The sequence below is a fragment of the Leptolyngbya sp. AN10 genome (assembly GCF_050565645.1).
Classification (GTDB): domain Bacteria; phylum Cyanobacteriota; class Cyanobacteriia; order Leptolyngbyales; family Leptolyngbyaceae; genus Leptolyngbya.
The window spans coordinates 1-57,671 of record NZ_JBNXVP010000004.1 but is presented as its reverse complement, the minus strand read 5'-3'; the positions used below and the strand labels follow the sequence as shown (position 1 = coordinate 57,671).

Below are 57,671 nucleotides of genomic sequence, written 5' to 3'. Positions count from 1 at the left end.
TGCAGCCGTGAATACGGTTGTGTTTGACAAGACAGGGACTTTGACTCAAGGTGTGTTTAAAGTCACTCAAATTATTCCAAAGAATGGCTTTACCGAAGAGAAGTTACTAGCCCTTGCAGCCCAAGTAGAATCCCATTCAAATCATCCGGTAGCTCAGTCGATTCGGACAGCTTATGGTCGAGCGATCGGTGAGTCTCAAGTTCAAGACTACAAAGAAATTGCAGGGCATGGAATCCAAGCAAAAGTTGGCAATCAGCTTGTGATTGCAGGCAACGATCGTCTACTACACCGTGAAAACATTGCTCACGATGTCTGTCAAGTTGATGGAACAGTTGTGCATCTAGCTGCTAACGGTACTTATGCAGGTCGTATCATTATTGCAGATGAGCTAAAAGAAGATGCAGTCGAGGCAATTCGATCGCTGAGAAAAATCGGCGTTGAAAAAACAATTATGCTGACAGGCGACAATCAAAGCGTTGCCGATGGTGTGGCGAGACAACTAGGCTTGAGCGGCTATCGAGCGGAACTTTTACCTGAAGGGAAAGTCGAAGCGATCGAGCAAATCTTACGTGAATCTGGTAAAGGAAAAGTCGCTTTTGTGGGAGATGGGATCAATGATGCTCCAGTGATTGCGCGGGCAGATGTGGGGATGGCAATGGGTGGACTTGGCTCAGATGCCGCGATCGAAACGGCGGATGTGGTAATCATGACCGATGCTCCATCCAAAATTGCTGAAGCCATTCAAATCGGACGCAAGACTCACCGAATTGTAATTCAGAACATTGTGTTAGCGATGGCAGTGAAGGGCTTCTTTATCATTCTGGGTGCATTTGGACTCGCAAGCCTCTGGGAAGCGGTATTTGCCGATGTGGGCGTGGCGCTACTTGCCGTTCTCAATGCGAACCGGGTTGTGAGATAACACAGTTTGCTTTACTGGGACGAAAAGCTTTTCTTTTCATCCCAAACTTATTGACATCAGGAGGTTTAAAGCTTTATGCCGCGTAAACGATCGACCCCTTGGATTTATCGCTGGTCACGCTTCATCATGGCAGGACTGGCAACGATCGGAGCCGTCGTGACGGGTTATTTAACGATCGTCAAATTCTCTCAAAGTTCGACGGCTTGCCCGACGAATGGATGTGACATTGTTCTATCCAGTCCCTATGCAACTGTGTTTGGATTACCGTTAGCGTTGTACGGGTTCTTAGCGTATGTCAGCATGATCGGGTTTGCGATCGCGCCTTTGTTAATCAATCCCGAAAAAGATAAGACCTTGCGCTCGAAACTCGAAAACTGGACAGGGTTATTCCTGTTTATGGGTGCAACGGCAATGACAATTTTTAGCGGCTACTTAATGTACTTGATTGCATTCGAGATCAAAGCCGTTTGTGTGTACTGCGTGGGTTCTGCTTTCCTATCATTTAGTTTGTTTGTGGTGTCGATCATCGGTCGCGATTGGCAGGATGTAGGACAACTCTTTTTCAGTGGAATTGTTGTCGCAATGGTTGTTTTAATTGGAACAATGGGCGTTTATGCAGGAGTGAAGAATCCTGAAATTGCCGATCGCGCCATTCCAGGAGAAGCAGGTTCACCAATCACGACTTCATCCGGTGCGGCTGAACTGGCTTTAGCGGCTCATCTTAAACAGGTAGGAGCCAAGATGTATGGCGCGTTTTGGTGTCCTCACTGCCATGACCAAAAACAGCTTTTTGGCAAAGAAGCATTTAACCAGATTAATTACGTTGAATGTGATCCGAAAGGGAAGAATCCTCAGCCTGATGTCTGTCAAGCAGAAGGTGTGAAAGGATATCCGACTTGGAAAGTAAACGGTCAGACAGTTTCTGGAACACAATCTTTAGAGGAACTCGCTCGACTGTCGGGCTACCAAGGCGCACGTAATTTTCAGAACGTAAAGCCCTCGCCTTAATTAGACCCTTGAATACTCTAAATACAACTGAAAATCAACAGCAGCAAAAGGTAAAACGCCTCTGGTGGGTGTTTGGTTTACGCAGTGGGCTTTTTCTAGTTGAACTAGGAGCCGGACTTTGGAGCCATAGCCTATCGCTGCTAGCAGGATCAGGGCATTTATTCTCAGACCTAATTACGCTAGGGCTGACGCTACTTGCAACCTGGCTCACAAAACGTCGATCGACAACTCAAACCGTAGTCAATCAAAATAGACGGATCGAGGCTTGGATTGCTTTGCTGAATGGAGTCAGTTTAGCGATCGTTGCAATGCTTCTCGGCTGGGAAGCGATCGAACATCTCCAAGCGCCTGAACCTGTATTGGGCTTACCCTTACTGGGTGCAGCAGCGCTAAGTTTGATCATCAACGGTTTGAGTCTCTATCTTCTACAAAACGACCATCATCATGATTTGAATCTGCGCGGCGTGTTTTTGCATGGCGTTGCAGATGCCGCGAGTTCAATTGGGGTAATGGTTGCAGCTTTAGCGGTTTATTTCTTGAATTGGGTCTGGGTGGATGCGGCAATCGGTTTACTCGTCGCCTTGCTGATTTGTTTTAGTACAATTTCACTGATTAAAGATAGCTTGCGAATTTTGCGGCATCAATCTGCTTAGGCAATGTATAGAGCATTAACCGAATGTCCGTATTATACCTGTCGCCCCGTATTGCTCGTTATCCCGTATCTGCAAGGTTAGCAATTTTTGTCATCACATTGCTAGGGCTATGGTTGCCGATCGCGCTGCCCATCTACTGGATTTGGGGCACAAACAACACCATCAGCATCATTACAGTTCTGGCACTCTATGCCGAATTTGTCGGATTGCTCTGGATCTGGGGGCGAACGGTTCATCAAGATACTCGCCCGCTTCAGCAGCACGGATTACTGAGAACTCGGCAGAATTGGCGAGAGCTATTGAAAGGGATAGTTATTGGAGTCGTGAGCCTGTTTTGCTTGTTCTTAGTAGAAGGCGCAATCGGCTGGATTGAATGGCAACCAATTCCGCAAAACTTACTCAGAATCATCTTAGAAGGGTTACTCGTCGCATTCGGTGTAGGACTGGCAGAGGAGCTACTTTTTCGCGGTTGGCTGGTCAATGAATTGCGATGGAACTATCGCCCACAACTTGCGATATGGATGAGCAGTACAGCTTATGCTTCCTTTCACTTCATTAAACCCTGGTCAGAAATTCTGCGAACGCTGCCTAGCTTTCCGGGATTGTTGCTACTGGGTCTAACGCTCGGCTGGGCGAGGCAATTTCATCAGGGACGCTTGGGATATGCGATCGGGCTTCATGCAGGTTTGGTCTGGGGCTACTACATCATCAATGTGGGGAATTGGGTGCGATACTTGGATCGAGTTCCTGTTTGGGTGACAGGGATCGATCGTAATCCACTCGCGGGGGGCATGGGGCTATTGTTTCTCAGTGCGATCGCACTAAGCTTGCGCCTCAAGTACTGGACTTAAAGCATACGTATTTACACAACCAAGATGATTTCAGCATCGCTGCTTATAGGATCGTGATTTAATCTCAGCAAGTTTGTATGACTAAGTTTCTATCGTCTTCGACTCGTCGATTTGATTGGGTTCATTCACGAGTCCAAAAGACTGCTATCCGACGCAAACGCAAGGCAGTGATTCTAATGTTGCTGACAGCACTCATTCTGTTGGGCGGTTTAGGCGGTCGCTTATTCTATGTACAGATTGTTCAAGGAAAGTACTATGCTCAACTTGCCCAACAGAATCGGGTTCGACTAATTTCTACACGAGAAGAACGAGGAAGAATCTTAGATCGTAAAGGTCGAATTTTAGCAGGAAGCAAGCTTTCCTATTTAGTAGCGCTTCAACCGTCTGCTCACAAGCCAGCCGAATGGAATACGATTCTGAGTCGCCTCTCTAAAGTTCTGGACATTACGACAGATACCCTTCAGCAACACTTAAAGCAAGCGGCAAATCGTTCTCAATGGGCTGTTGTGGTGAAACGAGGAATTAATGCCGCTGAAGTGACTCGAATTAAGGAACAACTCAGCAATTTTCAAGGCGTTGAGGTGCGGCAGGATTTGATGCGCGTCTATCCAAATGGAACATTAGCGGCTCATGTCTTGGGATATGTGGGTGAAATTGATGCTGAGACGATGAAAGCTCGTCAGAATCAGGACTATCATTTTGGCGATCTGATTGGTAAAGCAGGCATTGAAGCGGCTTATGAATTACAACTTCGGGGGCAACAGGGAGGGCAGCAAGTTGAAGTGAATGGAGTTGGGCAAATTATTAAGAAGTTGGCTGATAAACCTGCTCAACCGGGTCAAGAAATTCAACTCACGCTGGATTTAGAGTTGCAGAAAGCAGCAGAGACGGCATTAGGCGATCGCGTTGGTGCGATTGTTGCACTCAACCCTAACACTGGTGAAGTGTTAGCAATGGCGAGCCGTCCTGATTTTGATCCCAATCTATTTACTAAGCGGATTAGCCCGCAAGCGTGGCAACAACTTCAAGCAAAACAGTTTCCCTTCGTCAACCGGGCATTGCAAGCCTATCCGCCTGCCAGCACCTTCAAAGTGATCACCGCGATCGCGGCATTGGAGTCCGGCAAATATAGTGCGAATACCGTTCTGGATACCTATCCTTATCTTTCGATCGGCGGTAGCCAGATTTGGGAATCGAATCGATCGGGATTTGGGCGAGTAGGATTTGTAGATGCACTGGCTTGGAGCAGCAACACCTTTTTCAGTCAGGTAGCCGTCGGAATAGGAGCTTCACCCATTCTTGACTGGGCAAGACGATTTGGAATGGGACAGAATACAGGAGTTGAACTATCAGCAGAAGAAGCACATGGGTTCGTGCCTGACCCAGATTGGAAACAAAAGCAACTGAAAGAAAGATGGTATGCCGGGGACACGATCAATACCTCGATCGGTCAAGGAATGATGCAGGTAACGCCGCTTCAGGCTGCTATCATGTTCGCAGCCGTAGGCAATGGAGGCTACCGCGTTCAACCTTTTCTGGTTAAAAAGAATCCGGCAATTTCAGTACGACAGCAAAAAAAATCACTCAACCTCAAGCCTGAGACGCTTCGGGTTTTACAAGCAGGATTGCGAAGTGTCGTCAGTAAAGGAACAGGACAAGCACTGAACGAAACGAGGCTGCCACCCGTTTCGGGTAAAAGTGGCACAGCCGAAGACCCGCCACGTCCTACTCACGCCTGGTTTGGAGCTTATGCACCGAGCGATAAACCTGAAATCGTCGTCGTCGCCTTTGCCGAAAATGCGGGGGGTGGAGGTGGCGCGATCGCTGCACCGATGGTTCGTCAAGTGATGGAAACCTATTTCAAAACAAAGCAGTCTGACACCGGAATGGAGCGGTCGGAATAAATGCTTGACGCTTTGAAGATTGCCTAACTGGAGAAAGAAATAGACTCAGTAGATCGATAAGTTTTTAGATCCTTCGCCAGTCAAGCATTACAGCAGAGGAACGAGGTCTTTTGGAAACCTTGTTTGACCGCCCTTTCGTTAACTGGGAGCGCGTGTTTCGCGGCTGAAATTCTTTTCTATTAACCCAAGCTAAGTAGCATCCTTTAATCTATTCTCATGTTGTTCTGTTAACTCAGACACTCTGCCGTTTGTGACAAAGCCATCCAATCTTGGTTTAGTAGCAATGCAGTTCTATTATCTGAAAGAAGCGTCGCGATTCAGATATTAGAAATTAACGAGAAGAGCAGTTCCATACATAATTGCTAGACCTAAAATAAATCCAATCAGGCTGACGGTTGAGAGCCAATGGCTACCGGATCGATGAGCCGTCCGCATCAGATATGCTCCAACCTCCACCATCACTTGCAGGATCGCTCCGACTCCAATTCCTAAGAAAACGGCTGCCCAGTGAGGCGAAAAGGTGAAGGCTCCAATCCAAGTACCAATCACAGCAGGCAGTCCTGCTAAGGCGATTAAACTGAGGAATGTCGTGAATTTAGGACGTGTATCAACTAGAGGCGCAGCAATTCCGATTCCCTCTGTAATGTTGTGCAGGGTGAACCCAACGACGAGCAGCGAACCAAGTGCCGCTTCTCCGGATGCAAAGGCAGTGCCAACTGCCAATCCCTCCCCCAAGTTATGCCAGCCAATTCCCAATGCTAGATAACTTGCAAGTGCCTTTCCTTCTGGAGAATTGCCACTTCGTCTGCCGATCGCCAAAATTGCAAGGAACGAGATGATAGCAACCAGCCAAACAAGCGCACTGGCGGAGAAAGCACTTGCCGACTTTGTTGCAAGTTCTAATCCTTCTTCCAGCGTGTCTACGAGAAGAAATGCCAACATGCCAACGGTCAGTGCCAAAATGAACTTCATTCCCTGTCCGCCCAACTGCTTCAGGGCTGGGTAGAACAGCATTCCCAGAGCGACAGGCATGACTCCTACATATATCCCCAGCAGTGCGTACGCCAAAATGCGACTCAACGAAATTTGCGGCGTTGGTACAGCAACGGCAATCTCATGATCAAATCCTATTCCCGTATTGGTGATAAACCGGATATGATGCGTTTCATCGCGCACCCAAGGGTAGGGCAATTTAATCCAAGCTGTTTGCAATCGAGGTAATTCTCCTGGTGGCGTTTGGGTAAAGTTCCGATAAGCTCCGTCAACCTGAACTTGGGCAATTTGCATCGGTTCTGAACCACTAGCTCTCACGAATAAAGAAATGCCATTATCATCGAGCAGCGTTCGCTCTACGGTAAGCTTCTCAATCGGAGGGGCTGAAACTCCCAAGGGTTCAAGTGGATTGCTAGAGAGAAATACTCCGATCGCGATCGCCAGTGCAACGAGCGGCAAGACGATCCAAAGCAACGTCTTTTTCATGCCACCACCTCAAACGCGCTCATCCAACCGAGTTCCAAAAATTCTGACTGGTGGGCGTGGAACATATAAATACCTGGTTCATGCTCCTGAAAAGTAAATTCCAGAATGCCTCGCTGGGCTTGGCATTGCATGACCGTATCAACTGTTCGCAGCGTTGGTGTTAACGTAGTGCCGTGGTCGTAGTAATCAAAAAAGTTTCCGTGGAGATGGAAAGAGTTGATCGGGTCAAACTCAGTGACATTGATCAAATACACTCGTACTGGGCGATCGCGCTCAATCCGAATCGGGCGTTTCATGAATTCATGGGGAATCGTGTTGATAGCATAGAATTCGTTTTCGTCATCAAAATTGGTATCAAACGCATTCATCACCATCAGAAACTCCTGCCACTTCGCATTTTGTGGGCTGCCAAGTAACCGAGACTGAGCTTTTTCTGGTTGGTCAGGATGTCGTTTAGGGTCAGGATCGATAATAAACGCGCCGTAGAGTCCCTTGTGTAAGTGCCGTTTGAACGGAGCAGAGTGACAATGATAGAGATGACAACCAAAGGGTTTGGCATCAAACTCATAAACTACTTCCTGATTAGGATATGCTTCGAGCGTACCAGGAATACCATCTTGCCGTGCTGAGTGAATGCCGTGAAAATGAAGCGTGTGTGGATGAACACCTGGATTTTTGAAGCGAATCCGGACGCGATCGCCCTCTGTCACTCGCAGGGTTGGACCTGGAACACGCCCATTATATGTCCAGGCAGGATAAATGACTCCAGGGGCAATCTCAACTTCCCGTTCTGCAACTGATATTTCAAACTCTCGCAACGTTCTGCCATCAGGCAATCGCGAGACTTTTCCTACCTCCCAATCTGTCAAAATAGCTTGTGGTTCAAACCCATTACGGGAATTGTCCACATCTCCCATCGTCATACTGCCTCCATGCACAGGGGCAGAATGACCTGAAGGTGTACTAGTGTCCGCAGAAGTGGGAGTTTGGGCAAAGACACTATCGGGCAGAAGCTTACCCAGTAATGCCCCAACACCCAATACACTACCTCCAATGAGTGATCGCCGCTTGAGGCTCAAATCCATAATTCCTTCTTTTCATATTTCTTTCATAATTCCACAAATTAACGCACTTTGATTAGTTTCAGCCATTAAAGTTTGTAAGTGGAGTGGATTAGCAGATGCTCAGGTTTTATGAAACTTATAGCCATCGACCAGGCGGTATACCTCTATCTCTTGACTCAGTATTAAGATTCACTCGATTTTGTAATTAGGCTGCTTTGACCACTTAAGTCCTTTTGGAAAAGACCTAAAAATGGAGTTGCTTTTGCTCCAGCAATCGCATGAGTAGGGGAGCGATCGCAAAAATAGTCATGCTGACACAAGCCGTCATCACTGCCCCAATCGACGCGATTCCTGCTATCAAAGGACATAACCAGCAATGAATTTAGGATGTAGAACATTTACATCTCATCGTTAGGGAAGAAAAAATGAAGTAGGCGTTGAGCAGTTAACTTCAATCGCTTGAGCACCGACTCAATTTATTTGCTGATGAAGATTCATAGTGAGAGCATTGACGAACGCCTTTCGCTACGTCTGCCAGCAATTCATCCGCTAAGTCTAAAAGCTTCGCAATTCGCACATCGGCAAGCTCGTAGTACATAAACCGTCCTTGCTGCTCGCGTATAACTAGATCACAGCAGCGCAGGCAACTGAGATGATTAGACACATTGGATTGGCTAAGTCCCGTCTGGTGAACGATTTCGCTCACTGTCAGCGGACCGCTCCGCAGGGTGTTCAGGATGGACAGACGAGAGGGATCAGAGAATCCTCGAAAGAGTTTCGCCTTCAGATCTGCCGTTCGAGTGCAGGTAGTCATTTGCTTACTGGCGCAGTTTAGACCATGACATATTATCAGTCAGTGATACATCATCAATGTATCACTGACTGATAATATATTACATATCAGCATCTGCTGATACGTTTGACCTCAATAAAAACACGATTTTGAAGGGCTGCCAAGATGAACTCAGCTTCAGTACTGAAAACTCTACAGGCACAGATCGGTGGCATGGACTGTGGCGGTTGCGCTAAGACGATCGAAGCGACGTTGCAGCAACTTCCCGGAGTCACTGAAGCGAAAGTCAGCTTTGCCACAGAACGGCTCAGCGTCACTTACGACTCGCAGCAGGTGAATGAAACCGCTATTCGTGATCGTGTTACTGCATTGGGTTACACCATTGAACCTATTCCAAATCAGACCACGCAAGTTCAAGTACCATCGACTCAAACGCTACAAGCACAGGTCAGCGGCATGGACTGCGGTGGTTGTGCTAGAACCATTGCCGCAAATTTACAACAGTTGTCAGGAGTCACTGAAGCAACGGTTAACTTCGCTTCAGAACGGTTAAATGTAATTTACGACCCGCAACAAGTCAGTGAAATCGACATCACTAAGCGCGTTACAGATTTAGGCTACACAGTCGAAATAGATCGGACAGCAAATTCATCTGCTGATGCGGACGGTACAATCGTAAACTCGGCTGATCATTTGCCATCTCGCAACTCTGATTTGGGTGGGTGGCAATTCTGGCTCAAAACTCGCCGAGGACAAACAGTTGTTTTGAGTGGTATTGGATTGCTACTAGGATGGATTGCAGAACGGCTACTGTCACTCCCGTTAGTTGCTCAGGGATTTTATGCGATTAGTTTGATGATTGCGATCGTGCCTATTCTCCGAGCAGCCTGGATTGCGCTCAAACTGCGTCGAGCTGATATGAACCTGCTCATGACTTTAGCAGCAATCGGGGCAGCAATTTTGAATCAGTGGTTTCAGGGCGCACTCGTCATTTTTCTTTTTGCGCTCGGAACAACGCTGCAAAATTTCACACTCGGTCGGACCCGCAATGCCATTCGAGACTTAATGGATCTGACTCCTGCAACCGCAACAGTGAGGCGGAGTGGGCAAGAGGTCTCTGTTCCAGTTGCAGGGATTCAGATTGGGGAAATTTTAACCATTCGCCCTGGACAGTGCATTGCGCTTGATGGTGTTGTCATATCCGGTCTGAGTGCCGTTGATCAGTCTCCAATTACTGGTGAATCCCTGCCAGAAAATAAGGAGAAAGGGGATCAAGTGTTTGCAGGAACGCTGAATCAAACCGGGTTTTTAGAAGTTGAAGTCACGCATACAGCTAGGGATACAACTGTTGCTCGGATTGTTCATTTGGTTGAAGAGGCTCAAGAAAGCCGTGCGCCCATTCAGCAATGGGTCGATCGCTTCTCTGCCATCTACACCCCAATCGTTCTGGCTCTCGCGGCTGGCATCACACTGATTCCGCCGCTTCTATTTGCCCAACCATTTCAGCCCTGGTTCTACAAAGCGCTGGTGTTGCTTGTCATTGCCTGCCCCTGTGCTTTAGTGATTGCTACGCCTGTTTCACTCATTAGCGCGATCGGAGCTGCCACTCGTCAAGGTGTACTGTTCAAGGGTGGAAATGCACTAGAGACAGCCGGACGGCTCACAACGTTAGCCTTTGATAAAACAGGCACGATTACTCAAGGGCTACCAGTGGTGCAGAAGGTGCATCATCTAGGTTCGATGAGTGCCAATATGGTGCTGCTTATTGCCGCCTCCTTAGAGCAACGGTCAGAACATCCGCTGGCAAAAGCGATCGTTGTTGCGGCAATGGCGCAAGGATTAGATCTGGAAGCTCCAGAATCGTTTACTGCTGTTCCTGGTAAAGGAATTTGGGCGAAGTTTGGACAGGCTGTTTATTTTGTAGGCAATCGCCGATTGTTTGAGGAGCAGAACATTGAGCTTTCAGCCGCCGCTAAATCACTGTTAGCTGAAATTGAATCTCAAGGTCAGACCCCAGTACTAATCGGAACACAACAAGGATTAGTTGGGGCGATCGCCTTGACGGATGGAGTTCGACTTGAATCCGCAGAAGCTGTGCGTCTGCTCAAACGCATTGGACTCAAGCGACTGGTAATGCTTACAGGCGATCGATCTGCGGTGGCAAGACAGGTTGCTCATGAAGTTGGCATTGAGGAGTACCAGGCTGAACTGCTTCCTGAAGATAAATTGCAAGCTATTTACAAGCTACGTCGCTCTGGTGTTGTGGGCATGGTTGGAGACGGCATCAATGATACGCCTGCTCTTGCTGCTGCCGATGTTAGTTTTGCAGTTGGTAAGATTGACGTGGCGCTGGAGGCGGCTGATGTCGTATTGGTCGGAAATGATTTAAGACGTTTAGGTGATGCTATCAACCTTAGCCGTCGCACTCTATCAGTAATTCAACAAAGTATTGCTATTGCCCTAGTTCTGAACGCTACATTCATCATTCTGGGAGTTTTGGGTGTGATTGGACTCCCGATCGCAGTCTTTGAAGACATGGGATCTTCCTTGCTAGTAACACTCAATGCCATGCGTTTATTCAAGATTAAAATCAACGAAGCCTAGACGTTCCTGCTCCGGCAAAGAAACGATATCCGTAATTCTTCTTGCAGTTCTGATTGCTGGACTTAATGCTTGGTTAGTTGTATGGGTGGCGATCGAATGATTTTAGGATGCGGTAGTGACTTCAAACCTGTGTTGTAAGTTGGGTGCGTTGTCTTCTTAGTCTGAATCCCAACACAAATCCAACCCCAACAACGCAGTCAGTATGGAAGTTGCCGTCTACGTCGAATGCCGAATCCAGCCAGTAGACCTACAACAATCAACCCTGTGAAATAGACTAATCCAGTCAAACGAATCTGAAGTGGGGGTGTTACCCCTTCAACCTTGATCGTTTGCTCAACTTGGAAGGGCTGAAACTTCCGAATCGCGTTAGAACTAGGGGAAACTTCCACCTCAATTCTGTGTGGCGCACCATCAAAAAACTGCTGCTGCCAGCTAAATTGTCCGGTCGTATCATTTAGTCCTTCATAAGCAAAGGCAGTCCAGTTGTTTTCAAGCTGAGTTGTTGTTACTTTTAGCTGGACATCTGAGACAGGTTGCTTGGTTTGGGAATCAATCACGTTCACTTGCAAGCGGGCAGGCTGACCGACGATCGCACTTCTATCTCCAGATAATTGCATCTCAAGTCCTTGGACTTGTCTGACGGCTGGAGTGTCCGATTTTGGAGCAGTTTCAGTCATGTGCGACATCGGCATCGACATTTCGGATTGCGCCATTTCTGCACTGATGTTGACATAGAGAAGTGCTGCAATCGCCACAATCGCCGCCCCACTCAGCAACAATCGAACCCGTTGTGGCGCAATTTCTCCAAGCTGAATCAATTGCCGTCCGCCGATAATCCAGCCACCGACTAATCCAACTGCAAGTAAGACAGCAGCTAAGATAGCGAAATTGCGATACTTAATCCAGTTCTCAGGAATGGAGAGCGATAGGGTTTGCTGAAAAGGTGTAAAAGCATTGGCGCTCTGTGGAGTCACATCAACCAATAGCTGGTAAGTGCCGCGAATCGGGAAGGTCTGCTGAAGCTGCACTTTACCTTGGGGCGCGATCGCATCTACATCTAAGAGCTTTGTGCCTTCCACGATCGGGAAGTCTGTTGTAAACCAGGGAGTTTTAGACGGTGTGAGAATCTGTACGCGGATTTTGGCGTTGGTCAAAGGTTGACCATTTGCACCGATCACTTCGAGTGTGAGACGGGCAGGTGATTTGTAGGTCTCCGCTTCCGCTTCAAATGGAACGAGTTGGGAGATGGGCGGATCAGTCGTGAGGCGAATTGTCGATCTTGGAGTTTGAGAAAATCCTGTCACTCCATAAAACATCAAGCTCATTAGGCAAATCGCACTAATGAACGCGGAAAGCTTTAATTTTGGCATTACGACCTCGTAAGTATGGTTAGTGACAAGAAACCATCAACGTGTGATGCCGGAGAGAATGTACCTTGTCATGCACAGCCGGATAAGTCGTGAAGTAAATTGTCCAGAGAATTAAAGCGCAGAGCGAAACATAGAGCGTTGCTTGTACAGGCGTAGACAGCGTGAGGCGAACGGCTCGTTGAGAAAAAGACGAATGTGATCGAGTAATCATTCTGTACCTCGCAGATGAATTGAAACGTGAAGCGAATCGGCGGGCATCCTGGCTAGTCAATCTGGAATTGATGATTGATTTACAGTTGCGGGACAGCGTTGGACTTGCACCAAACTTTCCCCTTTGCTTCTGATGGCTGATCCCCATCAGAACCGATCATGTTTGCTACTCTACCGCGATTTTGACGATCGCCTCGATTTTTTAATTTTTCTTCGGCTTAGTGAGTGCGATCGCTTCTATCTCTCTCGAATGGCGAAGTATCTGTCTGCATCATTCAACCCTTTAGAAGTATGAAACTTGATCGCCCTGTCTCTACCTTTGTTCCTAGACGGTGTAATCAAAAATGAAAGAAAAATGAAAACTCTGATTTTAGATGGTACTGTTAAAAAATGAAAGAAAAATGAAAGGCTCAGTTTATGTCACTTTCTGAACATTGCCCCAGTTTGCCGGAGGTGCATCGCAGCATCGAAGTCCCGAATGTCAAAGGCTTTTGGCGCAAGTTATTGGCATTTGCAGGACCGGGATATCTTGTCTCTGTGGGCTATATGGACCCTGGAAACTGGGCGACTGACATTGCGGGCGGGTCAAAATTTGGCTATACCTTGCTCAGTGTCATTTTGCTTTCAAACTTAATGGCGATTCTGCTGCAATCGCTCTGTGTGCGGTTAGGAGTTGCAACCGGAAAAGATTTAGCTCAAGCGTGTCGAGACTACTTTTCGCCTCGAATCAGCTTTGTTCTGTGGATGCTGTGTGAGATTGCGATCGCTGCTTGTGATCTGGCTGAACTTTTAGGAAGTGCGATCGCGCTCCAACTTCTATTTGGATTGCCCCTCGTTTGGGGTGTCTGTATCACTGCACTCGATGTCTTAGCGCTGCTATTTCTACAAGGCAAAGGCTTTCGCTATGTGGAAGGATTAGTCATTCTGCTAGTCGCAACCGTTGGAATTTGTTTCGGGGCAGAAATTCTGTTTTCTCGTCCTGATGTTGGTAGTATTTTACAGGGCTATGTGCCAAATCGTGAAATCCTGCGAAATCCTCAGATGCTCTACATTGCGATTGGGATTCTTGGCGCTACAGTGATGCCGCACAATCTCTATCTGCATTCGTCGATCGTCCAAACCCGCAACTGGCAACCAACCCCGAAGAAACGATGGGAAGCGATTAAATTTGGAACGATTGATTCAACCGTTGCACTTTCGTTTGCATTGTTCATCAATAGTGCAATTTTGATTGTTGCTGCTGCGACCTTTCACATTTCCGGAAATCACGATGTTGCAGAGATTCAAGATGCGTATCAACTCCTTTCACCGTTGCTAGGGGTGAGTGCTGCGAGTGCAATTTTTGGGATTGCGTTACTTGCTTCTGGACAGAGTTCGACCCTGACTGCAACACTAGCAGGTCAGATTGTGATGGAAGGCTTTCTACAAATCAAATTACCACCCTGGTTGCGTCGGTTAGCGACTCGATTGATTGCGATCATTCCTGCCTTGATCGCGATCGTCTTTTTTGGCGAACAGAGTACGGGAAACTTGCTGGTTTTTAGTCAAGTGATTCTGAGTTTACAGTTATCGTTTGCGGTGATCCCACTTGTGATGTTCACGAGCGATCGCCGATTGATGGGCGAGTTTGTCAATCCACGCTGGCTCAAAATTGCAGCTTGGGCAGTTGCAGTTTTAATTGTGGGATTAAATGCTTGGTTACTGATTCAAACAGCAATGAACTGGGTACAGTAGCATTTGCGATGAATCAAAATTCAAACAAATCGCTTTCTCAGTGACATTTCAAGCGATGCGTTTAAGTTTTAACCGACATGAATCAATATTTCATCCTGATTTCATCTTTAAATGAAATCATAGAAGTAAGCTTCTCGATTGAACGGCTTGATCAGCATTGAGGTCTGAATTCTAAGACGTGAGTGCAGATTACGCCAGTTCTTTTTCAAACAGAATTTTACTTTATGCTAATGATATATGAAGATTGCCTGTGTATCTATCTATAATCCCAAGCTTGAAAAAGACTTTGGCGTTTATACCCATCATTGGATTCCGACGCTCGAAGCTCAATTTGAATCGGTTCACTATATTCATGACTTCAGGCATCCTCTGACTTATCCCACGATCGTTGCTAGAGCAGCCTACTACAAAAAACTATTGAAGAAGTACTATAGTCCCCGTACTGATGCAATTTTGGTTCGGGATCAAGGGCGACAACTGAGCCGCAAACTCTCGAAGCTGGACATTGATGCTGTGTTGAGTTTAGAAAGTCCAGCAGCACAACCGATCGCTTATGCAGAAACCGACAAACCGATCGTCTTCTGGGAATCTGGCACATTTGCTGCACTGCTCGATTTCTATCCGTACTATCGCAGAAGTACGATGTGTGATCAGACCTTTGAGGATGGTTTAGCGAATGAAAGAGCCGCCCTCGAACGCTGTCGGCTAGCAGTCTATCATTCCGAATGGGCAGCGCAGAGCGCGATTCAAACATACGGTATTGATCCGCAAAAAATTAGAATCGTTCCGCCTGGCGGTAACTTTGAATCGAATTTCTCGATCGACGAAGTGAATGCAGTTATCGCTGCAAGACCGAGCGATCGCTGTAAGCTCCTATTTCTGGGAGTCGATTGGGAGCGCAAAGGTGGAGACGTGGCGCTGCAAGTTGCGAAACAACTCAATGAGGCAGGACTCCCTACAGAACTGACGATCGTGGGTTGTGATCCTCAAACCGATGAACCGCTTCCAGACTTTGTTAAGCCGCTTGGATTCATCTATAAGTGGAGTCTAGAAGGGCGTGAGAAGATGGTGAAGCTGCTATCAGAGTCGCATTTTCTGATTTTGCCGACAATAGCGGATTGCTTCCCGCTCGTGTTTGGAGAAGTGAGTGCGTTTGGATTGCCATCCCTGAGTACGAAAGTCGGGGGCGTTCCTTTTGCAATTAAAGATGATTGTAATGGCAAGACCTTTGCGTTGGATGCTAAAGCAGATGAGTATTGCACTTACGTCATGAATTTGTTTACAAACTATGAGGCTTACAAGGATTTGGCGCGATCAACCTTTTATGAACATGAAACTCGTCTAAACTGGCGAGTCGCGACAAAAACGATGAAACAATTACTGATGGAAATCGTCTAACCGACCAAATTCAATTGACCAAATGCCCGGAATTTCACTAGGATTTGAGAAAGCGCGATTTTCCTGACTAACTGCGTGAATTTTTTAGCGGAAGCTGAACTGTAAACTGACTTCCTTTTCCTAGCTGGCTCTTAACTTGAACCTTTCCATGATGTGCATCTACAATGGCTTGAGCAATTGCAAGTCCAAGTCCTGCGCCGCCTGTGTGTCGAGAACGATCTGAACTGACGCGATAAAAGCGATCGAACACACGCGGCTGATCTTCTGCGGCAATTCCGACCCCTGTATCTTGCACCTGAATCAGTGCGGTTTGATCTTCAACCGACAATCGAACAGTTACTGTCCCTTCTGGAGGGGTGTATTGAATTGCGTTTGTGATGAGATTGGTGACCAGTCGGTAAAGTTGCTCTTCGTCGCCGATGATATTTACAAGTTGATGAACGGTTAGTTCTAGCTCCAGTGTAATGTGAGCAGAAAGCGCAAATGCTGCTAACTCTTCGACTAAATCTTGTACAACATCGTTTAGGCAAACCACCTGCCGCTTGATCGGAAAAACTTTGAGATCCATGCGTGACAGCATGAGTAAATCTTGCACGAGTTGAGAAAGCCTTGCATTTTGCCGTTCGATCGTTTGTAATGTCCCTTGTGCTTCAGATAAGCTTAGTGGCGTTGTCTCTAATGTTGCCTCAACCGTGGCTTGAATTGCTGCAAGCGGCGTTCTCAGTTCGTGAGCAGCATCAGCAGTAAACTGTTGAATCTGTTGATAAGAGTCATACACTGGACGCATCGCGATTCCTGCCAATCCCCAACTTGCTGCACCGATTACTAGAATCGCGATCGGTGTTCCTAACAAAAAGAAGATTTTGAGGGATTGTAGATGATCATCATAGCTTTCGAGCGTTCGTCCTACCTGTAAATATCCCCAAGACTGTCCGGTTGAAGTTTTTAATTGTAATGAAACCTGGTGATAGCGTTGTCCTTGATTGTCAACAATCGTTCGCCAAGGTTGCGTTTGACCTTGAGGTGTGGCTTGTGGAGGGGTATTCACTGTTCCTATGCGCTGCAAAGAGAGATTGAGAAACTGAATGTAGTACAAATCTTGAGTACTGACTCCTAAGACGTGAATATGTGACGACGGTGGCGGTGTTTTACATGCGGTCTGACTGCGGCAGAGACCGGGTAAAACCTGCTCAACGCGATCGCTGAGTTCTCCAGGTTTTTCTAAGACTGGCTCTAAGCTATCGTGCAAAGTTCCAGCCACTGTTGCGATTTCATCGTCGATCGCAGTCCAATGCACCTGTGCTAAATGAAGATAGATAGCAATTCCGCAACTGCTTAAAATTAATCCCATCACGCCTGCATACCAGGCTGCGAGTTTCAGACGAGTTCGATTAAACAGTTGGCTTTGGTGCATGGAATTGAATGAGTAGCAGACCAAATGATAGCTTGATTTTAAGAATAAATTGAGTGCCCGTATCCTTGAAGTTTGCTAACATGATACGCGAAGTTGAATCCAACTCTGAAGCTAATGCTGGAAGAGAAGCATGACACCCTGAAACATTAAACTTCGCGCTGCCATGATACATTGCTAGAACTGCATAAGCACCTGAGACAGCCTAGCGATTCCCAATATTGGCGCTATTAATACAAAATAAAATTGCTGTAAAACGCTCTTTGTTTAGAACGAACGATAAAGACATCATTCAACTTGTGCAACAAGTAAGATTGTTGTAGTAATTGGAATACCACTCGACCGTCTTCGCTAACCCCTCTTCTAGAGAGACTTTAGGCTGCCAGCCAAGCTTTGTAACTGAAGACTCTATGTTAGCAATGCGGACTTGTTCCATCGGTCGATCAGGTAAAGCTCCAAATAAAGGCTGAATACTGGGATTGACCAATTGATTGATGTGATGCACAATACTGGAGATCGGCGTTAATGTTCCAGAGCCAAGATCAAACATATCGCCTTCTACCCCTGGCGCTTGTGCTGCTGCAATCAGACCTTCAACTACATCCTCGACGTAAATCCAATCGACCTGGCGCTGACCGCTACTGAGCTTCGGGGCTTCTCCTTTCAGCAAAGAGAGTGTGACATAGGGAATTAACTTGTCAAAATTCATCTGTGCGGGTCCATATACTAGAAACATACGTGTTCTGACGATCGGTAACTGATACAAATGCTGAAACATTTGAGCATAAGCACTGCTTGACCATTTTGCAGCAGCATAAGGCGAGGACGGAATCGGATCTTCCCCTGCATCGGGTTCTTCTAACGATCCTGCTAACACAATTCTCCGTCCGCTAAATTCAGCCATTAGCGTCAACAAGTTTACTGTACTAACAAGATGGCTTTGCAATGTAGAAACGACCGCATCAACTCCGCGTGCGCCAGTGACATGACCTGCTAAATGAAAAATAGCATCCGGTTTTACCTGGGTAATAATTCGCCGCATATCCTCGAAGTTCGCGACATCTCCCTGTAACCACCGAATTGCAGAACTGGAAGATTGTTCAACGCGAGAGACACCGTAAACTTCTACTTGATACGCCTGAAGTCTCTGACAGAGATGCCGACCAATAAAGCCACTTGCCCCAGTTACTAAAACCTTTGCGCCTGAGAGAGGGATTGATGAATTAAACATAGAAGGATTCAAAGAAAGAGGAGCTTGAAATTTCGCTGTTAGAGCCAGTGAGCAGCCCAAAAAAGTAGACTGCAACACAGCTAAATTTAAAGGCTTTGAGATGCGATCGTAACGAAGTAGTCTGTTTCTGAGCTACCCCACTAAGTCTTAGCTTAGAAGATCAAAATGAAAATAAGATGAAATATAGGAGGAAAAAGAGCTTGCGCCTAATTTACTGTTCTTGATCTTGGATGAAATAGAGAAAACAAAATTGGCACTCAAGGTGAATGGTTCTCTTCTAAAGCACGATCGGGTTTTTCATCCTCGTTTCATCTCGATCTATCAGAATATGGACTGAAAGTTAATTGCATTGCTGATTTAGACGGCTAGTTCGAGTGAAGTTTTTATGAGTAAGATGGCTCTGAATTCAATTGACCTTTATCTACAAGAAATTGGTCGTGTTCCCCTGCTGACACCTACACAGGAAGTGGAATATGGGAAACAAGTGCAACTGCTTGTCAAGCTTCAGCAAGTTCGAGAAGATTTCATACAGCGTCTTCACCGAAATCCTACTATGGAGGAATGGATACGTGCTGCTCAACTTTCTAGCAGCCAACAGTTAGACCAGATTCTGATCGAAGGTGAATCTGCCAAGCGAAAAATGATTGAGGCGAATCTTCGATTAGTGGTTGCTGTTGCAAAACGCTACCAGAAGCGTCACATGGATTTGCTTGACTTGATTCAAGAAGGAACGCTCGGTCTAGAGCGCGGCGTAATTAAGTTCGATCCGAGTCGAGGCTATAAGTTTTCTACTTATGCGTACTGGTGGATTCGTCAGGGAATTACACGGGCGATCGCATCTCAGTCACGAACGATTCGCTTACCCAGTCATGTAACTGAAAAACTCAACAAAATTAGGAAGGCACAACACGAATTAGGTCAGCAACTGGGACGAACAGCAACTCTGCTTGAAATTGCTCAGGTTGTGGGTTTATCTTCCGCTCAAATTCGAGAATATCTGGCATTTGCCCGTCAACCTGCCTCGCTCAATCAGGTAATTGGAGTCGGAGAAGCAAAGGAGGTCGAGCGACAAGAACTATTGCCTGACGAGAGAATCTCACCCGATGACTACGTGACTGAAATAGCGCTGTGTGAGGAAGTCATTGATCTGTTAAAGCAACTACCTCTACAACAGCGTAAAATTCTAAGCTTACGATTCGGATTAGAGGATGGTCAAGCACTCTCTTTGTCTCAAGTTGGTCTGCGTTTGCAGTTGAGCAAAGAGCGTGTTCGACAACTAGAACGTCAAGCGCTGGTAGTCTTACGACAGTGTGTAAGTTCTCAACCTTAGTGAGACATTAAACAAAATAGTGGAGTCAATAAGTTCTATTGCAAAGGGTTCCGGGGACAGCAAAAAGGCATGTTCTAGACCTGTGTATTTCATGCAAGAACAAAAGTGATTGTTCGCTACTCTTGTTTGTACAGTGCTTGAGCCTGTCTACTGTCCAAACTATGTTCTGGTCGCAAGCTCTTGAACTGCTTGGGTTAAACTATTGAATCAGTCTTTTGACTGGGTTGAATCTACGCCTAGCTTTTTTCGATTCAACGTTCCAAATTCTACTTCATTCGTGAGGTGATGGATCTGCAGACCGTTAACTCTCCGAATGTAGATTGTAAATAACGATAGTTTTCCATCGCTCTGAAAAATTCAGCTTCACACGCCTCGCCATGCAACTCAATTACAATATTCTTGACAGTTGGTAGCCAGCCCTCTGTGTTCGTTGAGAACACAACTGCCTCTGATCCTTCGATGTCTACTTTAAGCAGATCAATTTGACTCGCTCCAGATTGATGTAAAAGATCTTCAATGCTGACCGCATATAAATCTGGCAATTGATCAGCTTGACACTCCTCGACCTGCACAGCCCATTCGCCTTCTGGACTGGGACAAACTTTTAGACCCGTCGCATGAGACCAGACCCCCGATTGAATTAGCGAGACTGATCCCTTGTAAGGTGCAAGATTCTTCTTACAGAGTCGAAAATTTTCTGAATCTGGTTCGACTGCGACAATACGAGCGTTTGGATACTGATTAAGCAAATAAAGTGATGAATAGCCGACATTCGCGCCACAATCAAAAATCAAAGCGGGTGGATCAATCTCTGTTAAACAAGCATATTCCTCTAGGAGGAAAATCTGGTGAAACACTTGATGATCAGTTGATCCGTATCTCAGAAAAACGGGAGCAGAGTAGCCTCTCAGGTGCAATTTTGCGAACTTGTCTTTGAGATTTAATCCAAGTCGCTTAAGTAAGGTTAGTATTGGTGCAGGCAGAGGCTTGTACAACAGCAATCCACGTAGTCCTGTTAATTTAAAGACACAGTAAAATATGTCAATCTTACGCAAAAAACTGTCTAGCCATGAGCTTGAACCTTGTTCTAGCAGTTTATATGCTCTCATTCGAGCTTCGTGTGTCAACATTGCTGCTTCCTCCTGATTAGTCATTAGAATTGAGCGGATACACAGATCAAGGCAGTATGCAACCGTATTTTGACAAGATCGACAAAATCTGTTGCCTTTATCGGTCTAGAACATCACCGGATTTCCCGTCTAGGTCGTTAATTGCTCTCAGCATTCAAACGGTAGCCGAGTCCATAGACGGTCTCGATCGCACCATTCACGCCTTGATCTGCCAGCTTACGTCGCAGTAATCGCATTTGGGCTGCGACCACGTTACTGGAAGATTCTGAGTTCACTGTCCATAGATGATTACGAATCTGCTCGGTGCTGACAATCTGATTCGCGTGTTTCATCAGATATTCCAGCAACTGAAATTCCTTCGCAGTCAAAATCACTCTCGTTGCAGTTTCTTGTGACTGTAGTACTAAGGTTGATGAACCATAATCGAGCATCAGCGAACCGACTTGCAGATTTTGCGGTTGAATCTGGGGCGATCGACGTTGTAATGCTCGTAATCGGGCAAGCAGTTCAACCATACCGAAGGGTTTGACCAGATAGTCATCGGCTCCCGCATCGAGTCCGGTGACGCGATCGTTCAAACTATCTCGTGCCGTTAACATCAACACAGGAAGCGAACTGCCTTGAGCGCGGAGCCGTTTACATAGCTCGATTCCAGACAGTCCCGGTAGCATCCAGTCAATCACTGCTACTGTATACTGCATTTGGGGCTGTGTTAGATAGCTCCAAGCCTCTCTACCGTCTTGTGTCCAATCGACGATGTAGCGATTGCGAGTGAGCGTTTTCTCGATCGCCCTGCCTAAATCGGGTTCATCTTCGACAAGCAAAATCCGCATCGCCTTGATTATTGGTAAGTTTGAATTCGTGCTGTTCCGAGAGGAATTTCTTGAGCAGACCCAATCGTTTTACCATAGATTGGAAATAGCCAAGTACGTCCGATTAAATCAGAAGTTCTAACGTTGTTTAGATCAATTTCGATCGTTTCTCCAGCGGCGATGGATGGTGCAAATGCGATCGCAACCTCTTTCTCACTCAATGAGGTATTCGCATTCAGCGTTTTTCCAGTTGTATCAGTGACTGTTGCTTGACCAAATCGAATTTGTGCAGGTGCATTCTCAGGAACCTTGACACGAATCTCAGATAATGGAATGGCTCCGACTTGAACACCGATATGATAAATTGCACGAGTGACTTTGACGCGATTTGGATACGCAACGCTGTGAATCACGGTCTTTTCTTTTGAGATTGGCATCTGCGCGAGTGCAGAGGAAATGGTGGCGGTAAGCAGTACTGTGACTGCTGCGGTCAAGGTGAGTCGTTGCATTTGTGCTCTCCAAGCGATCGTAGAAACTTAACTGTTTCTATTTTCTAGAATGGCACTCGAAAATGAAACGAGGATGAAATATGACGATGCTGATTTGAAAGAAAAGCCTGAAGCCCCTGCATCTAGGGGTGACTTCAGGCACATTGTCTATGATGTGTTACTAACGTGATTCTGTTCCCTGAAGTAATCAGTGCCACTAAAGCTAAAAATATCAGCCGAAAGTGAAGCCAGTATGAAAGGACTTCAGTGATGTCTACCTTTGAGAATCAGTTGCTAAAGTCGGGTGCCAAAGTCATCAATCCGAATCACGCCGAGTGGAATATCTGCATTGAGTCCGACAAGTCTACTCTCTAGCCCAAATAGCCAAATTCGGGAATCAGTCAGGGCATGAACATTGCTCATGTTGATTTGAATTGTCGTATCGGGTTCAACAGGTTGAGCAAACGCGATCGTCGCTTTCTGCCCATTCATCGTGAGAGTTACATCTAATGGTTTGCCTGCTTGGTCTTTCACAGTGATTTGCTGACTAAGGCGCAACTGTTCAGGTGCATCGATTGTTAGCGCCGACAATGCTCGACCCATAACGTGAAGTTTGAGAGCATAGCTTTTAGGCTGAAATCTTGCATTGTTCATGCTTCCTGCCGCGCTAACGACGTGGGGAACTCTGGTGTTTCCGGCAATTCCTGCGGCTTGAGCAGTGGGGGCAAATGCAACAGACGCTAATACCAGAGCGCCAGCATACATCAGTTTTTTCATGAGTGTTCTCCTAGTTTAAAGCCTTTAGAATCGTTGGTAAGTGATTCATCTGTTTACAGTTTGGCAAGTGAAAATGAAAACATGATGAAAAGATAATTAATACTAAAAAAATCAGTAGTTTTATAGAAAAAAGACAAAAAAGCGATGCTTGTGACATCGCCAATGAAACACTTGCTAAGCTGAAGCGTTACTTTATGCTACCTATAGTTCGTTGAACGATCGACTACCGCATTCCTCCCTCACAAATTTGTTGCTCTGCAAATGCTCTTTGCGCCATTGCACCAGCAGTAACAGGTTTCAACAGACAGGTTGAGCGAGTGAATTCTGAGGTCGATCGCTGTTCGATCAAACCCTGCGAATTGTTAGAGGTAGGGGGTTGTGGCGCAGGTTGTTCTCTATCTCGACTGTGCTGCTGAATCACTTCCAAGCGCCGCGTTGCTGATTCTCCTGTCGTTTCATTTGCAGGAACAGGTTCTTTCGCATAAGCAGCAGAACCAATCGAAGCAATCACCAACATAAATGCAGTTCCAAAAACGAGTGTCTTCATCACCAAACTCCTAAATGATTGTGTCTGAAGTAGCAGTGCTTGAGTAGTGTTTCTCACTTTGCTACTTCTCGTTTGAGTCCTATTAATATCCTGACAGGCGATTATGAAACTATGATGAAAAGGAGCGTCCAGAAGATGGAACGAATTTGTACAGGCTTTATCAAGCCGCGTTAGCATTGCGACAGGGTAGTGTTGCTGAGGGTGCTTGTATGTTTTCTGCGGGTCGCTCATTCCGCCATCAACCCCAGTATTATCAGGGATATTACAAAGTGCAACAAAGTTCTTGACTCTAAAGTTAACTTGAAGCTTTAGCATGAGCAGAGACACTGAAAAATCATTAACGTAAAGGGAAACTAATTTCAAGTGGAGTCTTACAATGAAAGACTTAGAACCCCAAATCTCTCCAGACCAGTTTCCAGAAGTGTTTGCATTGGCAGCTCGGCTACAAGCGCAGCGGCAGCAGCAGTATTCTTTGTCAGAGCTAACCCAAATTGGCGCAGAAGCAAACATTCAACCAGAGTTTATTCAACAGGCAGTGCAGCAGATTCAAGCGAAACAGACTCAAACTCGTCAGTGGCAGCAAGGGCTGAAAGCGGGGTTGATTGGTCTCGGTATTGTGCTGGGTTTTGGGGCGCTGTCGGGGGGCTATGTGCCCTTTGTCAAAGGTCATTGCGGCTCGATGATGCAGGCGAGAATTCATCATCAGGAACAGCAGTTTTAGTTGAAAGTAAGGTTAGGAGAAGTTAAGACAATGAGCCAGCCAAAATCCCCGAATCGATCGATGAAGTGGATGACGATCGCAATGATTGCTTGTTGCGCGATTCCGATTGCGATCGCGCTGTCTCTCGGTGGTGGGTTGGGCGTATTCCTCGGTCGTTCTATTCAGCGATTGACTTCTCCAACCTCTGCAAATTCAGCACAAAATCCGCCTCAATCTCAACCGAGTACAACAAAATCAGGCGTTTCCCTACAACCCGCAGAGAATTGGCAAGCGGACAATCATGTTCATGGTTTAGCAGTGAATCCGAAGAATCCCAAAATTCTCTATGTTGCCACGCATAATGGATTGTTGCAGCGCTCCGAAGCAGGGCAATGGTTCTGGATGGGCAAGCAACGGGCTGACTACATGGGCTTTACGGCTGATCCAACCAACGAGAATCGTTTTTACTCCAGTGGGCATCCTCCAACCGGGGGCAATTTAGGATTTCAACTCAGCGACAATCAAGGGGAAGATTGGCAACAAATTGCTCTGCCCGGCGTAGACTTTCATGCTTTAGCCATTGCTCCCAGTAACCCCAATGTCTTTTATGGATTTCCTGCTTCTGGTGCAGAGGGAATACACCGCTCAACCGATGGTGGCAAAACGTGGGTACAGACCCAGATGAAAGGGCTAGAAGCGGCTCCTTTTGGTTTACACGTTGATCCGCGTAACGCTGACCATGTGTTTGCGACCACTCGTGCAGGTTTGTATGAAAGTCGCGATCGCGGTGAGACTTGGAGCGCGATCGCGAGTACTCAAAATGCGCCGATCGCAGGGTTAGCGCTGTTAAATTCAAACAACACCAACACCGTGATGATCGGCTATCGTGTAGTTCAATCTGATCCGGGTTTGCACCGAAGTAACGATAATGGCAAAACCTGGGAGAAATTAGGAGCGGGCACTGAAGGACTGATATTGCAGGTGGCGATCGCGCCTAGTAATTCCCAAATCATTTATGCTGTTAATGAAAATAACGTAGTGTTTCAATCCCAGGATGGTGCTAAAACGTGGACACGATTAGGCTAGTATCGTTTGTGAAAACACAGGATCAGAGGCAAGTTCTCAACGACGGTCAAAATGCTAGATTGCCATTAATTGTCGTATGCTAAATCGTTGGTTCAACTTACCAGAGTGGAATGTTGGTATCTTCTCATTTCTGCTGAATTTTGTTTGGGAGATTCAACAAATGCCGTTTTATCAGATTCCGGCTGAGTTCTCTCATTTAGATATGATCAACGGATGTACGCTTGCGACCGTTGGCGATGTCGGCATTTCGATCGTGGCTTTTTGGACAGTGGCAGGAATCTCAAAATCGCGCCAATGGTTTCCTCGATCAAGGCGCTGGCAAATTGGCAGCTTCATTCTAGTTGGCGTTGTGATCACGATTATCTTTGAAGCTCTAGCGACTGGAGCGCTTAACAGATGGAAATATAGTACTCTCATGCCAACGCTTCCATTCCTGGGAACTGGACTGCTGCCGCTATTTCAGTGGGTGCTGCTGCCGCCGATCGTGATCTGGTTCGTCAAACGCCAACTGTCTGATGTTAGACCTAGACACACGAGGAAAATTCTCAATTAGCTTTATTTTATTGCCTAAGTGACAAAGTGTTCGGCTTGTAAAATCTGGTATAGATCAACGTTTGGCTCAACTAAACAGGTATGTCCACTGTGCGGCAAAACAACTACCTGAGCAGCAGGAAAAATTTTGCTTAGACGTTGAGCTTCTGCAACGGATGGCAGCAGTCGATCCGCCTGACTCGCAATCAGTAAAACACGCTGGTTGAAGCGATCGAGGTGAGCTTCATCGATCTGAAACTCAATTAACTGTGATAGTCGATACTCAGCCGTTTTTTTCGGTGCAGCTTGGGCAGCTTTCCAAAGAATTCGCAGTCTTGCAAGTGGAATGCGGGTGAGCGCGGAGGTTAACCATAAGATGACGATTGGAGAAAACTTGTAAAGTAGTGGCGGTGTCAAAGCAAGTAGACGCGAACTTTGATTCAGCCAACCGACTCGATGGAACGAAGAAGCAGAATTGATTAAAATTAGTCGGTTGAATAGATGCGGAACACGTTCAATTAACTTCATGGCAAGGCAGCCACCGAGCGATTCGCCGCAGAGATATACTTCCGATTGTGTTCGTTTTTCTAATTCGGTTTGAATCAATGCGATCGTGTTTTCTGTCAGTTGCTCCCATGTCATGAAATTATCGGGTGGAATGACGAGACAACGAACATCGAAGCTCGCTTCCAAACTTTGAGTTTCAAGCGAAAGCAACTCTTTGCCCGTTTCATCCATTCCAGGTAAAAAGATTAGCAACGGACGGGTTGAATTTGAGCGATGAGGAGTCAGGAAATAGAGATCACGACCAGGTTCGATCATTACATTAGCAATTCGTTTCTGTACTACTAAATTTAAAGCGGTAGATAATTTCAGACATCGAGTTTCGTCGTACACCAAGCATTTCTATGAAACTCTTTCCTTCTCTCACTTGCAAGCTTTTGTTTTGTACCGAGGCTTACGACATCTCCACATTATGAAACCTGTGGCTAATAGAATGGTGGGAGCTAAGCCAACAAAAACATAAATAATCCGAGTGGGTAGCCCACCAAAAGTGCCGAAATGGAGAGGTGTGAAAGCGTCTACAACCTGATCGCCGAGGCGAAGATGGCGCGAATCTCTCACTTGCACTACTTCGCCTGTATAGCGATCGATGTACACTCGGCTACGAAATAAGTCGCGCTCCTCTGGAAATTGTTTGTTGATTTGAAACACACCATCGGAAGTAGCGGGTAAGTTGACGTAGGTAGTTTTAGTTCCGGGGAGTGCAGCATCTGCACGCTGTAGAACCTGCGTTAGCGTTACGGTCGGGGTATTGGGGATGAATTTAGATGTTGCCTCGATTGGTTGAGGGGTAAAAGTAGCGGCATAAATGAGTGGATCGACTTGAGGATAGAAGTTCCATCCAAAGCCTGTAATTCCAGTCAAAGCTAAAAAGATTGCCGCAACTATTCCGATAACTTTGTGAATATCAAAGTTGACGCGCTTGATATGCCCGTTCCATTTAATCTTGAAGCCTGAAATCAGTTTGCGCCAACCCGACCACAAGCAGATTCCAGTCAGGCTCAGAATAAACAACAACAATGCAGCAATGCCCGCGATCGCGATTCCTGCATCTCCTGCCGCTAAAGTATAGTGAAACATCAAAAGAAACCCGGTCAGCGTGCGATCGCGAATTCGCTCTCCGATAATCTGTCCAGTGTAAGGATTGACTAGCACTTCTAGATCGGGTTTGTTGGGGGACTCGATTGTGACTTGCATTGCGTCATCAGGTGTGATGGGGGTGTCGATGCCACGAACCGCCCAATCGGGTTTAGCAGATTTGATTTTATCTACGACCGATGGAATCGAAACCTGCTGCGACTGCGGCACAATGTTGCCAAACTGAGCATGAATCAAAGCGCGATCGAGTTCAGGTTCAAAGACGAGCAAGCTGCCCGTTAGCCCAATTACAACTAGAATCAATCCAACGGCAAGCCCAACATAGCGATGCAGAGTAAACACTAATTTGCGGAGACGTATAGGCTGCATATTGATGATCTTCTAGAATCAAAAAGTGAGCGAGAACGAACCGACAACCGTAAGCGGTGCACCAGGAGTAACAGTGGTTCTGCCAATTTCACTGGTTTCAAAATAGCGAGTATTGAATAAATTCTGGAAGTTAATTCCAGCCCGCCAGTTTCTTTGTCGATAGAAGATTGCAGCATCTGTGCGGAGGTAGCTGGGCAATTCAAAGCTGTTGTCTAAATCACCTGCTCGATCGCCAACATAAAACAAGCCGAGTCCGAATCCTAGTCCCTTCAATCCACTACTTTGGAGTTCATAGGTTGTCCATAAACTGGCTTTGTGGCGTGGAACATTGTTGATCGTGTTGCCAACGGGTAGATCATTGCTTCTTGTAATTTCGGCATTGGTATAGCTATAAGATGCAATCACGTTCCAGCCAGGGATCAGCGTGCCTGCAACATCTAACTCAATTCCTCGACTGCGCTGTTCTCCGATCGCAAGACTGAAGGCTTGATCGTTTGGATCAGTGGTTGCTACATTTGTTTTAGTGATTTGGTAAGCTGCAAGCGTTGCGGTAAATTGCTGATTGAGTTCGGCTCGAACACCAACTTCATATTGCGTTCCGCGTGTGGATTCGAGGAGTGAGCCATCTGCTTGAACACCGCTGTTGGGTGCAAACGATCGACTGTAGCTTGCGTAAAGCGATATCGGTCGAATCGGTTGATAGACAAGCCCAATTCGAGGACTAAAGGCTTGGTCTGCTTGCCTTGTTTCACTATTTGTTAATTTGTCTCGCAATCGTTGAGAAATTGTGTCAAATCGTCCACCTACTAGCAGTTTGAGATTATCGGTTAAAGCAATCTGATCTTGCAGAAAAATTCCGAGTCCATCGGTTGTCGTCGCATCGTCTCGTCGCAACTCTAGCTCTGAGCGGGACGGACGAGGACGTGTGTTGTAAATTGGGTTGAAAATGTTGATGTTGGGCGTGAAGCGATCGACAAACGTAGCATCAAAGGCATCGGGCGGTGTGGCAAATAATCCTTCCAATGTGTCGCGCTGCAAATCAAATCCTAACAATAGCTGATGATTGATCGAGCCAGTTTTGAAGTTACTGACTAGATCGGTTTGCATCAAAAAGACTTTAAATCGGTTGGCATTGTCGAAATAAGCCCGTGATAGTTCTCCGGTTGTTTCATCTAGCCCGATCGCAGTTGCACTTTTCACAACTTCGTAGGTGTCTAAAAATCTAAAGGCATTCCGAATTCTGAGGTTGTCGTTAAACCGATGCTGTAACTGATAGCCAATTCTGAACTGGTTCACATCTCGAAAGTCGCCCCGTTCGCCCAAAAAACGGTTAATTGGAATATCTGCAACGCCTGCTCCAAAGGCAGGAATGCCACGATCGAAGGTGCGACGATCGTAGAGGTAGCTAGAATTGATTGATAGATCGGTACGATCGCCAATCTTCCAACTCAGAACCGGAGCGACGAAAACATGCTCACTATTGACGAAATCACGAAAGCTACCTGCATTTTCATAGGCAGCATTCAAGCGATAGCGCACCGCTTTATCTGGGGTTAGCGGACCAGAAAAATCAAAGCTAGGACGGTAAAAACTGTAGCTGCCGATTAATAGATCTGCACTGTAGAAAGGCGTTGACAACGGTTGCTTCGTCACAATATTGATCACGCCTCCCGGCTCAACATTGCCGTAGAGAACTGAAGCTGGACCCTTCAAAACTTCAAGTTGCTCAATATTGGCAAAGTCCCGCAACGTTAGCCCACTTCCTGCATAGCTGTCTCTGATTCCATCGGTCAGCGTTGTCGCATCATTAAACCCACGAATGTTAAAGTTTTCCTGCGTTCCACCAAAGAGATTCCCCGTAAATACGCCACTCACATTCCGCAGTGCATCGTTTAGTCGCACCGTTTTCTGGTCTTCTAAAACCTGTTGTGGAACCACCTGAATCGATTGAGGAATGTCGCGCAGAGGAGTATCGGTTCGCGTTGCAGTTGAGGCGCTCGGAACCCGGTAAGGACTCGATCGACCCGTCACGGTAATTTCTTCTTCATCTCCTGAATCCGAGGCGGTTACGGCTAGCACGGCTCCATTGGAGCTAGGTTTGACGCTAATAGTCGGAACTTCTCGATCGCCTGTCACTCTGATTTCGACTCGATTTTCAGGCTGCTGAGTGACCGTGATGCTGGTAATCCCCGCGATCGGGTCTTTACTCGCAAATGAGTTGGTGTTTGGGAGTGCCAACACTGCATTCTCAATGGCAGCAACGAGCGTTTTCCCATCTTCCTGAGTTTCTGCTTGCAGGGTTGCACCTGTTGCAGTCTCTAAAATTACTTCGGTTCCAGAAGTGGTTCGATTTAGTCGAACACTTGTAATTTGAATCGGTGCAATCGGGGAAGTTGTATCAGGAACTTGCCCTAACCATTCTTTGACCGAAGTTGCTGCTCGCGGGATTTCTCGAATTCCTCGAATCGGTTCCGTTCGATCGCGCTCTTCTGCCCATCCAGGAATCGCAATCAGCAAACTAGACGTAACGACTAGAACTCCAAAAAATCGATCCATTCTCTCCCCACACATCTCTTGTAGAACGTCTTGCTGAGAATTAATCTCAACATCTGTGTGAAGAGTTTAAGTAGTTTTGACACCAAAAACTATCTAAAAATGAAGGTAGACTATCCCAAAACGGCGAATCACGATTCAATTTACGGCTTTTTTCCTTTCAAACACTCGCTCGGTGTAATCCCAAACCGTCGCTTGAACGTCGCCGCAAACTGCCCAAAATGCGAATAGCCCACCGCAATCGCGACCTCCGACACCCGCTTTTTGCCATCACTGAGCAACAACCTTGCCTGTTCCATCCGATATTGATGCAGATATTGAAAGGGCGTTACGCCAAACGCTTTACGAAATCCTTGTTTTAATTGGTAATGACTCAATCCAACCAGTTCTGCGAGCATCAGTTCTGAAGGGGGATGATCAAGCTGCTTCTCTAGGATTTCTTTCGCTTGCTGAACGCGATCGCGAATCTCTCGTTCTAATCCATTGATGGGTTTAGGAAATGACTCTGCTTCAACTCCCTGTTGCAATTGCAGCGCCATCAGTTCCAGGACTTTGCTTTCCAAATACATCCGCTTAATTAAGCCTTCAAACGGACATTGCAAAATCTGTTGCAATGCCGTTTGCATTTGTGATGTGATGATCCCAGCGCGAGTAAAGTATTTCTGATCGTATCTTCTAAACAAGTGCTGTATTGAGCTTGGAATTTCATCAGAATGAATTCCAACGAATGCCTTGAAAACTTCTGGCTCAATATGCACCACAACTTCTTGCTGTTGTTCACCGGACGCAGGTTCACATAGCAAACTCGGAGCCATACCGCACCCACAGATGATCGTTTCACCTGGATGAAACGATTTATATTGAGTTTGCCCACTCCCAGCAAGCTGAAAGCCAAATTCTAAGGGATGCTCGCACTCAGATAAATCAAGGCTAACAGGTCGGTGAAATTGATAATTAGAAATCTGAAGTAAGAATCCTTGACGGAATTCAATGTCAATTCCTTGCCCTTCAGCCAATACTGCTGGATACCGAAACACAGTTTCAGAATAATCACTTTGAGTGTCAGTTGTCTGATTTTGCTCTACATCCTGAAATAATGCAATGTAGTCTTGTTCAGAAATTTTCATATCTGCAACTCCTGACCACAAAAACTTTGGATCAGCTATTAGAAAATTATATCAGTAAGGGATTGGATAGAATCGATGACGCAGCTCTCTTCAAAGGTATTCATCGCATTTATTTGAGCGAAATGAGTGGACGTAAAACCAATGGCGTTAGCAGTTAGTAGAATCGAAAAACTTGAATAAAAGTATTCAGAAAGATTGATTCAGGATTGCGATCTCTTACCCTATTATAAGCTCCCATATTGCTAACACTACGCCCAACTTCGTGAGCATTCTGCGCCGTAGCAGCTTAGCAAGTCTCTAACATTGCACTCCAGTTTCGCTCATCAAAGCATCACGCAAACCAGGAGGATCATCTGTGAAACACGATCATCGTCATCAGGAACCAAACCAACCCGATCCGGGATATGTTGGGCACTTTGAACACGAAAAGCAACTTCAAAGAAATTTGCCTGATCCCGACCCACAGGGCGACCAGGGAGGTCACGGTAAGCATTCTAGCCATGATCAACACGGGGCGCACGATAAACACGCTGGACATAGCCCAGAAATCTTTAAGCGCCGCTTCTTCATTTGCCTGGTGCTAACGTTGCCCGTTCTCTATTTTGCGCCAATGCTTCAGGATTGGTTTAACTATCAAGCGCTTCAGTTTCCAGGTGTAAACTGGGTTACGCCCGTTCTTTCGACAATTATCTATTTTTACGGTGGCTGGGTTTTTCTGCGTGGAGCTTGGTATGAACTCCGCAGCAAAATTGGCATGATGACGCTGATCGCTCTAGCCATCACGGTTGCGTATGTTTACAGTGTGGCAGTATCTCTTGGATTACCCGGAGATTCTTTCTACTGGGAACTTGCAACCTTAGTTGACATCATGCTGCTCGGTCATTGGATTGAAATGGCTTCTGTTCAAGGAGCCAGCCGTGCTTTAGAGCATCTTGCAAATCTAGTTCCGTCTGTCGCTCATAAACAGGTAGACGGACGTATACAAGATGTCCCTGTTAGCTCACTAACTGAAGGAGATCAAATTCTGATTCGTCCGGGTGAACAAGTGCCGATCGATGGTGAAGTTATAGACGGAAACTCTAGTGTCAACGAAGCATTTTTAACCGGAGAATCGCGTCCAGTCGTTAAAAAAGCGAATGATGAGGTTGTCGCTGGAGCGGTCAATGGAGAAGGAGCTTTGGCGATTACAGTCACTCGCACCGGAGATAAAACAACGCTGAGCCAGATTATGCGCTTAGTTGAGGAAGCACAGGCATCTAAAAGTCGATATCAAACACTCGCCGACCAGCTTGCTTACTGGCTGACTTTGATTGCGATCGCAGTCGCAACGCTAACATTCGTTCTTTGGTTATCGATTGGAACAGGAGGGTTAACATTTGCGATTAATCGTGCGGTGACAGTGTTAGTCATTGCCTGCCCTCATGCTTTGGGGTTAGCAATTCCCTTAGTAATCGTCAACGCAACAGCGATGTCTGCCAAGAACGGTATTTTAGTGCGAAATCGAGAAGCGTTTGAACGAGCGCGAGGCATTCAGAGGATCGCTTTCGATAAAACGGGAACCTTGACAGAGGGACGGTTTGGAGTACAAAGAATTTATGCTGATGGCATTGATGAGCTACAAGCTTTGTTAGTTGCAGCCTCTTTAGAATCCTTGTCAGAACATCCACTCGGACAATCGATCGTGCAAGAAGCGAACAACCGCAAGATCCAGCTTGCTAAAACGAATGATTTTAAAGCAGTACCCGGTCAGGGAGTTGAAGGTAGTGTGAACGGTCAGCGTTATCGGGTTGGAAGACCAGAATGGGTTGAGGAGTTAAAACTGCGATTTCCTTCAACACTGCAAAAAGCACTGCAAGAGAGCGAATCTCGTGGTGAAAGCGCGATCGTACTCCTGAATGATCAACAAGTTCTTGCACTATTTGGGTTAGCAGATCAGGTGCGAGAACGAGCAAAACAGGCGATACAACGCTTGCATGAGATGGAAGTTGAGACGGTGATGATCACCGGAGATGCGGAAGCAGTTGCAAAAACGGTTGCAGCGGAATTAAATATCGATCGCTACTATGCTCGTGTGCTACCGCAAGACAAAGCTGCGCTGATTCGACGATTAAAAGCTGAGAAGCCCACAGCGTTTGTTGGTGATGGAATCAATGATGCGCCTGCTTTATTTGAAGCAGATTTGGGACTTGCGATCGGAGCCGGAACCAATGTCGCGATCGAGTCGGCTGATCTAGTCTTAGTGAAAAGCGATCCGCTTGATGCAACTTACGCGCTGAAGCTTGCAAAAGCGACCTATAACAAAATGACTCAGAACTTGTTTTGGGCGACCGGATATAATGTGATCGGCATTCCCTTAGCGGCAGGGATTGCGGCTCCGTTTGGCATTCTATTATCGCCAGCAGTCGGCGCAATCTTCATGAGTGTTTCGACCGTTGTTGTTTCGATTAATGCAATGCTGTTACGCCGTCTTCGTTTGGATGATTGAATAGAGTAGAATACCACTAAACTAGGTAGCATAAGTTACTCGGAATTAGGTTTATCTCCTGAAATTTTCTGAGTCATAATAAGAGCAAGAATGCCTCTAGTAGATTGAGCATTCTGCTTCTTTATGCAAGGTTGCAAAATTGATGACTGAATTGTTGAATGTCGTTCGTCAGTATAAACAAGACCCGGAATCTGTTTACAGCACTTGGTTTATCAACAACGAGGATCGATTGAAAGCGTTTCGATCGATTCGTCGTGGCGTTCTGACTGTGGTTCAGGATATCAAAACTGGAAGCTTCGGGAATGATTTCAAAGGCTCCTCACTAGAATTTGTGTTGACCTGCATTACCGAGCAAAAGCAAGTTTTTGAAGGAGCAGCCCATCCGTTCTATTGGAAGCCGAAACTTCGCATTCCTGACATCTACGAGAATGAAGCTAATAAAGTTGCCTTTGGTCAGTTTCTTGAAACTTGTTTAAGTGCAACTAAAGAAGAGCAGCTTGTTAAGCAAATCATCAAATTATCAGAGAGAAATATTAAGGGGTTAGGTCCTGCGGTTGCTAGTATCCTCTATTTTCTGCACCCGACCCTGATTCCGCCTTTCAATACTGCGATCGTCAACGGATTTAATCTACTCTTCAACGAAAAGCAGAAACTTGGTTCGTGGACAAGTTATTTGAAAATGCGAGAAGTGATTTTGCACACAAATGCTCAGTATCGAACCGAGCTATCAACGGATTTAGGTGCGATCGCAGGTTTACTCTTCGAGATTGGCGCAAATAAACTTCTGATTGAAAGTAGCGCAGCACTAGACGATACACAAAAAACTAAGGTTGAGAAGTTGCTCAAAAAGCGACATGCAGAGGTTTTGTCAGAGCAGCAGGAAGAGGATTTACACACAGAAATGCAGTACCATCTTGTGAAAATTGGTCATGCTTTGGGGTATGACGTGGTTGTTGCCAGTAACGATCGTTCTAAAGCCTATCAGGACAGCAAGTTTTCATTTCTCTGCATTCCTTGTTTACCAAAAATGGAGGCAGATCAAGACACATTTAACACCATTGGTTTAATTGATGTGTTGTGGCTAGAAAAAGGAACAAACCGGGTTGTGAGCGCGTTTGAAGTTGAGAAAAGTACCTCAATCTACTCTGGAATCCTAAGACTGAGTGATCTTGCTGTCTCATTTCCACACAATTTGAGAACGCTCTTTTTAGTCGTTCCGAATCAGCGCGAGAAAGAAGTCATTCTTCAGCTTAAACGCCCGTCAATTAAACAGCAAAACGTACCGATTCAATACATTCTCTTCTCGGAGCTTCGCCAGCATTGCGATGCAATTTGTAAGTTTGGTACAGATCACAACGCGATGACCAAAATTGCCAAGGTTGCATGAAGCATCTATGCTATTCATTCATCGTGCGATAGGTGACTACAGCAGAAGGTGATAGTCGATTGAGATAGCGAAAAATCCAATACTTGCCGATCGCATCAAGCGTCACTGGAAACGTAGCAATGAATATCCCAACAAACTGCTTATTCTCAGGTAGCCCATAGTGGCTTAAAACGCTGTTTAGAGCTACATCCCAACCGTAAGATGAATGAAAACCTACAAAAATATCTGTAAATAAAATAATCAAAAACGCTTTTGCAGAATCGCTCAAGCCAGCAAGTAATTGACCTAAGAATCGCTTGGTAATGTTCTAGACCTGTGTATTGTGTGAAAATAAAAGCAGTTGTTAGCTGCTGTGATTCTCATGGTGCTTGAACCAGTCTGCTGTCCAAGCTGTAACAGTACAAATGTGGTGAAAAATGGCAAAAGCGATGAAGGCAAACAGCGTTATCGCTGCCGCAATGCCGACTGCTCGCGTCGTTCCTTCATTCGGGATTACAGCTACCGAGGCTACTTGCCGGAAGTGAAGCAGCAAATTAGCGATATGGCAGTCAATGGCAGTGGGATTCGAGATACGGCACGAGTGCTGAAGATTAGCCCCACGACGGTGATTGAGGAATTAAAAAAAAGATCGCCATCTCGAACAAGTCAACACATCGCTGCTCAAACAGATGGAGAGTTCACCGACGAGTGCGATGGTGGTGAAAGTTGAGGAAGCAGAAATGGATGAGATGTGGAGCTTTGTGCAATCTAAGAAACAGCAGCGATGGTTATGGCACGCCATTGACCATCGTACTGGGGCAGTCTTGGCTTATGTCCTTGCTCCACATGAAGATGAAGCGCTCAAACAACTTCAGCAATTGCTTGCCCCATTTGCCATTGAGCGGTTTTATACGGACAACTGGGGTGCATACTTGCGCCTGTTAGATTCTCAACAGCATACGGTCGGCAAAACGAACACACAGCGCATCGAACGCAAGCACTTGACGCTTCGCACTCGGATCAAACGGCTTGCTCGAAAAACGATTTGCTTTTCTAAGTCCATCTGGTTGCATGATGTGGTGATTGGATTGTTCATCAATCGGTATGAATTCAGTCGAGCTATATGATACTCGTACACAGGTCTAGAACATTACCAGAATCGCTTCAAATTTTTAAGCTGAGATTGACTTTTCAGGATGAGAATAAGAAAAACAGTCAAAGCTAGAAAATCCGCCGTAAGATTCTTAATAACTTCTGTGTTTCCTTTACGGTACTCTTCTGCTAAATCCACTACTTTATTTTGCAGTTTTGCTTCCATAATCGATGTAGAGTTTTCTGACACACCTTGCAAAAGCGACTCAAAGCGGAGACGGTTTTTATAGTTTTGCAGTTCTTGAAGAATTCGCTCTTCTTGAAATCCTTCAAGTCGAGATTCTACTTGTTGATAGTTCTCGAAATATTGAGACAATGGTTCAACGACTAGCGTTTTGGTCGCTTGGTTCACAAGTAATGGAATCAGCAACAGCAATAAAATGTAGCGAAGAGCAGAAATTGTTTGATTCCGAGATACTTGAAATGCTGCTGTAACTTTTGATTCGCTGCTGAAATTAAATTGTTGTAGTTTACTCCAAAAATTTCGCTTCTCTTGTTTTCGGGAAGTGTCCCCTGATTTCTTCATCGTATTACTGCGTTGCTAACCTTTCCTAAGAGTTCTGGAGAAGACAACCGCTCTCATGAACTCTGGTTATGTTGCTGGAGATCAGGTAAAGATGCGATCGCGTTAACTCTTACGATCGCGGCTTTGCTGAAGTTACTGAACGTCAATCCAGAAATCCGAGACAACGATTTTGCCACCCCGATTAAATTGTCCCCATAGCTTATACTTTCCAGGCTGCGGAAACGTGGTCATAAATGCTACTTGTCCTTGCGGTGCTCTCTTCATTGCATGAGCATGAATATAATCTGCTCTGCTGAGGTCTTGAGACTGCTTGAGAATCACCAGATGTCCCTGCTCACCTAAATAGGGCTGGAGGTCTTGAATCGGCTGATTGTTTTTGTCTTGAAGATTAAATGCGAGCGTCACCTCCTGCCCTGCTTTAACGGTTGGAGTCGAGAGCGAGAGATCAACTTTGGTCGTATCGATCGTTTTACTGCGCTCTAGATTAATTGCTGGTGTTGCGGGTGGTGTTCCGGGAACTTGAGTCTTCATCACCGAAACGGCTTCGGCTTTTCCAGCAGGTTTATAGTCACTGATCAGCGTGTAGCTACCTGCTTGCGGTAAGGCGGTTTCGACTTCAAACAGCCCGTTGCCTTTGTACGTCGGATGAAGGTGTTGAAAGACCTGTAAATCGTTGCTGACGACGATCAAGTGCATCAGCTTTTCTTGGAACGTGTCGAATTTTGAGATTGCTTTGCCTTGAGCATCTTGAACTGCGATCGTCAGTCTGCTTGGTTGATTAACGGTCAAGTTTCCGCTTGTTGTAAGCGTGGCTTGGGTTGTAACTGCGTTTGCATTCGATCCGTGTTCACCGTGAGCATCGTCATGAGACATTCCCGGCATTGATGAATGCTCCATTCCGTTCATCTGAGCATGAGAGGAATGCTCACTATCTGCGGTAGCAGGTTGGTTTCCTACTGAATTACGTGTTACTGCAATTGTGGCAACTGTTGCGGCAGTCATAAGACCAATCACACCGTAACGACGCATTTTCTTGCTCATCGATCGCTGAGTCATGAGAGAGTACCACTAATCAAATCAATCGCTGTGGGTGAACAAAGTCACCCACTGCTGCTCGTGTGTGAGACGAACTATTTCTTAGATTAAACAATGAACATGAAAACAGAATGAAATAAGCTACGAAGTGCAAAAAAGTCATGCCTTTGTAATGCGATGCAGCCACAAGTAGTTTTCACCTTCAGGCGAACACTTCGCTTTGATGAGTTCGTTCGAGTAATGCAAATTCTCACCTGAAAAATCATTGCGATAACCCGACTCAAACCACTCACCAAACGGATCGTTCACAAAAAATCCAGCCGAATCATAGCCTCGAACGACCATAATATGACCAAAGCTCGTAAAGTAACCGTGAATAATACAGGCATAGCCTTCTGCGATCGCTTTGCGAATGTCCCATAATCTTGCTCGTGTGGTAAAGTCTACCTTTAGCCCATAAGCCTCACCCATTTGCGCTAGATCGTAAGGGTCCCAGCGAGACAAACCCTTATTTTCTAAAAACCGATACAGTTCATCTTCAAACTGAACTGCGTTAGTGCGTTGTGGAATCTTAAAATAATCCATCACCATTGCGTAAGATGTGACGTTGCAGGCTCCTCTAGGATTCAACGCATTATCCATCTGACTCTTGTGCGGAATATTTAGCCTTTTTGTTTTTGGTAATCGATAAAAGATTGAAGGAAGGGTGATTTTAGGTGACTCAGGTTGTGTTATCTGACCCTGACTGTTAATCAATTGAATATGAGGCTGATAAACGTACCAAGTATTTCGCGGTGGATTGCCCAAGAAGTCGTTGAATAGTGCAACCTTAAGATGATTTTTGTCGATCTCTTTCCAAGAATGAATTTCAAATACTCTCCCTGCATTCACGCTTACTTTGTCTTGAGCAGACAGCTTCGATGAATCCAAGGTAGATTGCTTAAAAAAGGTTGTTTGGCTAACTTTTAGTTTCATAGATACTCCAAATCATGCAATGTTGCATCAAAAACATCTGTAAAGCCAGCCTCTAACAACGCGCTTGCTTTACAGATGTTTCTAAATAGCGGGATTCAAGCTGTCAGCCTTACAGCTTGAAGGCATACCGAGCATTCACTTTCTCGCTACCAATCTCAGACTGCACAGCGACTTTATATTCTCCTGCCGCAGCACTAGGTAGTTTAGCTGTATAGTGCTTTCCATCTGCGTCGTAAGTCATGGGAACGGATTGTTGGCTTCCATCGGGAAGTTGTACCTGTGCAGTGACTTTCGCGTTTGGAATCGTTTCGTGATTGTCGCCTTTCTGCACAAATAAATCTAGGTGAGTTTCATTTCCTTCCTTTTCAGGCTTGAGTTCCAAATGGTAAGCACCAGACTCAACCACAATTCCGCCCCCCGCTTTATGGTCAGCATCATGATTGGCTGAAGGAGAAGAGCTTGCAGCAGGACTATTACTTACAGCAGGACTATTGGCTGGCGCACTCGCTTGGTTGCCACCACTGCTACACGCACCGAGAAACAGTAGACCTGCGCTACCAGCAACAATCAAAAAGGATTTCAGCGTTTTCATGGTTATCTCCTGAATTTAAGATTCTGCAACATTGAGATGAGAAACACGATCGTCATTTTCAGCGATCGCGTCGGACTGTTTTGGCATCATAAACTTTCCAAAGAGCGAATACAAAGCGGGAAGCACCAGCAGTGTTAATGCAGTAGACGTGAATAGTCCTCCTAGAACAACTACGGCGAGCGGCTGCAAAATCTCTTTGCCTGCACCCGATCCAATGACCAGTGGAACCATGCCTAATGCTGATGCAAGTGCGGTTAATAGGATAGCAACTAATCGCTCCATTGAGCCTTCCACAATCACTTGCTTAAGCGGAATGCCTTGAGCTAATTGCTGGTTGTAGTTATCGACTAACAGTAAACCATTTCGAGTTGCGACCCCAAACAGCGTAATAAATCCGACCATTGATGCGACCGAGATAATTCCGCCACTGACCGCAACAGAAATCACACCTCCAATCAATGCTAATGGCAAGTTGATCATAATCATCAAGGTTGCTGGAATTGATTTCACAGCGAAGTAGAGCAGGACTGAAATGATCGCAAATGCGGCAAGCCCAGCAATGATTAGGGTTTGAGTGGCTTGTTCTTGTGCCTGGAACTGTCCCCCAAATTCGACATAGTAGCCGCTAGGGAGTTTGACTTGTTTCACACGATCACGTACATCTTTGATCACTGATCCTAAATCTCGCCCTGACACATTCGCAGAAACGACAATTAAGCGCGAGACGTTTTCTCGATTGATTGTACTGGGTCCTTCGCCATAGACAACTTTTGCCACTTGAGAAAGCGGAATCTTTTGGTTATTCGGCGTATCAATTAGCAAATTGCCAATCACATCCAAGTTATTCCGATATTGCTCTTGCAACCAGACCACCAGGTTAAAGGTTTGTTGCTTCTCTAAGACTTGTGAAACAGTCCGCCCATTCAGTCCAGTTTCGATCGTTTCTGCAAGTTCTCCGATGCTGAGTCCGTATCGGGCTGCCGCTTCACGATCAAATTGAATTTGCACCTGTTTGACTGGAACTTGAGGTTCAAGCTGTAAATCGACCAAGCCTGGAATGCTGCTCATGGCAGATTGAACTTCCTGCCCGACCATCCGAAGCTGATCGAGTTCAGCCCCGTAGATTTTAACGGCGATCGCGCTTCTCACTCCTGACAAAATCTCATCCATCCGGTGAGAAATAAATCCACCAATGTTAATCACAACGCCCGGAATCTTCTCACCTTCTTTTCGCAATGCCTCAATCACTTTTTCTCGTTCTTTCGCGCCTTCTTCGCTGATTTCAACGTCTAATTCGCCAAAGTTCACGCCTGCAATATCCGGATCACCCTGAGCAAAGCCAGACCGAAACTGGATTGACTCAATTCGCTTATCGTCTTTAAATACCTCCTCAAAGTCGAGAGCCGCCTGATTGGTTGCTTCTAGCGACTCTCCCGGAAATAGAATCACCGCATTGACTAACTGACGATCTTGAAATTCAGGTAAAAAGACGCTGCCCAAAGTCGGCAGGATGATCAGAGACGCGATAAAACCTGCGATCGCAGCCGTGAAAACGACTTTAGGACGACGAATCGAAAATCTTAAAGCGGGACGATAGACTTGATGTGCTTTGCGTTCGAGCCAGGTTTCAGTACTGGGTAAACGACGATTCGCCAACAGCAACGCACACAATGCAGGAGTGAGCGTCAATGCTACCGCAGTCGAAGCCAAGATTGACAGAAGGTAGGCAAGTCCCATCGGGGTGAAAATTCGACCTTCAACGCCTGAGAGGGCGAAAATTGGCGCAAAGATAACCACAATGATGATCGTTGCAAACAAAACACTGGTTCTGACTTCGATCGAGCCATCAAATACAACTTGCAATGGCGGTTTAGGCTTCTCCGCAACCTGATTCTCCCGCAATCGACGATAGACATTTTCCATATCGACGATCGCATCATCAACAACTGAACCAATCGCAACGACTAAGCCACCTAGCGTCATCGTGTTAATACCTTGCCCTGTCCAGTTAAGAACAATCATTCCAACTAGCAACGAGAGCGGTAATGCGCTGAGGCTAATCACTACCGTGCGCCAGTTCATCAGAAATGCAATCAGCACTACTGACACAATGATCACGCCGTCTCTTAATGCGTCTCTGACGTTCTCGATCGACAATCCAATAAACAGATTTTGATCAAACGTCTTGAAGAATTTCACATCCAGCGGTAGTCCCCCTTTGAGATCTTCCATTGCTGCATCTACAGCTTTTACAACCGTCGGTGTATCTGCATTCGGTTGCTTCGTTACTGTGAGAATCACCGATCGCTTGCCGCGAAACAATCCATCACCTCGTCTAAGTGCAGCTCCAATTTTCACCTCTGCCACTTGTTCGAGCAGAATCGGAGTTCCATTAACGGATTTAATGACCGACCGCTTCAGTGGCTCGATCGATTCAATTCGTCCAATGCCTCGAACTAATAGTTCTTGATCTGGTGTAACAACAAAACCACCTGGAACATTCACGTTAGCATTCTGAGCTGCTTTCACCACGTCATTGATCGACACATTGAATGCTTTGAGCTTGTTGGGATCAACTAGCACTTGATACTGTCGTTCATCCCCACCATAGAGAAAAACATTACTCACGCCTGGAACGGCTAATAATCGGTTTTTGATATCCCATCCGACTAGCCTTGAGACTTCCATTAACGGCGTTGTTTCTGAAGTGAAGGCATATTTCACAGTCCAGCCGAGTGGTGAACTCACAGGTAAGATTTCTGGCTGATCCACGCCTTGAGGCAAAATGCTCTGGGTTCGCCCTAATCGCTCAGTGACAAGCTGACGAGCGCGATAAACATCGGTATCCCATCCAAAAACTGCTTTGACTGAAGAGATACTAACTGCTGAGGCGGATCGTAAAGAAACAAGTCCGGGCGTTCCGTTGATCGCGCTCTCAATTGGACGAGTCACGAGTGATTCGACTTCTTCGGGTGCGAGTCCAGCCGCTTCGGTTTGAATTTCAACTTGGGGCGGAGCAAACGCTGGAAACACATCCAAAGGCATTTGAGTAATGACGCGCAGTCCCCAAAGTGAAAGGAGGATTGAGGCAAAAACAATCAGCCATCGTTGCGCGATCGACCACTTGACAATCGAATTGAGCATCGTTCTTCTGAACACTCCCTTGGGAAAATCGGCAGATTGTATGCCTACAACCAACAACTCATCATGACAAGAAATTATGAAATGGGAATGAAACTAGAACTAGGCGCAACAATTAGTTGCTAAAAACCTGATACTGACGCTCTACATCAAACAAGATTAAGGGCTGTATACAGAGAATTAGCACAGGAAGAAATTGTGGGATTCAGTGCTTAATCTGTGACTATTTAGATCAGCCTCATGGACAATTTTCTGAGAAAAGCTCTTTGCGCCCTTGACCCTCTAGTAGGCTGGAGATTCTACATTAGCAGCAGTCGAGGAAAATGCTCGTTTTTTCCTCAATCTGCAAGCGTAAATTCTGAGTGATGTGCGGGAAATTAATGCCTCCTCGCACTGTTGTTGACGATAGCTATCATCAACTATTACCGTCTCAGATGCTTATGGAACCAGGATGACGTGAAAAAAGCCGCTTTAAAAGTAGAACGGCTGATATCTATGCGAAACTCGATCGCTAGTGATTGAAAGAAGGTTCAAGTACACATTGCCCGCATATTTCGCCAAATTACATTTCTGAGATGAGTTGAATTGTTAGGAACAGGCGGCTTTGCTTTCGCTGCATCTCCAGTACAGCGGCGATGCAATGTGGTAGAAGTTCTCATTTGGGCTTGAACGGTTGCGTTCTGGGTATGAGAACCATTGATTGCATTTTGATTGCGGAGAGTATTAGGTTGTGGTTGAGGTAGGGTTGCTGATGAAGTCGTATTTACTGAAGACGGAACAGTAAGTTGATTTGCAAAAGCAGTAGGAATCGAGATCACAGAAAGTACGATCGCGGTTGATATAGAGATCAGCGGAGTTTTCATATTAGTTCTCCTGAGCATTCATATCTCTATGTTGTTTCAACAATATGAAATGCACATGAAATCAGCAAGATAATGGAGAGAGGAGGTCGTTATCGGCTCTGCACAGGCTTCATCGAACTATCAGGAGCAGTCTTTTTAGAGAAAAGGATGTGAGCGAATCGGCTGTAAAGTGCAGGAATGATCAACAGCGTCAAGGCGGTTGACGTGAACAATCCCCCTAGCACGACGATCGACAAGGGTTGTAAAATTTCCTTTCCAGGTCCGCCTGCGACAACGAGCGGTGCTAATCCCAAAGCTGAGGTCAATGCAGTCATCAGAATCGCGTTTAATCGTTCCATCGAACCTTTCACCAACACTTCCTTGATCGGCATTCCTTCTGCAAATTTCGCATTATAGTTATCGACGAGCAAGAGTCCATTTCGAGTGGCAACCCCAAACAAAGTAACGAAACCAACCAGTGAAGCAACAGAAATCACGCCACCAGTCAATGCAACCGCAATCACACCGCCAACTAACCCGATCGGTAAGTTGATCATGATCATGGCAGTGGAGGGAATTGATTTCACCGTCAAATACATCAGCACTGAAATCACGACAAAAGCAATCAAGCTATAAATCAGAATGTTTTGCGAAGCGCGTTCTTCAGCTTCAAACTGTCCACCGTATTGGATAAAATAGCCTGCTGGAACTTGAACCGCTTGTTTTACTTTGGATTGAATTTCAGTCATCACAGAGCGCAAATCTCGCCCGCTCACATTCGCAGAAACTACAATCCGGCGCGAGACATTTTCACGGTTAATCGTGTTCGGTCCTTGACCATTCCGAATGGTTGCGACTTGTGCAAGTGGAATTTTCTGACCGTTGGCAGCATCAATCAGTAAGTTCTCGATCGCATTCAAATCAGTCCGCGCTTCGGGCTTTAACCACACCATCAAATCAAACGTCTGCTGCTGCTCTAAAACTTGTGAAACCGTTCGACCATTCAAGGCGGTTTCGATCACTTCTGCCAGTTGTCCGACACTCAAGCCGTATCGGGCTGCGGCTTGTCGATTAAATGCAATTTGCACTTGATCGATCGGCACTTGCGGTTCAAGCTGCAAATCGACCACGCCTGAAACCGTCTTCATTTGTGCTTCAACTTGTTCACCGAGCGATCGCAGTTCATCCAATTCAGCCCCGAAGATTTTCACAGCAATTTGACTTCTCACACCTGATAGAACTTCATCCATGCGGTGAGAAATAAAGCCCCCAATGCCCGTTGCAACTCCGGGTAACTTGCTCATTTCTTCTCGAAGCTTTTTCAAGCTTGCTTCTCGATCTTCCAGTCCTTTTTCGCTCAAATCCACATCCAGGTGAGCAAAATTTACACCACCTGCATCGCCATCACCAGGAGCGCGTCCAGAACGAGTTTGGATGAACTTAAAGCGATCATCTCCCTTCAGCGAATCTTCTAGCGCAAATCCCGCCCGATTCGTTGCTTCTAAAGAAGTGCCTGGATAGAGCGTCAAAGTATTCACCAACATTTGCTCTTGAAACTCTGGCAGAAATTCACGCCCTAAACTTGGTAGAAGCGTGAGTGCCACAACCATCAGCGCAGCCGCACCCGACAAGACAAGCAGCGATCGACGCATCGCTAAGTGCAAAAGCGGCGAGTACAATCGTTTGAAGAACCGAGCAACAACGGGTTCCTGCTCTGACATCCGACCGTGTGGAAGTAGAATTGCACACAGCGCTGGAGAAACGAGCAACGATTCTAAACTTGAAACAATCACAACCACCAAGTAAGCAATTCCCATCGGTGTGAAAATTCGCCCTTCCACTCCTGATAGCGTAAAGATCGGAGAAAAGACGACAATTCCGATTAAGGTTGCACCAATTAATGATTCTCGAACTTCTTGGCTACCTTCAAAAATGATGTCCAAGGTCGATCGCGGTTCCGGTGAAAAGCGATTCTCTCTTAAAGCACGATAAGTATTCTCGCCATAAACAATCGCATCATCAACTGCGGTTCCGATCGCGACTGCTAACCCGCCCAGAGTCATTGTATTCAGTCCAAGTCCCAAATAGTGAGAAACGAGCAATGCAAACAGCAAGGTGAGAAAGAAATCAAGCAAGCAGACCGTTAAAGTTCGCCAGTTCATTAGAAACGGGATCAGAATCGCAGCCACAATCAAACTGCCTTCGATTAATGCCGATCGCACATTCTCAACCGAAGCTTCAATATAGTCTGCTTGCCGGAAAGTCACATCGACTTTGACATCCTTGGGCAATCCCGCTTTGATCTCGTCTAACGCAGCAACCACTGCATTAGTAACCGTGGGCGTATCGGCTTGCGGTTGCTTATTTACCATAACGATCGCCGCAGGTTTGCCATTCACGCTTCCATCGCCCCGTTTCAAAGCCGCCCCAACTTGCACATCTGCTACATCAATCAGTCGTACTGGGGTTCCGTTTCGCGAGTCGATCACCGATTGTTTGAGATCCTCGATCGATTCAATCCGCCCAATCCCGCGAATCAGTCGTTCTCGATCCGCTCCAATCAGATAACCACCGGGAGCATTCACATTGGCATTGCGAACTGCCTCTGTGACTTGTTCTAGCGAAACATTGAAAGCTTTCAGTTTTGCGGGATCAACCAAAACTTGATACTGCCGTACATCGCCGCCGTACACACTGACCTGACTCACACCGGGAATAGCTAACAAGCGGTTCGTGACTTGCCAATCAACAAGCCGCCTCAGTTCCATCATTGAGGTTGTGTCTGCGGTAAAAGCAAATTTTAGAATTGTGCCGATCGGTGAACTAATCGGAGAGATGCGAGGAATTTCAACGCCTTCCGGTAGTTTGCTTTGTGCCTGTTGCAATCGTTCTGTGACTAGCTGCCGCGCTTGATAGACATCCGTTCCCCATTGAAAAATGACTCTGACCACTGAGATTCCAGGGGCGGAAGTCGATCTCACATCAGTCACACCTGGAGTTCCGTTAATCGCACTCTCGATCGGTAAAGTTACCAGTGATTCGACTTCTTCGGGCGCAAGTCCAGTCGATTCGGTTTCAATCTCGACTTGTGGGGGTGCAAACGATGGAAAGACATCCAATGGCATCTGCGGGATGATTTTGATTGTCCAAAACGTAGTGATTAGCGCAATCAGCAGTACAATCCATCGACGGGCAATGACCGATCGAACAATATTTCCTAGCATGAAAAAACCCTGTCGAACACTGAATTTTTAACTTTGAAGGCGCGATCGCAATCTAACAATCCACTCACGCCATCTAATTTTGATGGGGCTTACGATCTGCTTCTAGTCTGTCTGTTGTGGTATGAACGGTGTGTGGTGCAGAGCCATTCCCATTTGAGTGAAAATAGATTTCGGCATCATGAGAAGGGAGCGGGCTTTCTACAGCAGGCTGAAGCCGACGCTGGCGGCGAGATGACCAAACTGTGCCTGCCCAGAAGGTTCCTGCTGCAATTGCACTCCCAACAGGTAGTACCAACCACCAAGGTAAAGCAGAAGGATTCGAGGCTTGGGCGGTCGTTGCAGGCGCTTCATCATGTGCATCTGCCTTCGTATCTCCGCGCAGAGACTGGGTATACAGTTGCGGAGCGCGTTGTGTTACCACCTTATCGCCATCAAATAAACCGTTCATGACTTCAACGAAATCACCTGATTCGCGTCCAAGAGTAACTTCTGTGGCTTGAAACGCATTGCCGTTTTGCACAAAGACAATTTTCTTTTTATCGTTAGTTTCGACGATCGCAGATTTTGGTACAGCTAAGACTAAAACCGAAGTGCGATCAGTCAGTACTTCAATCTCAGCGAACATTCCCGGCTTCAATGCTCCATCTGCATTATCCAGTTCCACTTTCACGGGCACAACACGGGTTTCACCCTGTACGGTTGAACCCACAACACTAATCCGCCCGTTAAAAGTCCGATTGTTCAATCCATTGACCTTAACTCGAACAGGCTGACCCACCCGAACTTGGTTCAGATCCTTCTCGTAAATGTTGCCCGATGCTTGCACGCTACTGGCATTGACGATCGTTAAAATTTGCTTTCCCGCGTCTTGTCCCGATTCTCCAGGGGTTGCTTCTCGGTCGGCAACGGTGCCGGAAATCGGAGCCGTAATTGTGATCGTGCCATCTTCATTCGCATTCGCTCCTAACTGCCGCAATCGAGTTTCATAAGTTTGACCGCTCAGTTGAACCCGCGATCGTGCAACTTCTAGCGCTGATTGTGCCCGCTTCAGTTGGGCTTGAGCTTCTGAAACGGCTAATCGACTTTCTGCTTTTGATAGATTCGCGCGAGCCTCTGCCAGTTTTGTTCCCGATTCGAGCGCTGATCGTCGTGGAAGCGCTCCAGTTTGAGCCAATTGCTGATCTTTGGTGTAGCTTTCTTGGGCAAAATCAAACGCCGATCGCGCTTGCTGAATTTCTCGATCGACGATGGTCTTCTGACGCGCTAGATTTTCCTGAGCAAGCTGTAAATCCGCTTCTGCTTGTTGGACTGTGCCTGTCGCATCACTGCGTCGATCGAGTGCCTCGGTTCTCAACTGTGCTAAATCTGGACTCGTCATAACCGCCAGTGGTTGCCCTGCACTGACTGCATCACCAGGTTTGACGAGCAGCCGCAGTAAGGTTCCCCCGACTGGCGTTGTGACTTCAACCTGGCGATTCGGCAGCGATTCAATTTGTCCGGTCGTCTTGATACCAAATGCTAAGCGTTGTCGAGTCACAGGCTCCACTTTGAAGCCGAGCCGTTGAGCCGTTGCCGCATCGACTTGCACGCTGCCAGACGATTGCGTTGCTCCCCCCTGAAACTCGTTGCCATGCCCGCCATGAGCCAGCACGATCGCAGGACTACTTGCCAAGACTCCCAGTGTCATCAATGTGGCTGAGAGACGGCGAATCGAAGTGGAAACAGAAACAGCAAGGCTCGGCATGACGAAGTTTCCTGATATTGCACAACTCTTTACATTGTGACACCCGAATGTGAAACAGGGATGAAATCCTCTACTGGTTGTACCAGGCTTTGCGCCATTGTTTCATTTGATCGATTTCGGCTTGCTGCGAGGCAATAATTTCTCGCGCCAACTTCTGAATCTCCGGGCGTTTTGACTTTTGCAAAACATCGTTTGCCATTGTCACGGCTCCTTCGTGATGCGGAATCATTGCATTGATAAACCGCAAGTCAAACTGATCGTCTGCCGCGCCTAAATCCATGCTCATCTTCATTGCTTTGATTTGTTCTTTTGACATGGGCATCGAGTGATTCATCTCAGCGTGCCAAGCGATCGGTTGACTAGGTGCTTTAGGATACCAGACTGTGCGCCACTGCTGCATCTGGCTAATTTCCTTGTCTTGAGCCGTAATCACATCCTGAGCCAGTTTTTTCAGTTCAGGACGCTTTGATTTTTGCAGCACTTCCTTCGCCATATCTACTGCACCTTGATGGTGGGGAATCATGCTATCGATGAAGCGCAGGTCAAATTCAGCATCAGCAGGACCCAAATCCATATTGTGTCCCATGCTGCTGTGATCCATTGCACCATGATCCTTTTTGCCAGCATTCATGTGGCTGTGATCCATACCGGACATCGTGCTCGCAGCGGGAGAACTGGCTGGGGTTGAATTCTGAGCTGTACTGGATGAGCAAGCCGTAAGCGCACTCAAGCTGATCAGGGCAGTAAAGGAAAATCCGAAAAATGTAGGTTTTAGGCGTTTCATGTTGACAAAAAGAAAAGGTTTAAGCAGTTTGACTGGCGAACACATCTCCGTTCAGCGAAGCGAACACGTCTCCGTGCAGCAAAGCTGTCGCACTCACCCAAGAATGAGCAACACCGAAATTGCAAGACAAATCTCGGCTACGAAGGTCGATTTAATCGCCCTTGCTACATATTAAGAAAACATAAGAATATGAAATCAGAATGAAATTTCCAATTCTTAACTAACAAAGTTCAGTTGAAAACCTACTTCACTGATGCTGATAGTTTTGCAAGAGCTAACTCTTCGGCTAATGCTTTCTGATAGATTTTAGGTAACTGTGATGTCACAGAATTTGTTTCAATTCCATAGCCTAAACTTGTCCAGGTTGCAGATAAATGCTTCAAGACTTCGTTCAAATTTCCTTTTTCGAGTTCAGCATTGATATCAACTTCCCAGGCGTTACGATCGCTCAACCAAGCGTAAACTACAGCATCTTGCTGTTTTGGCTGAAAACTTTCAGAAACCGTGTCTGACGTGTTTTGGCTGTGTTCAGGATGATATTGCTGAACCTTTTCATCCCAGGTTGTACTGAGTAACTGATAGCGCCCCGCGGCAGTCGTACATTCTCCTTTGTGCAGTCCTGACACGATCGTGACGCACTGATTGGGATGTTGGCTCAAATCTGTAATGTGTTGTCCACCGTAAAGCGCCGTGTAGGGATCACTATCTTGAGCTTCACTGGCGGAAATGGTTCGCATTAAAGCCCGAATGTATGGATCTCCACCAGTCATAACTAACGGCGGAGTTCGATCGGGATCTTTGGGAGGAATAGTTTTTTGCTGTCCCAGACTGAACCATATCAGCGATAGTGCAGCTAATGTAGCAACACTAACCGCAATCCTTTCTTTAGCGAATTTTAGAAGCTGAATCTTCAACATCATAAAACCGATCAAAGTGTCTGTGGCTCGTAAAGCGATTTTGTCATGGATGGGCTGAAGAGATAATTTGACAAATTGATCTCTTCAGCAAACTTGCTTTAAGCGTTGTTCGGCACTTAATCTTCAGTGTTTCACACGAAAATGAAACTGGAATGAAATATCACTCGCGATCGAAGTTAGCTCGAAAAACTTGACTCTCAAGTGGACTAGAGAGTTTATAACGGATTGGTTTTGATGAGTAAACAATTGGAGTCTTTCATGCACATAAAAACTCAAATTCTCACTTTTTTGGGTGGCACCCTTGCTGCGATCGCGCTATCAACCGGAACTGCTTCTGCTCAATCTATCAACCAAAATCCGAAAAATGCTTCCGAAAATAACCTTCAACTTGCTCAACAGCCGAATCAAGCTAAACCTAGCAATCAGTCTGGATGTGCTTGCTGCAAAACCATGAAAGAAGACATGGAAAAGATGCGGCAACAAATGGAGATGATGAAAAAATCAGGAAATTCGATGCCTAGAATGAACCACTCTGGCACGGCTCAGTAATATCAAGATAGCAAATTGATCTACCTCGGCGGCAAGTGTGACGTTTGTTGTTATACTTGCTGTCTCTATGGGTGGTAAATCTGCGATCTCAGATAGGAGCTAGGATTGTGGTTCATTCACAAAAAGCAATCTCTCAAACTCCCCTGTTCAAAATTGGTGAAATTGCTCAGCAAACTGGACTCGCTGTTGCAACGATTCGATACTACGAGAGTCTGGGATTGATTCAACCGAAGCATCGGAGTGAAAGTAACTACCGCTATTACGATGCGGATGCGATCGAGCGTCTTCAGTTTATCAAGAAAGCTCAATCGCTTCAGTTTTCCCTCTCAGAAATTCAACAGATCCTGAATGTACGTCAGCATGGTAATCCAGCTTGCCCAATAGTGCGTGAACTGTTAGACGGAAAAATTGCCCAGCTTGAAGCCCAGATAGCGCAGATGCTCGCGCTCAAAACCGAATTAGAGCAGTACAGGAATCGTTGGGCGGGTAAACCGCTTGATGATCCGCACAGTCGAGAACTGTGTAGCCTGATTGCTGAAGTTACTGCTCTTAATTCAGACGAATGAAGAGTTTTACTGGTTATACCAGGCTTTGCGCCATTGCTTCATCTGATCAATCTCCTTTTGCTGGGATGTTGAGATCTCTTGGGCAAGCTTTTGAATCTCAGGACGCTTTGACTTTTGCAAGGCATCTTTTGCCATTGAGATCGCGCCTTCATGATGAGAAATCATGGCATTCATAAAGCGCAAATCAAACTGCTCATCGGCTGCTCCCAAATCCATGTTCATTGCCATGCTGTCTTTTTGCTGCTGAGACATTGGCATAGATTTATTTTGCTGTGAATTGTAAGCCACAAAACTTTCAGGCGCATCGGGATACCATTGTTTCCGCCATTTTGCCATCAACTCATTTTCTTCGCGGTTCTGAGTCACAATAATGTTTTGGGCAAGCGATTGGATTTCAGGACGTTTTGACTTTTGCTGAGCTTCTTTTGCCATCTCGATCGCGCCTCGATGATGTAATCGCATGGCATCAATAAAGCGTAGATCATACTCAGCACCCGCCGGACCTAAATCCATGTTCATCATCATGCCGTTCATATTGCTGTGATCCATCCCTGGCATTCCTGCCATCGGTGAACCTGTTGCAGTTGGGCTTTGATTCGAGGTTGAATTTTGAGCGGAATTTGAACAAGCAGATAGTCCACCAACCGCGATGACTGCACCGAGCGAAAGTCCAAGTAAACCTGTCTTGAATGTTGAGCGACGCATATTTAACCTACAAATTCCATTGATGTCTTTAGTTCATTCTGAACCATCCAGTCTACTGGAGAGTCAAATGCAATACAGTGTATTTTGGACGGATTTCACGCCTTCGGTTTAGCACTAACCGCCCGTTTATTTCAAGACTGCATAAAGGAATGAAATCAAAATGAAACTTGACTATGACTTAGGCTAGAAATTGTAAGTCTTTCATCGGAGGGAAGTTACTGAATTAACCTTTCTATAAGCTGCTCTTGAGGGTTTTAAGGTCAAGCTGAAACACTATCCTAGATAGGAGATGATATGGCAGACATTGGATTATTTTACGGAACGCAGACAGGATACACGCAAACCGCAGCAGAGACAATTCAGCAAATATTTGGACAAGATGCCGTTGATTTGTATGACATTTCTCGTGTGGAACCAAGCGATTTCGAGAAGTATTCAGTCATTATCATTGGTTGCCCAACTTGGAACGTCGGGCAACTGCAAGATGATTGGGATAACTTCTTCGAGCAGTTAGACGAAATTGATTTCAGCGGCAAAAAGGTTGCTTACTTTGGTGAAGGTGATCAGGTCGGGTACGCGGATTCGTTTCAAGATGCGATCGGCATCTTAGAAGAAAAGATTTCTGAGCAAGGCGGCGAAACAATTGGCTATTGGTCTACTGAGGGCTACGAATTCACCGAATCAAAAGCAGTGCGAGATGGAAAGTTCGTAGGTCTTGCGCTGGATGAGGATAATCAGTCGGACTTGACTGACGATCGCATTAAAACTTGGGTCGCTCAACTCAAACAAGAAATCGGGTCGTGAATTGTTGAGCCAAAAGGTTGTTTGGAACACGCAATCACTGATCGACTGAAGATGCTCAAGCTATGAGAAACCGTTCAATCCCGCGAGCGATCGCTTGTGCAGATTTTAGAATCAGATCATCTACTTGCGTCCCTGAAGACGCATCGATAAAAAAAGATTCCGTCAAGATCGCCGGAACAGGTAGAGGAACGGCTCTCAAAACAGCTAGTCCTTGTCGCTTCACACCGCGATTTGGAATATTTAGTACTTGATCGAGTTCTTGATTAACAATTGTGGCAAACCGAAAATCTACATCTGTGCCATTGCGATCGATCAGAACTTCATGTCCTTGTACTGCCGCGTTGAAAGAATTGAGGTGTAAAGCAACAAAACAGTCTGCTCCGGCTCCCCGTGCCCCAATCTCCTCTAGGGAGAGATTGAGCGCGTTGTCAATCAGTGTTACAGTTGCCCCTCTAGCCTGTAAGAATCCCTGGACTAGCTTTGCCTGTTTCAAAGATTCTCCAGCTTCTGTACGACCTTCAGCATTTTTGGCACCTGGATCGCGATCTTCTCCATGTCCGGGATCAAGCACTATTTTTTTGCCAAGCAGTGGTCGAGGGGTTGGAATTGTCGGAGGATTGCTCGCAATACGACAGGCAGGAGGTTCTATATCTTCGATTACCATTGCACCAGGAGCGTCACTGCCTGTAAACCAGTTTCTAGGAATTCTCACCTGGTTCCGTTTCTCTCCAGACAATTCCACTTTGTCGATATAGCAGGCATCTCCGCTTTTCATCAAATACAGGGCTGTTTTCGTCAATCTTAACCATGCCATGTGACTAATCCTTAATTGCTTAAAACTTTAGTTTTCAATTAAGACATTCTACTGATTTCTCAAAGTTTGGAGCGTAGCAATTCAGGTTTTTAACTAAAAATTGCTGCGGGGAGCAGTAGCCCTGATTTTTCACCTCTATTTCATTCTTGCTGCTTATCGTATTCAGTAGGGGTTAAAGCTGCTTTGTGGAACCAAAGTGCTTTTTTACTGAAGCTAGTTCAAAGGACAGTTTGTTTTCAAAAGATCTTAAGCTTTACCACTTGCCTCTCCAGTCTACTAGAGGGTCTAGATTAAGAAGTAGTTGTTCATCGCTTGATAGCCTTTGAAACCCACAACTCTTCTACAGCAATTCAAGATTAAGGAGCAAACAAATGAGTGATTTAATTGCGATCGGGTTCAAAGACGAGTTCAAAGCTGACGAAGTTCTCATCGATCTCAAAAAATTGGAACGAGAGTATTTGATTGATTTAGAAGATGCTGCGATCGTAGTGCGGAACAAGCAAGGCAAGGTTAAGATCAAGCAAACTCAAGAACTCGTTGCATCGGGCGCATTATCTGGTGGTTTTTGGGGATTGCTATTCGGTGTCATCTTTCTACATCCGATGCTGGCACTGTTTGGTGCGGCGGTTGGCGCACTCTCCGGAGCGTTGACTGATATTGGCATCGATGACGAATTCGTTCGAGAAATTGGAAACACTCTAGAACCAGGTACTTCTGCCATTTTCATTTTGGTTAGAAAATCGACTCCAGACAAAGTTCTAGAGGAAATCAGCAAGTTTGAAGGCAAAGTGTTACGAACCTCGTTATCTAGAGAAGATGAAGCAAAACTGCAAGCAGCACTTACCAAAGCTGAACCTGTAGATACGTCTTCACCTGTAGGAGCATAATCAGGTGTATCACTTCTCAACTCAACAAAGAAAATGCCTCAACTAAAGTTACAGCGATCGACTCCACCTTCTAAATCTGAAAATGCTTGGCTAGAGGGATTAAAAACACTAAGCTTGAGTGTTATCCTTGCCTTGGGCATCCGGACGTTCATTGCAGAAGCTCGTTACATTCCCTCTAGCTCAATGGAACCGACGCTTCAAATTAACGATCGCCTAATTGTAGATAAGCTGAGCTACGACTTTGTTCCACCCCAACGCGGAGATATTGTAGTTTTCAACCCCACGCCCAACTTGAAGCAACAGAATTTCAAGGATGCGTTTATCAAGCGAGTGGTTGGGTTGCCCGGAGAAACTGTCGAAATCAAGAATGGGCAAGTCTATGTCAATGGTTCTGCTCTGAACGAACCTTACATCGCTGCTCCAGCAAAACAATGGAGTCCGGTTGTTGTTCCTCCCGATTCTTACCTTGTGTTAGGCGACAACCGAAATAACAGCTTTGATAGTCGCTACTGGGGGTTTGTCCCGCGCAGCGATATTGTCGGGCGAGCAGTTTTTCGGTTCTACCCATTCGATCGAATTACTCCTTTGGATCAACCTGTTTACATCACCTCTCATCAAACTAAGGAGAAACCCTAATGAATTCATCAAACAATGCAATGAACAATCCTATTCATCTCACCGCAAAACTTAGCAGGTCAATTTATTCAGTGATATTGTCAAGTTGACCTGTGCGTAACCAAATTTCTAGTTGGTCTGGGGATTGTACTTTCGAGAGGTATTCACGAAGAAGACTGCCTTCCAACACTTCTTGCTGGAGTAACTGATGGGTCATTTCCTCTAGCAACTTTCGATTTGCCGTCAGAATATCTAATGCTATTTGATGAGCGCGATCGACGATCGCTTTCACCTCTTGGTCAATCACTTCCGAAACCGCAGGACTCACCGGGCGACGAGGATTAACAACACCATCTAGAAACTGCTGTTGCACTCTCTCTAATGCCACAGGTCCCAATTTCTCGCTCATGCCGTACAGCGTAACAACCCGCTCTGCTAGATCCGTTGCCTTTTGAATATCGTCACTCGCTCCCGTAGAAATTTTGCCAATCACAATTTCTTCCGAAGCTCGTCCGGCTAGCAGTGTGGCAATGCGACCGCGAATCTCATCTTCTGCCATTAAAAAACGGTCCTCTTCGGGTAATTGCAGCGTATACCCCAATGCCCCAACCCCTCGCGGCACAATCGAAATTTTCTCCACTTTGCCCGCTCCAGGCATTAGCGCTCCTACGATCGCGTGACCTGCTTCATGATAGGCAACAGTTTTCTTTTCAACTTCATTAAGCACGCGAGATTTCTTTTGCAAACCTGCAATGACGCGCTCGATCGCTTCATTAAAATCTGCCATCGTCACTGAAATGCGGTTCTGACGGGCTGCCAGTAATGCTGCTTCGTTCACTAGATTTGCTAAATCGGCTCCTGCAAATCCGGGTGTACGAGTCGCAATGACACTTAAATCGACATCCTCTGCTAGTTGAATTGCTTTGGCATGAACTCTCAGAATCGCTTCTCGTCCCTGCCTATCTGGGCGATCGATGACGACTTGACGATCAAATCGGCCTGGACGGCGAAGGGCTGGATCAAGCACTTCCGGTCGATTGGTTGCTGCGAGAATAATTACCCCTGTATTTGCCTCAAATCCATCCATCTCTGTTAACAATTGATTGAGAGTTTGTTCCCGCTCATCATTGCCACCCAATGGCGAACCAGCAGCAGCTCTAGATTTACCCAAGGCATCCAATTCATCGATAAACACGATACAAGGGGCTTGTTTCTTTGCCTGCTCAAACATATCTCTCACCCGCGCCGCGCCCACACCCACAAAGAGTTCAATAAATTCAGAGCCAGAAATGCTAAAAAATGGAACACTGGCTTCTCCAGCAACGGCTTTCGCCAATAGTGTTTTCCCAGTTCCTGGCGCACCGACTAGCAAGACACCTTTGGGAATTTTTGCTCCAACACGAGTGTATTTGGCAGAGTCTTTGAGAAAATCAACAATTTCTTTCAGTTCTTCCTTCGCTTCATCAATCCCCGCGACATCTGCAAACGTCACGCCTGTATTCCCTTCAGAATAGATGCGGGCTTTGCTTTTACCAACGGTCAATGCTGCCCCGGCTCCTGCTTGAGCGCGGTTGAGAACAAATGCCCAAATGCCAACGAAAATTAGGGGTGGAATGATCCAACCAAGCAGTGTAGTGAAGAAATTGCCGCGATCGGGCGGGATTGCCCCGAATTCTACATTGCTATCTTCGAGCAGTTTTGGCAAACTTTGATCGTCAGGAATAGGAGTTGTGACATAGACTTTATTCGGAGTGGGTGACGCACCATCGGACTGCGGTTGTTGGGTTTTGGGTAAATCAGCTTTGAGAATGTACTGAATTTGGTCTTGCCCAATCTCAGCTTTGGCAACCTTTCCGTCTTTTACGTCTTTGCGAAATTGACTGTAGAGAACTTCTGTTGATGGACGGCGTAGACCTGGCATCACCACAAACTAAACCACTATGCACTGAAAGTACATAGGTTCCTTCAGGGCTGAAAGCCCAAGTTAACTCATTCTAGCAAGAAATTGTCGTTGTCCTGATTTGATGGATTTCGATGATGTTCTAAATACTCTTGCACTAACTCCTCCGTTAAGTTCCCGGTACTCCAAGCTCCGTACCCAATCGCCCAAAAATGCTTCCCCCAATACCGCTTCTCCAATTCTGGATATTCCTGCTGTAGCAATCGTGACGTGCGACCCTTGATCCGCCTCACGAGATCACTAATAG

At 46.1% G+C, this 57,671-nt stretch carries 52 protein-coding genes and 1 riboswitch (1 of these 53 running past the window's edge); of the genes, 20 read left to right on the top strand and 32 right to left on the bottom strand.

The window, feature by feature from the left end; genetic code table 11:
* From ACQ4M5_RS06745 to mrdA, 5 genes are all read left to right on the top strand, one after another.
* On the top strand, positions 1 to 919 hold the final stretch of the coding sequence (locus tag ACQ4M5_RS06745) for a heavy metal translocating P-type ATPase (protein WP_017292275.1). The gene continues 1,106 nt to the left of window position 1, outside the view; 919 of the gene's 2,025 nt are visible here — the last part of the coding sequence; the start codon falls outside the window, past its left edge; its stop codon occupies positions 917 to 919.
* A gap of 75 nt (positions 920 to 994) precedes the next feature.
* On the top strand, positions 995 to 1,927 hold the full coding sequence (locus ACQ4M5_RS06740) for a vitamin K epoxide reductase family protein (RefSeq protein ID WP_017292274.1): 933 nt from the start codon (positions 995 to 997) through the stop codon (positions 1,925 to 1,927).
* Between the two features lie 8 nt (positions 1,928 to 1,935).
* Positions 1,936 to 2,580, top strand: a complete 645-nt coding sequence (locus ACQ4M5_RS06735) for a cation diffusion facilitator family transporter (protein WP_017292273.1) — start codon at positions 1,936 to 1,938, stop codon at positions 2,578 to 2,580.
* A gap of 23 nt (positions 2,581 to 2,603) precedes the next feature.
* Positions 2,604 to 3,431 (top strand): CPBP family intramembrane glutamic endopeptidase, encoded by an 828-nt coding sequence (locus ACQ4M5_RS06730; RefSeq protein WP_017292272.1) that lies wholly within the window; start codon positions 2,604 to 2,606, stop codon positions 3,429 to 3,431.
* A 77-nt stretch (positions 3,432 to 3,508) separates the two neighbouring features.
* Positions 3,509 to 5,335: a penicillin-binding protein 2 gene (gene mrdA / locus ACQ4M5_RS06725; protein WP_017292271.1), complete on the top strand. Its 1,827-nt coding sequence runs from the start codon at positions 3,509 to 3,511 to the stop codon at positions 5,333 to 5,335.
* A 324-nt stretch (positions 5,336 to 5,659) separates the two neighbouring features.
* On the opposite strand, the gene ACQ4M5_RS06720 is transcribed toward mrdA, so the two are convergent.
* The 4 genes from ACQ4M5_RS06720 to ACQ4M5_RS06705 form a co-directional block, all read right to left on the bottom strand.
* Positions 5,660 to 6,814 carry a ZIP family metal transporter gene (locus ACQ4M5_RS06720; protein ID WP_017292270.1) on the bottom strand — a complete coding sequence of 385 codons (1,155 nt, stop codon included), beginning with the start codon at positions 6,812 to 6,814 and terminating at the stop codon, positions 5,660 to 5,662.
* Positions 6,811 to 7,899 carry a multicopper oxidase domain-containing protein gene (locus ACQ4M5_RS06715; protein ID WP_017292269.1) on the bottom strand — a complete coding sequence of 363 codons (1,089 nt, stop codon included), beginning with the start codon at positions 7,897 to 7,899 and terminating at the stop codon, positions 6,811 to 6,813. The genes ACQ4M5_RS06720 and ACQ4M5_RS06715 overlap by 4 nt, the downstream gene beginning before the upstream one ends.
* Positions 7,900 to 8,060: 161 nt before the next feature.
* Positions 8,061 to 8,246, bottom strand: a complete 186-nt coding sequence (locus ACQ4M5_RS06710; protein WP_017292268.1) for a hypothetical protein — start codon at positions 8,244 to 8,246, stop codon at positions 8,061 to 8,063.
* A gap of 83 nt (positions 8,247 to 8,329) precedes the next feature.
* Entirely contained in the window at positions 8,330 to 8,692 is a 363-nt protein-coding gene (locus tag ACQ4M5_RS06705; protein WP_017292267.1) for an ArsR/SmtB family transcription factor, read from the bottom strand.
* 144 nt (positions 8,693 to 8,836) lie between these two features.
* Here ACQ4M5_RS06705 and ACQ4M5_RS06700 point away from each other — a divergent pair, with 144 nt between their 5' ends.
* Positions 8,837 to 11,275 carry a heavy metal translocating P-type ATPase gene (locus ACQ4M5_RS06700; RefSeq protein WP_430674830.1) on the top strand — a complete coding sequence of 813 codons (2,439 nt, stop codon included), beginning with the start codon at positions 8,837 to 8,839 and terminating at the stop codon, positions 11,273 to 11,275.
* Between the two features lie 197 nt (positions 11,276 to 11,472).
* Here the strand turns inward: ACQ4M5_RS06700 and ACQ4M5_RS06695 are convergent, their stop codons facing one another.
* Positions 11,473 to 12,645: a hypothetical protein gene (locus tag ACQ4M5_RS06695; protein ID WP_430674829.1), complete on the bottom strand. Its 1,173-nt coding sequence runs from the start codon at positions 12,643 to 12,645 to the stop codon at positions 11,473 to 11,475.
* Positions 12,646 to 12,664: 19 nt separating this feature from the next.
* A complete protein-coding gene (locus ACQ4M5_RS06690) occupies positions 12,665 to 12,856 on the bottom strand; it encodes a hypothetical protein (RefSeq protein ID WP_430674828.1) in 192 nt (63 codons plus the stop codon).
* Between the two features lie 21 nt (positions 12,857 to 12,877).
* Positions 12,878 to 13,028: riboswitch (cobalamin riboswitch) on the bottom strand.
* A 244-nt stretch (positions 13,029 to 13,272) separates the two neighbouring features.
* Between ACQ4M5_RS06690 and ACQ4M5_RS06685 the strand changes: the two genes are divergently transcribed.
* Both ACQ4M5_RS06685 and ACQ4M5_RS06680 read left to right on the top strand, forming a co-directional pair.
* Positions 13,273 to 14,589: an Nramp family divalent metal transporter gene (locus ACQ4M5_RS06685; protein WP_430674827.1), complete on the top strand. Its 1,317-nt coding sequence runs from the start codon at positions 13,273 to 13,275 to the stop codon at positions 14,587 to 14,589.
* A 237-nt stretch (positions 14,590 to 14,826) separates the two neighbouring features.
* Positions 14,827 to 15,987, top strand: coding sequence for a glycosyltransferase family 4 protein (locus ACQ4M5_RS06680; protein ID WP_430674826.1), 1,161 nt, complete (start codon positions 14,827 to 14,829; stop codon positions 15,985 to 15,987).
* Between the two features lie 67 nt (positions 15,988 to 16,054).
* Here ACQ4M5_RS06680 and rppB read toward each other — a convergent pair whose 3' ends face one another.
* Positions 16,055 to 17,401 carry a two-component system sensor histidine kinase RppB gene (rppB, locus tag ACQ4M5_RS06675; protein ID WP_430674825.1) on the bottom strand — a complete coding sequence of 449 codons (1,347 nt, stop codon included), beginning with the start codon at positions 17,399 to 17,401 and terminating at the stop codon, positions 16,055 to 16,057.
* Between the two features lie 289 nt (positions 17,402 to 17,690).
* Positions 17,691 to 18,629, bottom strand: coding sequence for an NAD-dependent epimerase/dehydratase family protein (locus ACQ4M5_RS06670; protein ID WP_430674824.1), 939 nt, complete (start codon positions 18,627 to 18,629; stop codon positions 17,691 to 17,693).
* Between the two features lie 394 nt (positions 18,630 to 19,023).
* Between ACQ4M5_RS06670 and ACQ4M5_RS06665 the strand changes: the two genes are divergently transcribed.
* Positions 19,024 to 19,959 carry an RNA polymerase sigma factor, RpoD/SigA family gene (locus ACQ4M5_RS06665; RefSeq protein WP_430674823.1) on the top strand — a complete coding sequence of 312 codons (936 nt, stop codon included), beginning with the start codon at positions 19,024 to 19,026 and terminating at the stop codon, positions 19,957 to 19,959.
* Positions 19,960 to 20,225: 266 nt separating this feature from the next.
* Here ACQ4M5_RS06665 and ACQ4M5_RS06660 read toward each other — a convergent pair whose 3' ends face one another.
* The 5 genes from ACQ4M5_RS06660 to ACQ4M5_RS06640 all read right to left on the bottom strand — a co-directional run bounded on the left by ACQ4M5_RS06660 (position 20,226) and on the right by ACQ4M5_RS06640 (position 23,713).
* Positions 20,226 to 21,089, bottom strand: coding sequence for an FkbM family methyltransferase (locus ACQ4M5_RS06660; RefSeq protein WP_190711076.1), 864 nt, complete (start codon positions 21,087 to 21,089; stop codon positions 20,226 to 20,228).
* Between the two features lie 137 nt (positions 21,090 to 21,226).
* Positions 21,227 to 21,922, bottom strand: coding sequence for a two-component system response regulator RppA (gene rppA / locus ACQ4M5_RS06655; protein WP_017292259.1), 696 nt, complete (start codon positions 21,920 to 21,922; stop codon positions 21,227 to 21,229).
* A gap of 8 nt (positions 21,923 to 21,930) precedes the next feature.
* Positions 21,931 to 22,410: a DUF2808 domain-containing protein gene (locus tag ACQ4M5_RS06650; RefSeq protein WP_017292258.1), complete on the bottom strand. Its 480-nt coding sequence runs from the start codon at positions 22,408 to 22,410 to the stop codon at positions 21,931 to 21,933.
* Positions 22,411 to 22,683: 273 nt separating this feature from the next.
* Positions 22,684 to 23,166: a DUF2808 domain-containing protein gene (locus ACQ4M5_RS06645; protein WP_017292256.1), complete on the bottom strand. Its 483-nt coding sequence runs from the start codon at positions 23,164 to 23,166 to the stop codon at positions 22,684 to 22,686.
* A 223-nt stretch (positions 23,167 to 23,389) separates the two neighbouring features.
* Complete coding sequence (locus ACQ4M5_RS06640; RefSeq protein ID WP_430674822.1) at positions 23,390 to 23,713, bottom strand: hypothetical protein; 324 nt, start codon at positions 23,711 to 23,713, stop codon at positions 23,390 to 23,392.
* Between the two features lie 376 nt (positions 23,714 to 24,089).
* On the opposite strand from ACQ4M5_RS06640, the gene ACQ4M5_RS06635 reads away from it, so the two are divergent.
* From ACQ4M5_RS06635 to ACQ4M5_RS06625, 3 genes are all read left to right on the top strand, one after another.
* Positions 24,090 to 24,434, top strand: a complete 345-nt coding sequence (locus ACQ4M5_RS06635) for a hypothetical protein (RefSeq protein WP_430674821.1) — start codon at positions 24,090 to 24,092, stop codon at positions 24,432 to 24,434.
* A 30-nt stretch (positions 24,435 to 24,464) separates the two neighbouring features.
* Positions 24,465 to 25,499: a F510_1955 family glycosylhydrolase gene (locus ACQ4M5_RS06630; RefSeq protein WP_430674820.1), complete on the top strand. Its 1,035-nt coding sequence runs from the start codon at positions 24,465 to 24,467 to the stop codon at positions 25,497 to 25,499.
* A 76-nt stretch (positions 25,500 to 25,575) separates the two neighbouring features.
* Positions 25,576 to 26,052 (top strand): hypothetical protein, encoded by a 477-nt coding sequence (locus ACQ4M5_RS06625; RefSeq protein ID WP_430674819.1) that lies wholly within the window; start codon positions 25,576 to 25,578, stop codon positions 26,050 to 26,052.
* A gap of 14 nt (positions 26,053 to 26,066) precedes the next feature.
* Here the strand turns inward: ACQ4M5_RS06625 and ACQ4M5_RS06620 are convergent, their stop codons facing one another.
* The 4 genes from ACQ4M5_RS06620 to ACQ4M5_RS06605 form a co-directional block, all read right to left on the bottom strand.
* Positions 26,067 to 26,852, bottom strand: coding sequence for an alpha/beta fold hydrolase (locus tag ACQ4M5_RS06620; protein WP_430674818.1), 786 nt, complete (start codon positions 26,850 to 26,852; stop codon positions 26,067 to 26,069).
* A 105-nt stretch (positions 26,853 to 26,957) separates the two neighbouring features.
* On the bottom strand, positions 26,958 to 28,061 hold the full coding sequence (locus tag ACQ4M5_RS06615) for a PepSY-associated TM helix domain-containing protein (RefSeq protein ID WP_430674817.1): 1,104 nt from the start codon (positions 28,059 to 28,061) through the stop codon (positions 26,958 to 26,960).
* An 18-nt stretch (positions 28,062 to 28,079) separates the two neighbouring features.
* A complete protein-coding gene (locus ACQ4M5_RS06610; protein ID WP_430674816.1) occupies positions 28,080 to 30,617 on the bottom strand; it encodes a TonB-dependent siderophore receptor in 2,538 nt (845 codons plus the stop codon).
* Positions 30,618 to 30,757: 140 nt separating this feature from the next.
* Positions 30,758 to 31,741: a helix-turn-helix transcriptional regulator gene (locus tag ACQ4M5_RS06605; RefSeq protein WP_430674815.1), complete on the bottom strand. Its 984-nt coding sequence runs from the start codon at positions 31,739 to 31,741 to the stop codon at positions 30,758 to 30,760.
* A gap of 355 nt (positions 31,742 to 32,096) precedes the next feature.
* Between ACQ4M5_RS06605 and ACQ4M5_RS06600 the strand changes: the two genes are divergently transcribed.
* Positions 32,097 to 34,226, top strand: a complete 2,130-nt coding sequence (locus ACQ4M5_RS06600; RefSeq protein WP_430674814.1) for a heavy metal translocating P-type ATPase — start codon at positions 32,097 to 32,099, stop codon at positions 34,224 to 34,226.
* A 142-nt stretch (positions 34,227 to 34,368) separates the two neighbouring features.
* Entirely contained in the window at positions 34,369 to 35,613 is a 1,245-nt protein-coding gene (locus ACQ4M5_RS06595) for a hypothetical protein (RefSeq protein ID WP_017292239.1), read from the top strand.
* A 10-nt stretch (positions 35,614 to 35,623) separates the two neighbouring features.
* On the opposite strand, the gene ACQ4M5_RS06590 is transcribed toward ACQ4M5_RS06595, so the two are convergent.
* Positions 35,624 to 35,917 (bottom strand): hypothetical protein, encoded by a 294-nt coding sequence (locus ACQ4M5_RS06590; RefSeq protein WP_430675108.1) that lies wholly within the window; start codon positions 35,915 to 35,917, stop codon positions 35,624 to 35,626.
* 57 nt (positions 35,918 to 35,974) lie between these two features.
* Here ACQ4M5_RS06590 and ACQ4M5_RS06585 point away from each other — a divergent pair.
* A protein-coding gene (locus ACQ4M5_RS06585) for an IS1 family transposase (RefSeq protein ID WP_430674813.1) occupies positions 35,975 to 36,719 on the top strand; the annotation gives its coding sequence in 2 pieces (ribosomal slippage) (positions 35,975 to 36,232 and positions 36,234 to 36,719; 744 coding nt in all).
* Between the two features lie 23 nt (positions 36,720 to 36,742).
* On the opposite strand, the gene ACQ4M5_RS06580 is transcribed toward ACQ4M5_RS06585, so the two are convergent.
* The 10 genes from ACQ4M5_RS06580 to ACQ4M5_RS06535 form a co-directional block, all read right to left on the bottom strand.
* On the bottom strand, positions 36,743 to 37,270 hold the full coding sequence (locus tag ACQ4M5_RS06580; RefSeq protein ID WP_430674812.1) for a hypothetical protein: 528 nt from the start codon (positions 37,268 to 37,270) through the stop codon (positions 36,743 to 36,745).
* A 132-nt stretch (positions 37,271 to 37,402) separates the two neighbouring features.
* A complete protein-coding gene (locus ACQ4M5_RS06575) occupies positions 37,403 to 38,326 on the bottom strand; it encodes a hypothetical protein (RefSeq protein WP_017292237.1) in 924 nt (307 codons plus the stop codon).
* A 138-nt stretch (positions 38,327 to 38,464) separates the two neighbouring features.
* Positions 38,465 to 39,280: a C39 family peptidase gene (locus tag ACQ4M5_RS06570; RefSeq protein WP_017292236.1), complete on the bottom strand. Its 816-nt coding sequence runs from the start codon at positions 39,278 to 39,280 to the stop codon at positions 38,465 to 38,467.
* Positions 39,281 to 39,389: 109 nt separating this feature from the next.
* Positions 39,390 to 39,872 (bottom strand): hypothetical protein, encoded by a 483-nt coding sequence (locus ACQ4M5_RS06565; RefSeq protein WP_017292235.1) that lies wholly within the window; start codon positions 39,870 to 39,872, stop codon positions 39,390 to 39,392.
* A gap of 15 nt (positions 39,873 to 39,887) precedes the next feature.
* Positions 39,888 to 43,016 carry an efflux RND transporter permease subunit gene (locus ACQ4M5_RS06560; RefSeq protein ID WP_430674811.1) on the bottom strand — a complete coding sequence of 1,043 codons (3,129 nt, stop codon included), beginning with the start codon at positions 43,014 to 43,016 and terminating at the stop codon, positions 39,888 to 39,890.
* A 527-nt stretch (positions 43,017 to 43,543) separates the two neighbouring features.
* Complete coding sequence (locus ACQ4M5_RS06555; protein WP_430674810.1) at positions 43,544 to 43,876, bottom strand: hypothetical protein; 333 nt, start codon at positions 43,874 to 43,876, stop codon at positions 43,544 to 43,546.
* A gap of 89 nt (positions 43,877 to 43,965) precedes the next feature.
* Positions 43,966 to 47,079 (bottom strand): efflux RND transporter permease subunit, encoded by a 3,114-nt coding sequence (locus tag ACQ4M5_RS06550; RefSeq protein ID WP_430674809.1) that lies wholly within the window; start codon positions 47,077 to 47,079, stop codon positions 43,966 to 43,968.
* A gap of 73 nt (positions 47,080 to 47,152) precedes the next feature.
* The gene (locus ACQ4M5_RS06545) at positions 47,153 to 48,823 is read right to left on the bottom strand and encodes an efflux RND transporter periplasmic adaptor subunit (RefSeq protein ID WP_430674808.1); all 1,671 of its coding nucleotides are present in this window, start codon (positions 48,821 to 48,823) and stop codon (positions 47,153 to 47,155) included.
* 70 nt (positions 48,824 to 48,893) lie between these two features.
* The gene (locus tag ACQ4M5_RS06540) at positions 48,894 to 49,607 is read right to left on the bottom strand and encodes a DUF305 domain-containing protein (RefSeq protein WP_430674807.1); all 714 of its coding nucleotides are present in this window, start codon (positions 49,605 to 49,607) and stop codon (positions 48,894 to 48,896) included.
* Positions 49,608 to 49,849: 242 nt separating this feature from the next.
* Positions 49,850 to 50,527, bottom strand: coding sequence for a glycoside hydrolase family 24 protein (locus ACQ4M5_RS06535; RefSeq protein ID WP_430674806.1), 678 nt, complete (start codon positions 50,525 to 50,527; stop codon positions 49,850 to 49,852).
* Positions 50,528 to 50,782: 255 nt separating this feature from the next.
* On the opposite strand from ACQ4M5_RS06535, the gene ACQ4M5_RS06530 reads away from it, so the two are divergent.
* Positions 50,783 to 51,073 carry a hypothetical protein gene (locus tag ACQ4M5_RS06530; RefSeq protein WP_017292228.1) on the top strand — a complete coding sequence of 97 codons (291 nt, stop codon included), beginning with the start codon at positions 50,783 to 50,785 and terminating at the stop codon, positions 51,071 to 51,073.
* A gap of 107 nt (positions 51,074 to 51,180) precedes the next feature.
* Positions 51,181 to 51,639: a heavy metal-responsive transcriptional regulator gene (locus ACQ4M5_RS06525; protein ID WP_017292227.1), complete on the top strand. Its 459-nt coding sequence runs from the start codon at positions 51,181 to 51,183 to the stop codon at positions 51,637 to 51,639.
* A 6-nt stretch (positions 51,640 to 51,645) separates the two neighbouring features.
* On the opposite strand, the gene ACQ4M5_RS06520 is transcribed toward ACQ4M5_RS06525, so the two are convergent.
* Positions 51,646 to 52,344 (bottom strand): DUF305 domain-containing protein, encoded by a 699-nt coding sequence (locus ACQ4M5_RS06520; RefSeq protein WP_017292226.1) that lies wholly within the window; start codon positions 52,342 to 52,344, stop codon positions 51,646 to 51,648.
* Between the two features lie 294 nt (positions 52,345 to 52,638).
* Here ACQ4M5_RS06520 and fldA point away from each other — a divergent pair, with 294 nt between their 5' ends.
* A complete protein-coding gene (gene fldA, locus ACQ4M5_RS06515) occupies positions 52,639 to 53,148 on the top strand; it encodes a flavodoxin FldA (protein ID WP_017292225.1) in 510 nt (169 codons plus the stop codon).
* A 55-nt stretch (positions 53,149 to 53,203) separates the two neighbouring features.
* Here the strand turns inward: fldA and ACQ4M5_RS06510 are convergent, their stop codons facing one another.
* Positions 53,204 to 53,962 carry an N-acetylmuramoyl-L-alanine amidase family protein gene (locus tag ACQ4M5_RS06510; protein ID WP_017292224.1) on the bottom strand — a complete coding sequence of 253 codons (759 nt, stop codon included), beginning with the start codon at positions 53,960 to 53,962 and terminating at the stop codon, positions 53,204 to 53,206.
* A gap of 371 nt (positions 53,963 to 54,333) precedes the next feature.
* Here ACQ4M5_RS06510 and ACQ4M5_RS06505 point away from each other — a divergent pair, with 371 nt between their 5' ends.
* Both ACQ4M5_RS06505 and lepB read left to right on the top strand, forming a co-directional pair.
* A complete protein-coding gene (locus ACQ4M5_RS06505; protein ID WP_430674805.1) occupies positions 54,334 to 54,849 on the top strand; it encodes a DUF1269 domain-containing protein in 516 nt (171 codons plus the stop codon).
* A 33-nt stretch (positions 54,850 to 54,882) separates the two neighbouring features.
* Entirely contained in the window at positions 54,883 to 55,485 is a 603-nt protein-coding gene (gene lepB, locus ACQ4M5_RS06500; RefSeq protein ID WP_430674804.1) for a signal peptidase I, read from the top strand.
* Between the two features lie 64 nt (positions 55,486 to 55,549).
* Here the strand turns inward: lepB and ftsH are convergent, their stop codons facing one another.
* On the bottom strand, positions 55,550 to 57,385 hold the full coding sequence (gene ftsH / locus ACQ4M5_RS06495; protein WP_430674803.1) for an ATP-dependent zinc metalloprotease FtsH: 1,836 nt from the start codon (positions 57,383 to 57,385) through the stop codon (positions 55,550 to 55,552).
* A 68-nt stretch (positions 57,386 to 57,453) separates the two neighbouring features.
* Positions 57,454 to 57,671, bottom strand: a 218-nt coding sequence (locus ACQ4M5_RS06490) for a transposase (protein WP_430674802.1), incomplete at its 5' end; no start/stop codon positions are given.

Bases quoted from the DNA above. Each gene is read 5' to 3' on its own strand.
- ACQ4M5_RS06620 (WP_430674818.1), bottom strand. From the start codon at position 26,852: ATGATCGAACCTGGTCGTGATCTCTATTTCCTGACTCCTCATCGCTCA.
- ACQ4M5_RS06685 (WP_430674827.1), top strand. From the start codon at position 13,273: ATGTCACTTTCTGAACATTGCCCCAGTTTGCCGGAGGTGCATCGCAGC.
- ACQ4M5_RS06720 (WP_017292270.1), bottom strand. From the start codon at position 6,814: ATGAAAAAGACGTTGCTTTGGATCGTCTTGCCGCTCGTTGCACTGGCG.
- ACQ4M5_RS06690 (WP_430674828.1), bottom strand. From the start codon at position 12,856: ATGATTACTCGATCACATTCGTCTTTTTCTCAACGAGCCGTTCGCCTC.
- ACQ4M5_RS06575 (WP_017292237.1), bottom strand. From the start codon at position 38,326: ATGACTCAGCGATCGATGAGCAAGAAAATGCGTCGTTACGGTGTGATT.
- ACQ4M5_RS06705 (WP_017292267.1), bottom strand. From the start codon at position 8,692: ATGACTACCTGCACTCGAACGGCAGATCTGAAGGCGAAACTCTTTCGA.
- ACQ4M5_RS06700 (WP_430674830.1), top strand. From the start codon at position 8,837: ATGAACTCAGCTTCAGTACTGAAAACTCTACAGGCACAGATCGGTGGC.
- ACQ4M5_RS06580 (WP_430674812.1), bottom strand. From the start codon at position 37,270: ATGAAGAAATCAGGGGACACTTCCCGAAAACAAGAGAAGCGAAATTTT.
- ACQ4M5_RS06560 (WP_430674811.1), bottom strand. From the start codon at position 43,016: ATGCTCAATTCGATTGTCAAGTGGTCGATCGCGCAACGATGGCTGATT.
- ACQ4M5_RS06530 (WP_017292228.1), top strand. From the start codon at position 50,783: ATGCACATAAAAACTCAAATTCTCACTTTTTTGGGTGGCACCCTTGCT.
- ACQ4M5_RS06650 (WP_017292258.1), bottom strand. From the start codon at position 22,410: ATGCAACGACTCACCTTGACCGCAGCAGTCACAGTACTGCTTACCGCC.
- rppA (WP_017292259.1), bottom strand. From the start codon at position 21,922: ATGCGGATTTTGCTTGTCGAAGATGAACCCGATTTAGGCAGGGCGATC.
- ACQ4M5_RS06645 (WP_017292256.1), bottom strand. From the start codon at position 23,166: ATGAAAAAACTGATGTATGCTGGCGCTCTGGTATTAGCGTCTGTTGCA.
- ACQ4M5_RS06545 (WP_430674808.1), bottom strand. From the start codon at position 48,823: ATGCCGAGCCTTGCTGTTTCTGTTTCCACTTCGATTCGCCGTCTCTCA.
- ACQ4M5_RS06680 (WP_430674826.1), top strand. From the start codon at position 14,827: ATGAAGATTGCCTGTGTATCTATCTATAATCCCAAGCTTGAAAAAGAC.
- fldA (WP_017292225.1), top strand. From the start codon at position 52,639: ATGGCAGACATTGGATTATTTTACGGAACGCAGACAGGATACACGCAA.
- ACQ4M5_RS06740 (WP_017292274.1), top strand. From the start codon at position 995: ATGCCGCGTAAACGATCGACCCCTTGGATTTATCGCTGGTCACGCTTC.
- ACQ4M5_RS06595 (WP_017292239.1), top strand. From the start codon at position 34,369: ATGACTGAATTGTTGAATGTCGTTCGTCAGTATAAACAAGACCCGGAA.
- lepB (WP_430674804.1), top strand. From the start codon at position 54,883: ATGCCTCAACTAAAGTTACAGCGATCGACTCCACCTTCTAAATCTGAA.
- ACQ4M5_RS06550 (WP_430674809.1), bottom strand. From the start codon at position 47,079: ATGCTAGGAAATATTGTTCGATCGGTCATTGCCCGTCGATGGATTGTA.
- ACQ4M5_RS06555 (WP_430674810.1), bottom strand. From the start codon at position 43,876: ATGAAAACTCCGCTGATCTCTATATCAACCGCGATCGTACTTTCTGTG.
- ACQ4M5_RS06660 (WP_190711076.1), bottom strand. From the start codon at position 21,089: ATGTTGACACACGAAGCTCGAATGAGAGCATATAAACTGCTAGAACAA.
- rppB (WP_430674825.1), bottom strand. From the start codon at position 17,401: ATGCACCAAAGCCAACTGTTTAATCGAACTCGTCTGAAACTCGCAGCC.
- ACQ4M5_RS06565 (WP_017292235.1), bottom strand. From the start codon at position 39,872: ATGAAAACGCTGAAATCCTTTTTGATTGTTGCTGGTAGCGCAGGTCTA.
- ACQ4M5_RS06665 (WP_430674823.1), top strand. From the start codon at position 19,024: ATGGCTCTGAATTCAATTGACCTTTATCTACAAGAAATTGGTCGTGTT.
- ACQ4M5_RS06505 (WP_430674805.1), top strand. From the start codon at position 54,334: ATGAGTGATTTAATTGCGATCGGGTTCAAAGACGAGTTCAAAGCTGAC.
- ACQ4M5_RS06715 (WP_017292269.1), bottom strand. From the start codon at position 7,899: ATGGATTTGAGCCTCAAGCGGCGATCACTCATTGGAGGTAGTGTATTG.
- ACQ4M5_RS06615 (WP_430674817.1), bottom strand. From the start codon at position 28,061: ATGCAGCCTATACGTCTCCGCAAATTAGTGTTTACTCTGCATCGCTAT.
- ACQ4M5_RS06510 (WP_017292224.1), bottom strand. From the start codon at position 53,962: ATGGCATGGTTAAGATTGACGAAAACAGCCCTGTATTTGATGAAAAGC.
- ACQ4M5_RS06605 (WP_430674815.1), bottom strand. From the start codon at position 31,741: ATGAAAATTTCTGAACAAGACTACATTGCATTATTTCAGGATGTAGAG.
- ACQ4M5_RS06540 (WP_430674807.1), bottom strand. From the start codon at position 49,607: ATGAAACGCCTAAAACCTACATTTTTCGGATTTTCCTTTACTGCCCTG.
- ACQ4M5_RS06630 (WP_430674820.1), top strand. From the start codon at position 24,465: ATGAGCCAGCCAAAATCCCCGAATCGATCGATGAAGTGGATGACGATC.
- ACQ4M5_RS06635 (WP_430674821.1), top strand. From the start codon at position 24,090: ATGAAAGACTTAGAACCCCAAATCTCTCCAGACCAGTTTCCAGAAGTG.
- ACQ4M5_RS06610 (WP_430674816.1), bottom strand. From the start codon at position 30,617: ATGGATCGATTTTTTGGAGTTCTAGTCGTTACGTCTAGTTTGCTGATT.
- ACQ4M5_RS06570 (WP_017292236.1), bottom strand. From the start codon at position 39,280: ATGAAACTAAAAGTTAGCCAAACAACCTTTTTTAAGCAATCTACCTTG.
- ftsH (WP_430674803.1), bottom strand. From the start codon at position 57,385: ATGCCAGGTCTACGCCGTCCATCAACAGAAGTTCTCTACAGTCAATTT.
- ACQ4M5_RS06710 (WP_017292268.1), bottom strand. From the start codon at position 8,246: ATGTCCTTTGATAGCAGGAATCGCGTCGATTGGGGCAGTGATGACGGC.
- ACQ4M5_RS06625 (WP_430674819.1), top strand. From the start codon at position 25,576: ATGCTAAATCGTTGGTTCAACTTACCAGAGTGGAATGTTGGTATCTTC.
- ACQ4M5_RS06640 (WP_430674822.1), bottom strand. From the start codon at position 23,713: ATGAAGACACTCGTTTTTGGAACTGCATTTATGTTGGTGATTGCTTCG.
- mrdA (WP_017292271.1), top strand. From the start codon at position 3,509: ATGACTAAGTTTCTATCGTCTTCGACTCGTCGATTTGATTGGGTTCAT.
- ACQ4M5_RS06695 (WP_430674829.1), bottom strand. From the start codon at position 12,645: ATGCCAAAATTAAAGCTTTCCGCGTTCATTAGTGCGATTTGCCTAATG.
- ACQ4M5_RS06670 (WP_430674824.1), bottom strand. From the start codon at position 18,629: ATGTTTAATTCATCAATCCCTCTCTCAGGCGCAAAGGTTTTAGTAACT.
- ACQ4M5_RS06535 (WP_430674806.1), bottom strand. From the start codon at position 50,527: ATGATGTTGAAGATTCAGCTTCTAAAATTCGCTAAAGAAAGGATTGCG.
- ACQ4M5_RS06730 (WP_017292272.1), top strand. From the start codon at position 2,604: ATGTCCGTATTATACCTGTCGCCCCGTATTGCTCGTTATCCCGTATCT.
- ACQ4M5_RS06520 (WP_017292226.1), bottom strand. From the start codon at position 52,344: ATGCGTCGCTCAACATTCAAGACAGGTTTACTTGGACTTTCGCTCGGT.